Here is a 57,671-nt window from a genome sequence, read left to right on the forward strand (position 1 = left end):
GGAGCCCAGGCCAGCGGCGCGGCAACATCCTGCCAGTCCCCTGCACGCACCAGCTCCCCGGTCGCCACCGCGCGCAGCATGATGGCGCCGGCGGCGAAGACCGGCGTGCCGGCGTCGTCGGAGGCATGGGCGGCGACCGAGTTCTCGCCAACGCGGGTGAACCTGACCCGCAGGCTGCGAGCCCCGATGGCAAGCAGGCGAGCCCCTCGCCAGCCCATGGGCAGCCGCAGCTCACGATCGCCGCCGCCGCCGAGCAGGCCGGCCATCGACAGCGCGGCCCCGAGCAGCGCCGGGTGCAGGTGGAACCCGGCGGCGCCCCGTTCCTCCGGCAGCCCGACCTCGACGAACAGCTCGTCCTCGGTGCGCCAGACCCCGTCCACAGCGGGGAACGCGGCCCCATACGCAACCCGCGACGCCCGCACGAACGCATCCAGCTCGGCGGCCTCGACAGCCCAAGCCGATGGCGGCGGCCAGGCCGACCCCGACCCCGACGCCGACCCGGACCTGGGCACCGACGCCGACCCCGACCCCGACCCGGGCACCGGCACCGGCACCACGGCATCCCGGTCGCGCTCCGGCCCGAGCACGCCCGTGGCCAGCCGATTCCACCGGTCCTCGACGCGCGCGAAGAGCCGGAACGTGCACCGCCCGGCGTCATCTGGGTCGCCGACGAGCAGCTGCACCGCCAGCCCGTCGCGGTCGGTCCGGTCAGGCCGGTCGAAGCGGTCCAAGCGGTCCAGGCGATCCGGCAGGACGAACGGCGCGTCGACGTCGAGCTCCAGCACCTCCGGGCAGCCCACGTGCGCGCCGGCCGCCCACGCCAGTTCGAGCAGCGCGCTCTCGGCGACCACCGGCGTCCCGGCGATCGTGCGGTCCCGCAGCCACTCCTCTCCCGCTGCCTCGAGCCGCCCGGTGAGGAGCAGCCCGCTGCGGTCGGCAACGGTGGTGGCGGCAACGAGCAGCGGATGGTTGGTCGCGGCGAGCCCACTGTTCCCGGCGTGCGCCGCCACGGTCGGCCGGATCCAGTACCGCTCGCCCTGGAACGGATAGGTTGGCACGTTCGCGACCACCCCCGCAGCGGGGTGTCGCCAGTCCACGTCCGCGATCGTGGAGTGCCACTGCCCCAGCACATCGGCAAGGTTGTGGTCGTTGACGGACAGAACGTTCGCATCCGGCGCGGTCTCGCTGACCATCGCCATCAACGTTGGCGCCGGCGCCAACTCAACATAAACCTCCGCCGCCGCACCCGCGACCCCGCCCGCGAAGTCGACCGCGTGACGAACATGCCGTACCCAATAGGTCGGATCCGTGATATCCGCATCGGCGGTCCCGGTCAGATTCGACACCACCGGGACCGTCGGAGCCGCCAACGCCACCGACCGGGCAACGTCACCGAACGCGTCCAGCATCGGCTCCATCTGCGCACTGTGGAACGCATGCGACACCGTCAACCGGCGCGTGCGGAACTGCGACATCCGAGCCGCCACCGCATCCACCGCATCGGGCTCACCAGCGATGACCGTGCTCGTCGGGCTGTTCACCGCCGCGATCTCGACACCGTCTACCAGGAAACGCTCCACCACCTCCCGCGACGCCTGCACCGCCGTCATTGCACCCGCGGTCGCGATGTCAGCCATCAACGCACCACGCGAGGTCACCAGCCGAGCCGCATCCGGCAGCGACATCACACCCGCCAGATACGCGGCCGTGAGCTCACCGATCGAATGGCCGATCAGCACATCCGGACGCACACCGAACGAGTCCAGCAGCCGGAACAACGCCACGTGGTAGGCGAACAACGCCGGCTGGGTGAACCGGGTGCTGTGCAGGCTCGGAACATCTGTTCCGAACATGACCGGCAGCAACGGTTCGGGCAGCGAACGGTCCAGCTCCGCGCAGACCTCGTCCAACGCCGCGGCGAAGACGGGCTGCTCCGCGTACAACTTGCGACCCATCTCCGGACGTTGACTGCCCTGTCCCGACAGGACGAACGCCACCCGCGGGCGCGACGAGCCGACGACACCCGTCGACAAAGCCGGGTGCGAGCCGCCGGAGGACAACGCGCGGAGCGCAGAACGCGCCGTGTCCAGGTCCGGGGCCGCGATCGCCGCGCGATGTGAGAACGACGAGCGCGCCGCCAGCGTGCGCGCGACGGCGGGCAGGTCCGCGCCCGGGTCCAGCCAACCGTCCAGCCGGGCCGCGTAGGCGCGCAGGGCCGCGGAAGAACGGGCCGAGAGCGGGAGGACGAGGGCGGGCACTGGCGGTACCGATGGCGGATCCGAAGACGGCGGCTGCTCCAGGATGACGTGTGCGTTGGTGCCGCTGATGCCGAACGAGGACACCGCGCAGCGGCGGGGGCGGTCCAGGTCGGGCCAGGGCGAGGCCTCCGTCAGCAGGCGCACGCCGCCGCCGGACCAGTCGACGTGCGGCGTCGGAGTGTCGACGTGCAGCGTCTCGGGCAGCAGGCCGTGCCGCATCGCCATGACCATCTTGATGACGCCGGCGACGCCCGCCGCGGCCTGCGTGTGGCCGATGTTCGACTTGATGGAGCCGAGGTAGAGCGGCGCCGCGGGGCGGTTGCGGCCGTACGTGGCCAGCAGCGCCTGCGCCTCGATGGGGTCGCCCAGCGTGGTGCCGGTGCCGTGCGCCTCGACCGCGTCCACGTCCGCGGGGCCGAGGCCGGAGCCGTCGAGGGCCTGCCGGATGACGCGCTCCTGCGCCGGGCCGTTCGGGGCCGTGAGACCGTTGCTGGCGCCGTCCTGGTTGACCGCGCTGCCGCGGATCAGCGCGAGGACCGGGTGGCCGTTGCGCTGGGCGTCCGACAGGCGCTCCACGACGAGGAGGCCGACGCCCTCGGCGAAGCCGGTGCCGTCCGCGGACGAGGCGAAGGAGCGGCAGCGGCCGTCCGGGGAGAGGCCGCGCTGGCGGGAGAACTCGACGAACAGGCCGGGCTCGGCCATGACGGTGACGCCGCCGGCCAGCGCCAGGTCGCATTCGCCGCGGCGCAGGGACTGCGCGGCGAGGTGCAGGGCCACGAGCGACGACGAGCACGCGGTGTCGATGGTGACGGCCGGGCCTTCGAGGCCGAAGGTGTACGCCACGCGGCCCGACGCCACGCTCGTGGTGTTGCCGGCCAGGAGGTAGCCCTCGAGGTCCGCCGGCACCGAACCTCCCGGCGGGGCGTAGGCCTGCGCGATCGCGCCGACGAAGACGCCGGTGCGGCTGCCGCGCAGCTGTGCGGGGACGAGGCCGGCGCGTTCGAACGCCTCCCAGGCCGTCTCCAGCAGCACCCGCTGCTGCGGGTCGGTTGCGGTCGCCTCGCGCGGGCTCATCTCGAAGAAGGCGGCGTCGAAGCGGTCGGCGTCGTCGACGAAGCCGCCGGAGGTGACGTAGGTGTGGCCGGTGGCCTCGGGGTCGGCGTCGAACAGCGCGGCGGCGTCCCAGCCCGGCCGGTCGGGGAACGGGGTGATCGCGTCGCGGCCGGCGGCGACGAGGTCCCACAGCTGCTCCGGCGTGCCGACGCCGCCGGGGAAACGGCAGCCGATGCCGACGACGGCGATCGGCTCGCTGTCGCGGGCCTCCAGGTCGCGCAGCTGGCCGCGCGCGAGACGCAGGTCGGTGGTGGCCCGCTTCAGGTACTCGCGCAGCCGCTCTTCGTTCGACATGCGGGACCGCTCCTCCTCGTTGCCGGTCGTGCTCATCAGCCGATGCCCAGTTCGTTGTCGAGGGCCGCGAACAGCTCGTCGTCGGTGACCGCCCCGAGGTCCTCGCCGGGGGCCTCCGCGCCGTTCGGGGCCGCGGCCCAGCGGCGGGCCAGGGCCTGCAGCTTGGGGCCGAGCACCGATCGGCTGGCGTCGTCCCAGGCGAGGGTCGACAGCGCCGCCTCGATCCGCTCGAGCTCGTCGAGGAGCCGGGCGGCCGGGTCGCGCTCGTCGGGCCGCAGCCGCACCCGCAGCTGCTCGGCGAGGGCGGCCGGGGTCGGGTGGTCGAAGACGAGGCTGGCGGGCAGGCGCAGACCGGTGGCGCCGTTGAGCCGGTTGCGCAGCTCGACGGCGGTGAGCGAGTCGAAGCCGAGCTCCTTGAACGCGCGCTCGCCGTGGATGTCGTCGGCGCCGTCGTGGCCGAGGACGGTCGCCGCCTGGCCGCGGACCAGGTCGAGCAGGATCCGCAGCTGCTCGGGCTCGGGCAGCCCGGCGAGGCGGTCGCTCAGCGGCACCCCGCCGGCCCGGCCGTTGGCCCGCGGCGCGCCGGCCGCCGGGCGCAGGAGGCCGCGCAGCAGCGGCGGCACGGGCGTGCCGGCGCGCGGGCGGGTGGCGTTGAGCTTCATCGGCACGAGGACCGCGCGGGCGTTGGCCTCTGCGCCGTCGAGCGCGGCGAGGCCCTCGGCGGCGGTGAAGGCGGCCGCGCCGCGCCGGTCGATGCGCCCGCGGTCGGCGCCGTCGAGGTGGCCGGTCATGCCGCTGGCGTCGGCCCACAGCCCCCACGCCAGCGACAGTGCCGGGAGCCCGGCGGCGCGGCGGCGGGCGGCGAGGGCGTCGAGGAAGGCGTTGGCGGCGGCGTAGTTGCCCTGACCCGGGTTGCCGAACGTGCCGGCCGCCGAGGAGAACAGCACGAACGCGCGCAGGTCGAGGCCCTCGGTCAGCTCGTGCAGGTGCCGGGCGCCGTCGGCCTTGGGCCGCATGACGTTTGCGATCCGCTCCGGCGTCAGCGCCGCGACCGTCGCATCGTCCAAGGCGCCGGCGGCGTGATAGACCGCCGACAGGGGCCGATGCTGTGGTACACCCTGCAGCAGCTCGGCAACGTCCCGCCGCTCGGCGGTGTCGCAGGCGGCGATGTCCACGGTGGCGCCGAGCCCCTCCAGCTCGGCGCGCAGCTCGGCCGCGCCGGGCGCGTCGGGCCCGCGGCGGCTGGTGAGCAGCAGGTGCCGCGCCCCGCGCCCGGTGACGAGGTGGCGGGCGAGGTGCGCGCCGAGGGTACCGGTGCCGCCGGTGATGAGGACCGTGCCGTCGGGGTCGGGTGCGGCGGGCAGGGTGAGCACGACCTTGCCGGTGTGGCGGGCCTGGCTGAGGTACCGCACGGCCTCCGGCGCCCGCCGGATGTCCCACGCCGTCACGGGCAGCGGCGTGAGGACCCCGTCGTCGCAGAGCCGGCGCAGCTCGTCCAGCATGTGCTGGATGTGGTCCGGCCCGGCGTCGAGGACGTCGTACACGCGATAGGTGACGCCGGGATACGCGGCCTGCACGGCGCCGGCGTCGCGGATGTCGGTCTTGCCCATCTCGAGGAACCGCCCGCCCGGCCCGAGCAGGCGCAGGGAGGCGTCGACGTACTCGCGGGCGAGGGAGTTGAGGACCACGTCGATGCGCTTCCCCGCGAACTCGGCCTCGAAGCCGGTGCTGCGCGAGGAGGCGGTGTGCTCGGCGTCGACGCCGAGGCCGCGCAGGGTGGCCCACTTGCCCGGGCTGGCGGTGCCGTAGATCTCGGCGCCGAGGTGCCGGGCGAGCTGGATGGCGGCCATGCCGACGCCGCCGGTCGCGGCGTGGATGAGCACCGACTCGCCGGCCCGCAGGCCCGCCAGGTCGACGAGGCCGTAGTACGCCGTCATGAACACCACGGGGAGCCCGGCGGCCTGTGCGAACGACCAGCCGCGCGGCATGCGGGTGAGCAGCCGCCGGTCGGTGACGGCGACCGGGCCGATGCCGCTGCTGAGCAGCCCCATGACGGCGTCGCCGGGCGCGAGGCCGGTGACGCCGGGCCCGACCTCGAGTACCACACCGGCCGCCTCACCGCCGGTGGGCCGCTCGTCGTCGGGCACCATGCCGAGCGCGATGAGCACGTCGCGGAAGTTGAGCCCGCACGCGCGGACGGCGACGCGGACCTCGCCGTCGCCGAGCGGCCGCTGCGCGGCGTCGTTCGGCTCGAGCACCATGCCGTCGAGGGACCCGTCGCCGGTGAGGACCAGCTGCCAGTTGGCCGCGTCCGGCACCGGGAGGAGCCCGTCGCGGCTCGCCCGCGCCAGCCGGGCGGCGAACGCCTCGCCGTGGCGCAGCGCGACCTGCGGCTCGCCGAGGCGCAGCGCGGCGTCGAGGGCCTCCCGGGACGACTCCTGCTCGTCGAGGTCGATCAGCAGGTACTGGTCGGGGTTCTCGGTCTGCGCGGAGCGCACGAGCCCCCACACGGCCGCGCCGGCGAGGTCGGTGACCCGGTCGCCCGGCCGCGCCGCGACGGCCCCGGTCGTGACGAACGCGATGCGGGATTCCGGGCTGTTCTGCAGCGTCTCCAGCACCCGCTCGACCGCGCGCCGGGCCGGGTCCTGTGTTGTGCCATCGACCACGACGACCGTGAACCCGTCTGACGGCGGCGCCGCATCGCCGGCCTGCACCGGAACCCAGTCGACCTCGTACAGGTGCTCCAGGTCGTCGGCGGGCCGCAGCTGGGCGAGCGGCACCGGTCGCACGGTCAGCGCCGCCACGGACAGCACCGGCGCCCCGTCCGCGTCGACGGCGGTGAGGCGCACGGTGTCGGCGCCCTCGCGGTCGAGGCGGACGCGGATGACCTCGGCGTCGCGGTACACCCGGACGCCCGCCCACGAGAACGGCAGCGCCACCTCGCCCGGACTGGCGTCCGCGCCCGCGAGCATCGCGTGCAGCGCCGCGTCGAGCAGCGCCGGATGGATGCGGAACCCGGCCGTGGCCGGTGGCAACGCCGCCTCGGCGTGGTAGGTGTCGCCGTCGCGCCAGGCCGCACGCAGCCCCTGGAACGCCGGCCCGTACTGCAGCCCGAGGTCGGCGGCGAGGTCGTACAGCTCGTCGACGTCGGCCGGCTCGCCCGCGGGCGGCCACGCAACGCTTCCGGGCTCGCCGGCCGGCTCGGCGCCCAGCCGCCCGGAGGCGTGCCGCACCCACCGTCCCTCGTGCCGGGAGTGGACGGTGACTCCCTTCTGCCCGTCCCCGTCGGCCGCGCCGACCACGACCTGCAGCTCCACGACCCCGGTCGCCGGGATGACCAGCGGCGCCTCGATGGTGAGCTCGTCGAGGTGCGGCGCGCCGGCGTGCCGCCCGGCGGTGAGCGCCAGCTCGACGTGCGCGGTGCCGGGCAGGAGGACGGTGCCGGCGACGGCGTGGTCGGCCAGCCAGCCGTGCGCCGCGAGCGACAGCCGCCCGGTGAGGAGCACGCCGTTGCCGTCGGCCAGTTCGGTCAGCCCGGACAGGAACGGATGCCCGATGCGGTCGACCCCGGACTCGGGCGCCGGGGCGTCGAGCCAGTACCGCTGCCGGTCGAACGCGTACGGCGGCAGTTCGGCGGCCTGCGCTTCCGGCAGGTGCCAGTCGATCGGCCCGGTGATGTGGTTGACGTACGCGGCGGCGAGGCTGGTGAAGAACCGCAGGTGGTTGTCCTCACCGCGGCGCAGCGTCCCCACGGTGGTCACGGGTCCGGTGTCCGCGATGGCGCCGGTCAGCACCGGGTGTGGGCTCGCCTCGACGAAGTTGGTGTGCCCGGCCGCGATCAGCGCCTCCACGGCGGCCTGGAACGCCACCGGACGCCGCAGGTTCTCGTACCAGTAGCCGCCCGTCAGGGTGGTGGTGTCGATCTGGCCACCGGTGACCGCCGAGTAGAACGCGATCTCGGCCGGCTGCGCGGTAATGTCGCCGAGCGCACCCAGGATCCGCTCCCGCAGCTCGTCGATGTGATCGGAGTGGCTGGCGTAGGTCACGGGGATGCGCCGGGAGCGGATCTCCCGCTCTTCGCACCACACCTGCAGCTCATCCAGGGCCTGCGCGGCGCCCGCCACGATGGTGTGCGCCGGCCCGTTCGTCGCCGCAATGGTCAAACCCTGGCCGATGATGTTCTCTGCCTCCGCCGGCGTCATCGGCAGATACGTCATCCCACCCGCGACGGTGATGTGGTTGAGCGCCTGAGCACGCAGCGCACTGATCTTCGCCGCATCCGCTAGGCTCAACGCCCCCGCGATATGTGCCGCGGCGATCTCGCCCTGCGAGTGTCCGACCACCGCGTGCGGGCGCACCCCGTGGTGCTCCCACAGCCGAGCCAGGCTCACCATGACCGCGAACAGCACCGGCTGCACCACATCAACCCGGTCGAACGCGTCCTCGCCGCCCGTCGTGACGACCTCGATCAGGTCCCAGTCCGTGTGCGGGCGCAGCGCCGCGGCGCAGGCGTCCAGGTGCGCGGCGAAGACCGCATCCGTGCGGTACAGCTCCCGGCCCATGCCCGTCCACTGACCGCCCTGACCCGGGAACACGAACACGGTCCGGCCCGGCGACGGCGTCGTGGTCTGGACGAGGTTGGGGTGCGGCCGCTGCTCAGCGAGCGCGGTCAGCGCCTCCTCGCCGATCGCGACCGCACGGACCGGGTGATCGGAGCGGACCCGGTGCAACGCGACCGCGAGCTCCAACGGACGTCCGGTCAGGCCCTCGAGGCTTGCCGCTTGCGCCCGCAACGCCTCCGCAGAGTGCGCCGACAGCACCCAGGGCACCACCTCGGGCGCCGCGGCCTCGGGGGCCGGCTCGGGGGCGTGCTCCAGCACGACGTGTGCGTTGGTACCGCTGATGCCGAACGACGACACCGCGGCGCGGCGGGGCCGTTCGACGTCCGGCCAGGGCCGGGCCTCGGTCACCAGCCGCACGGCGCCGCCGGCCCAGTCGACGTGCCGGGACGGGGCGTCGACGTGCAGGGTCCGCGGCAGCACGCCGTGCCGCATCGCCATCACCATCTTGATGACGCCCGCGACGCCCGCCGCCGCCTGGGTGTGGCCGATGTTCGACTTGACCGAGCCGAGGAAGAGCGGCTCCGCCCCGGGTCGTTCGGCCCCGTACGTGGCCAGCAGCGCCTGCGCCTCGATCGGGTCGCCCAGCGTCGTGCCCGTGCCGTGCGCCTCGACCGCGTCCACTTCGGCGGCCCTCAGCCCGGCGGCGGCGAGCGCATCGCGGATGACCCGCTCCTGCGAAGGCCCGTTCGGCGCCGTAAGACCGTTGCTCGCACCATCCTGGTTCAGCGCCGACCCGCGCACGACGGCCAGGATCCGCCGCCCGTTGCGCCGCGCGTCCGACAGCCGCTCCAGCAGCAGCACCCCGACGCCCTCGCCCCACCCGGTCCCGTCCGCGGAGTCGGAGAAGGCCTTGCACCGCCCGTTGACCGACAGCGCCCGCTGCCGGCTGAACTCGATGAACAGGCTCGGCGACGCCATGATGGTCGCCCCGCCGGCCAGCGCGAGGTCGCACTCCCCGCGCCGCAGCGACTGCGCCGCCAGGTGCAGCGCGACGAGCGACGACGAACACGCCGTGTCGACGGTGACCGCCGGCCCTTCGAGCCCGAGCGTGTACGCGACCCGCCCGGTGGCGACGCTGCCCGCGCTGCCGTTGCCGATGTACCCGTCGAAGCTGGTCGGCACGTGGTGCAGCCGCCCGCCGTAGTCGTTGTACATGATGCCGGCGAACACCCCGGTCCGGCTCCCGCGCAGCGCGCCCGGCACGACTCCGGCGTGCTCGATCGCCTCCCACGCCGTCTCCAGCAGCAGCCGCTGCTGCGGATCGATCGCGAGCGCCTCGCGCGGGCTGATGTTGAAGAACGCCGGATCGAAGTCGGCCGCGTCGTACAGGAAGGCGCCGTTGCGCGTGTACGACGTCCCGAGCCGCTCCGGATCCGGATCGTAGAGCCCGTCGAGGTCCCACCCGCGGTCTTCCGGAAACTCCCCGATGGCGTCGGTCCCGGCCTCGACGAGCCGCCAGAGGTCCTCCGCCGACCGGACCCCGCCCGGATACCGGCACCCGATCCCCACGATGGCGATCGCCTCGTCGTCGTTCCTCGGCACGTTGCGAGCCTGGTTTTTGGGCTCGACCGTCCCGGCGATGTGCGCCGCGAGCGAGGCCGGCGTCGGATAGTCGAACACCAGCGTGGCCGGCAGCCGCAGCCCGGTCGCGTTGTTGAGCCGGTTGCGCAGCTCGACCGCCATCAGCGAGTCGAACCCGAGGTCCTTGAACGCCCGCTCCACATCGACGCCGTCGACGTCGGCGTGCCCGAGCACCGCGGCGATCTCCGCCCGCACGAGCTTCTGCAGCGTCTCCGGATCGGTCCGATCGCCGGCCGCCCGGACGTTGCGCCGTTTCGCCCGGACGAGCCCGGCGAGGATGGCTGGCGGGTCGGTCGCGGCGGCGTTGACGTTCGTCGCGGTGACATTCGCGGTGGTACCGGTGAGAGCCCGGCCGAGCAGCCGCAGCGCCTGTTCGGCGGTGAGCGGCGCGAGCCCTGTGCGTTGCAGCCGCTGCTGGTCGACGTCGCCGAGGTGGGCCGTCATGCCCGCACCGGTGTCCCACAGCCCCCAGTTGATCGAGGTGCCCGGCAGCCCCTGCACCCTGCGATACGCGGCCAGCGCATCGAGGAAACTGTTCGCGGCCGCATAGTTACCCTGCGCAGCGCTGCCGATGTTCGCCGCGACCGAGCTGTAGACGACGAAATGCGTCAGCCGCTCATCGCCCGCCGTCAACTGATGCAAATACCACGCAGCGTCCGCCTTCGCAGCCAGCACCGACTCGACATCACCGACGGTCAGGTTCGCGATCGTTGCGTCACGCAACACACCCGCGGTATGCACGACCGCGCCGAGCGGCCGGACGGACCGCACCTCGTCGAGCAGCGTCGCCAACTGGTCTCGATCACTGACATCACACGCTGACACCGTGACCGTGGCCGCGCCGAGGTCGGTCAGTTCGGCGGCGAGTTCGGCCGCGCCGGGCGCGTCCAGACCGCGGCGGCTGACCAGATGCAGATGCCGGACACCGTGCTCGACGACCAGATACCGCGCGGTCAACGCACCTAGATCGCCGGTGCCGCCCGTGATGAACACTGTGTGGTCCGGTTCGAGCGCAGCAGCGTCACCGTCGGGCGTATGAGTGACCAGCCGCGGCACATACATCACACCGTCACGGACCGCGAGCAGCGGCTCACCGGCCGGAATCGACACGGGCACTTCACCGTCCGCCTCGACGACGATGAGGCGATCCGGGTGCTCGGCCTGGGCGCTGCGCAACAGACCCCAGCAGGGCGCCACAGCCGGATCCGCGCCCGGCAACACCACCAGCAGGGTCCCGCCGTCGAACCCCTGCAACAGGGTCAGGACGGTCGCGACGTTCGCGCGCACCGCCTCCATCAGGTCACCGTCGCCGGCGCGGCGCAACACCGGGCGCACAACGGTCATGCCCGACGTCGGCACGCTGTCCCTGGCCGAGACCGCCGACCACGAGACCTCGAACAGCCCACGGTCCGCGTCCCCGCCGTCGAGGTCCCCCGGTCGCGCCGGCCGAGTCGCCAACGCCGACACGGAGGCAACCGCCCGTCCGTCGGCCTCGGCGATCTCAATGGCATCCGCCGAGACGTACGCCCGTAGCCGGGTGGCCCCACCCGCGTACAGGGTCACGGCGCCGAAGGCAAACGGCAGCTCGAGCTGCTCGCGTTCGGCGGCGGCCGGATGCAGCACGGCATCCAGGAGCGCCGGGTGCAGCCCGAACCGCCCGGCCTCCGGCGCCGCGTCGTCCTCGAGCCGCACCTCGACCGCATAGCCGTCGCCGAGCCGCCACGCCTCGTGCACGCACTGGAACGCGGGCCCGTACTGCAGCCCCTTGGCGCCCAGCCGCTCGTACATCTCGGCAACGTCAACCGGCACCGCACCGGCCGGCGGCCATTCCCGGCCGTCGAGCTGGTGCGCGGGTCGCTCGGTCGTGGACCGCTCGACGGCAAACGTCAGCAGGCCCGTCGCGTTGCGCGTCCAGGCCGTGTGGTCCTCGTCGTCGGGGCGCGAATGCACCGCGACCGGGCGGCGGCCATGTTCGTCCGGGGCCGCCACGGCGACCTGAACCAGCACGCCGCGGCCACCGGCCGGGTCCAGGCGGCGACCGGCCGAGTCCACGCGGCCGGCGGCCGGGTCCACGCGGCTGGCGGTCAGGTTGATCGGGGCCTCGATGACCAGGTCCTCGACCCGGTCGGCGCCGACCCGCGCCGCCGCCTCGAGGGCCAGTTCGACCAGGGCGCTCGCCGGCAGGATGACCGCCGAGCCGACGGCGTGGTCCCGCAGCCAGCCGTGACGCTCGGTGTCGAGCCGCGCGGTGAGCAGCACGCCATCGCGGTCGGCGAGTTCGACGACGGCGTTGAGGAGTGGATGGCCGGTTCGTTCCAGCCCGCTCAGCGCCGCGGGCGGGTCGATCCAGAACCGTTCGCGCTGGAACGGATAGGTTGGCACGTTCGCGACCACCCCCGCAGCGGGGTGTCGCCAGTCCACGTCGGCCACCGTGGAGTGCCACTGACCCAGCACATCGGCAAGGTTGTGGTCGTTGACGGAGAACACTGCGGCATCCGGTGCGGTCTCGCTGACCATCGCCATCAACGTTGGCGCCGGCGCCAACTCAACATAAACCCCAGCCGCCGCCCCCGCGACCCCACCCGCGAAGTCGACCGCGTGACGAACATGCCGTACCCAATAGACCGGATCCGTGATATCCGCATCGGCGGTCCCGGTCAGATTCGACACCACCGGAATCGCCGGCGAACGCAACGCCACAGCAGCAGCCACCTCACCGAACGCGTCCAGCATCGGCTCCATCTGCGCACTGTGGAACGCATGCGACACCGTCAACCGCCGCGTCCGGAACTGCGACATCCGCGCCGCCACCGCATCCACCGCATCCGGAGCACCCGCAATCACCGTGCTCCTCGGACTGTTCACCGCCGCGATCTCCACACCGTCAACCAGGAAACCCTCCACGACCTCCCGCGACGCCTGCACCGCCGTCATCGCACCCGCGGTCGCGATGTCCGCCATCAACCCGCCACGCGAGGTCACCAGCCGAGCCGCATCCGGCAGCGACATCACACCCGCCAGATACGCAGCCGTGAGCTCACCGATCGAATGTCCAATGAGGACATCGGGCCGGACGCCGAAGGAGTCCAGGAGGCGGAACAGGGCGACGTGGTAGGCGAACAACGCCGGCTGGGTGAACCGGGTGCTGTGCAGCTGCGGAACATCTGTTCCGAACATGACCGGCATCAACGGTTCGGGCAGCGAACGGTCCAGCTCCGCGCAGACCTCGTCCAACGCCGCGGCGAAGACGGGCTGCTCCGCGTACAACTTGCGACCCATCTCCGGACGTTGACTGCCCTGACCGGACAGCACGAACGCCACCCGCGGGCGCAACGAGCCAACGACACCTGTCGACAACGCCGGGTGCGAGCCGCCGGAGGACAACGCGCGGAGCGCAGCACGCGCTGTATCAACATCCGGAGCGGCAATCGCGGCGCGATGCGAGAAGGACGACCGGGCGGACAGCGTCCGAGCAACGGCCGCCAGGTCCGCGTCGGGGCGCAGCCACTCGTCCAGCCGGGCCGCAGAGGCGCGCAGGGCGGCGACCGAACGGGCCGACACGGGCAGGACGAGCGGCGTCGGAGATGCCGGCGGCGTGGAGGACGGGTCGGGGGCCTGCTCCAGGATCACGTGCGCGTTGGTGCCGCTGATGCCGAACGACGACACCGCACTGCGGCGGGGGCGGTCGAGCTCGGGCCAGGGGCGGGTCTCGGTCAGGAGGCGTACGTGGCCGCTGGACCAGTCCACGTGCGGGTTCGGCTCGTCGGCGTGCAGCGTGCGCGGGAGGAGGCCGTGGCGCATCGCCATCACCATCTTGATGACGCCGGCGACGCCGGCCGCCGACTGGGTGTGGCCGATGTTGGACTTCAGGGAGCCCAGCAGGAGCGGGCGGTCGGCGGGTCGTTCAGCGCCGTACGTTGCCAGTAGCGCCTGCGCCTCGATCGGGTCGCCCAGCGTGGTGCCGGTGCCGTGCGCCTCGACCGCGTCGACGTCGGACGGGGTCAGGCCGGCGGCGGCGAGCGCGCGGCGGATGACGCGCTGCTGCGAGGGGCCGTTCGGGGCGGTGAGCTGGCTGCTGGCGCCGTCCTGGTTGACGGCGGTGCCGCGCACGACGGCGAGGATGGTGCGCCCGTTGCGCTGGGCGTCGGAGAGGCGCTCGAGCAGCAGCATGCCGACGCCCTCGGACCAGCCGGTGCCGTTCGCGTCGGCGCCGAAGGAGCGGCAGCGGCCGTCCGGGGAGAGGCCGCGCTGGCGGGAGAACTCGACGAAGCTGCGCGGGCTGGCCATCACCGTCGCGCCGCCGGCGAGGGCCAGGTCGCACTCCCGCTGCCGCAGCGACTGCGCCGCGAGGTGCAGGGCCACGAGCGAGGACGAGCACGCGGTGTCGACGGTGACCGCCGGGCCTTCCAGGCCGAAGGTGTACGCCACCCGCCCCGACGCGATGCTCCCCGCGCTGCCGCTGCTCAGGTACGCCTCGAAGCCCTCCGGCGCCTCGGGCAGGCGGGAGGCGTAGTCGTGGTACATGATGCCGGCGAAGACCCCGCTCGCGCTGCCGCGCAACGAGTGCGGGTCGATGCCCGCGTGCTCGATCGCCTCCCACGCCGTCTCCAGCAGCAGGCGTTGCTGCGGGTCGATCGCCAGGGCCTCGCGCGGGCTGATGCCGAAGAACTCCGCGTCGAACTCGGCCGCGTCCAGCAGGAAACCGCCGTGGCGCGTGTACGTCCTGCCGGTCGCGTCGGGGTCCGGGTCGTACAGGCGGTCGACGTCCCAGCCGCGGTCCGACGGGAACTCGGTGATGGCGTCCACCCCGCCGGCCGTCAGTGCCCACAGGCCGTCGGGTGAGGTCACGCCGCCCGGGTACCGGCAGCCGACGCCCACGATCGCGATCGGCTCGCGGCCGTCGGCCTCCACGTCGCGCAGCCGCTGCCGGGTCTGGTGCAGGTCGGCCGTGACACGCTTGAGGTAGTCGCGTAGCCGTTCCTCGTTGCCGGTCGTGGTCATCAGCCGATCCCCAGTTCGTTGTCGATGAACGCAAAGATCTCGTCGTCGGAGGCGTCGGTGAGCCGCTCGGCGACCGCGTCGTCACCGCCGGCGGCCGCGTCGAGGCGGGCGACGATCTCCTGCAGCCGGGCGGCCACCCGCGCCCGCGCGTCGGCGTCGCCGAGCACCGCTCCCAGCCCGGCCTCGAGCCGGTCGAGCTCGGCCAGCAGCGGCGGCCCGCTCGGCGCCAGCCGCTCCCGGAGGTACTCCGCGAGCGCCGCCGGCGTCGGATAGTCGAAGACGAGCGTCGCCGGCAGCCGCAGCGCGGTCGCGCCGCCCAGCCGGTTGCGCAGCTCGATGGCCGTGAGCGAGTCGAACCCGCTGTCCAGGAACCCGCGCTCGATCTCGATCGTGCGCCCGTCGGCATGCCCGAGCACGGCCGCGGTCTCGGCCCGCACGAGGTCGAGCAGCGCCTGCGGGTCGGTCAGGTCGTTCGTGGCCCGAACGGTCGGTGCCGCGCGCCGCCGAGGTCTGATGAGCCCGGTGAGGATCGCGGGCGGCGCGGCCGCGGCCGGGTTGAGGTTCGTGACGGTGACATTCGCGGCGGTACCCCCCAGTGCCTGCGACAGCAGCCGCAGCGCCTGCCCGCTCTCCAGCGGCCCGATCCCGGCCCGCCCCATGCGCTGCCGGTCGAGGTCGGTGAGGTGGCCCGTCATCCCGGCCCCGGTCTGCCACAACCCCCAGTTGACGGAGGTCGCCGGCAGCCCCAGCGCCCGCCGGTGCGCGGCGAGCGCGTCCAGGAACCCGTTCGCCGCCGCATAGTTGCCCTGCCCGGCGTTGCCGATGTTGGCGGTGATCGAGCTGTACAGCACGAAGTGCGTCAGGTGCTCGTACCCCGCCGTCAGCTCGTGCAGGTGCCACGCCGGGTCGACCTTCGCGGCCAGCACCGCCTCGACGTCGTCCGCGCTGAGGTTGGCGATCGTCGCGTCGCGCAGCACCCCGGCGGCGTGCACCACGGCCCCGAGCGGCCGCTCGGCGGTCACCTCGGCGAGCAGCGCCTCGAGCTGCCCCCGATCCCCGGCGTCGCAGGCGGACACGACGGCCGTGGCACCCAGATCGGCCAGTTCGCTCACGAGCTCGGCCGCACCCGGCGCATCGGGACCGCGCCGGCTGACCAGCCGCAGGTGCCGCACCCCGTGCTCGACCACGAGGTGCAGCGCCGTCAACGCCCCGAGGTCGCCGGTGCCGCCGGTGATGAGCACGGTGTGCTCGGGTTCGAGCGGCCGGGCCGCGCCGTCGGAGGTGTGCTGGACCAGCCGCGGCACGTACGCGACGCCGTCCCGAACAGCCACCTGCGGCTCGCCGGCCGGAAGGGTTTCGGGCACGGAGTCGGCGTCGACGACCACGATCCGGTCCGGGTGCTCGGCCTGGGCGCTGCGCAGCAGCCCCCAGCAGGGCGCCACCGCCGGGTCGGGTACCTCGCCGTCCAGCACGCCGACGGCCCCGGACGTGAGCACCACCAGCGCCTCGGCGCTCGGCTCCCGCAGCGCCGTGAGCATGGTCGCAACGTTCTCGCGTACCGCCGCCAGCACATCCCCGTCGCCGGAGCGCCGCAGCACCGGCGCCACCACGGCCAGCCCGGACGCCAGCGCACCCGCTCCCGGCGCCGGAGCCCACTGCACGCCGTACAGTCCGCGCACGGCACCGCGGAACTGCGCCGGGTCGACGGCCCGCAGCAGCAACGCCCCGATCAGCCCGGCCGCGGCCCCGGTGTCGTCGGCGAGCGCCACCTGCACGGAGTCGGCGTCGAGCCGGGTGATCGCGACGCGCAGCGCACCTCCGCCGAGGTTGGTGACGCTGACCTGGTTGAACGTGAACGGCAGCCGCATCGGCCCGTCGTCGATGACCCCGTGCAACGCGGCGTCGAGCAGCGCGCCCCGTTCGGCGTGGTCCACGGCGACCTCGGCATAGACGGTCTCTCCCGCCCGCCACATCGCACGCACCCCTTGGAACGCCGGCCCGTACTGATAGCCCCGCAAGGCAAGGACCTCGTAGAATTCGCCCGCGTCGACCGACTCCGCACCGGCCGGCGGCCACACGGTGAGCGACTCCCCCGCCGGCATCGCGTCTGCGCTGATGGTGCCGGTGGCGTGGCGGGTCCAGGTGGGCTCCGACTCCGGCCGGGCATGCACCTCCACCGCGTGACGGCCGTGCTCATCGGCGGCACGGACGCTGACCTGCACCTCGACCGGCCCCTGGTCGACCAGCACGATCGGCGCCTCGACGACCAGTTCGTCCACCACCGGCGCGTCCGCATGCTCGCCGGCCTGCAGCACCAGGTCGAGCATGACGGTCGCGGGCACGATGACCGTGCCGTTGACCTGGTGATCGGCCAGCCACGGGTCGCTACCGATGCCCAGCCGGGTGGCGTGCACGGTCGTGCCGTCCGGCAGCTCCATCGGCCCCGACGGCGCCGACGGCGTCGCCTGAATCCAGAACCGCTCACGCTGGAACGGATAGGTAGGCACGTTCGCGACCACCCCGCCGGGCAGCCGCCAGTCCACGTCCGCGATCGTGGAGTGCCACTGACCCAGCACATCGGCAAGGTTGTGGTCATTGACGGAGAACACTGCGGCATCCGGCGCGGTCTCGCTGACCATCGCCATCAACGTTGGCGCCGGCGCCAACTCAACATAAACTCCCGCCGCCGCCCCCGCGACCCCGCCCGCAAAGTCCACCGCGTGACGAACATGCCGTACCCAGTACGCCGGCTCCGTGATATCCGCATCGAACGTCCCAGTCAGATTCGACACCACCGGAATCGCCGGCGAACGCAACGCCACAGCAGCAGCCACCTCACCGAACGCGTCCAGCATCGGCTCCATCTGCGCACTGTGGAACGCATGCGACACCGTCAACCGCCGCGTCCGGAACTGCGACATCCGCGCCGCCACCGCATCCACCGCATCCGGAGCACCAGCGATCACCGTGCTCATCGGACTGTTCACCGCCGCGATCTCCACACCGTCAACCAGGAAACCCTCCACCACCTCACGAGGCGCCTGCACTGCGGTCATCGCACCCGCGGTCGTGATGTCCGCCATCAACCCGCCACGCGAGGTCACAAGGCGAGCCGCATCCGGCAGCGACATCACACCCGCCAGATACGCAGCCGTGAGCTCACCGATCGAATGTCCAATCAGCACATCCGGACGCACACCGAACGAGTCCAGCAGTCGGAACAGGGCGACCTGGTAGGCGAACAGGGCCGGCTGCGTGAACCGCGTGCTGTGCAGGTTCGGAACATCTGTTCCGAACATCACCGCCATCAACGGTTCGGGCAACGAACGGTCCAGCTCCGCGCAGACCTCGTCCAACGCCGCGGCGAAAACGGGCTGCTCCGCGTACAACTTCCGGCCCATCTCCGGACGTTGACTGCCCTGACCGGACAGCACGAACGCCACCCGCGGGCGCGACGAACCGACGACACCCGTCGACAACGCCGGGTGCGAAGCGCCCGAAGCCAAGGCGCGCAGAGCGTCCCGAGCGGTGTCCAGGTCAGCGGTGGCGATCGATGCGCGATGCGGGAACGAGGAACGACCGGCCAGGGTGCGTGCGACGTCCGTCAGGTCCGTGTCGCCCCGCAACCACTCGTCCAGGCGGGCCGCATAGGCGCGCAGAGCGGCGAGAGAACGGGCCGAGACCGGCAGTGCCAGCGGCATCGGGGACGGCGCTGAAGATGGGTCCGGTGCCTGCTCCAGGATGACGTGCGCGTTGGTGCCGCTGATGCCGAACGACGACACCGCGCTGCGGCGGGGGCGGTCCACGGCGGGCCAGGAGTGGGGCTCGGTCAGCAGCTGTACGCCGCCAGCCGACCAGTCCACGTGCCGGGACGGGGTGTCGGCGTGCAGCGTGCGCGGGAGGATGCCGTGCCGCATCGCCATGACCATCTTGATGACGCCCGCGACGCCCGCCGCGGCCTGCGTGTGGCCGATGTTCGACTTGATCGAGCCGAGGAAGAGCGGCGACGCCGGGCGGTTGCGGCCGTACGTGGACAGCAGCGCCTGCGCCTCGATCGGGTCGCCGAGTTTCGTCCCGGTGCCGTGCGCCTCGACCGCGTCCACGTCGGCGGCGTCCAGGCCCGCGCTCGCGAGGGCCTCGCGGATGACGCGCTCCTGGGACGGGCCGTTCGGCGCCGTGAGGCCGTTGCTCGCGCCGTCCTGGTTCAGCGCCGAGCCACGCACCACGGCCAGGATCCGGCGGCCGTTGCGCCGCGCGTCCGAGAGCCGCTCGAGCAGCAGCACGCCGACGCCCTCCGACCAGCCCGTCCCGTCCGCCGCGTCGGAGAACGCCTTGCAGCGCCCGTCCGGTGCGAGCCCGCGCTGGCGGGAGAACTCGACGAAGCTGCGCGGGCTGGCCATCACCGTCGCCCCGCCGGCCAGCGCGAGGTCGCACTCGCCCTGCCGCAGCGACTGCGCCGCGAGGTGCAGGGCCACCAGCGAGGACGAGCACGCGGTGTCGACGGTGACCGCCGGGCCTTCCAAGCCGAAGGTGTACGCCACCCGCCCCGACGCGATGCTGCCGGTGCTCCCGGTCGAGACGTACCCTTCGAGCTCGCCGGGCACGGTCTGCAGCCGGCCGGCGTAGTCCTGGTACATGATGCCGGCGAACACCCCGGTCCGGCTCCCGCGCAGCGTGGCCGGCACGACACCGGCGTGCTCGATCGCCTCCCACGCCGTCTCCAGCAGCAGCCGCTGCTGCGGATCGATCGCCAGGGCCTCGCGCGGGCTGATGCCGAAGAACTCCGCGTCGAACTCGGCCGCGTCCAGCAGGAAACCGCCGTGCCGCGTGTACGTCTTCCCCGTCGCCGCGGGGTCCGGGTCGTAGAGCCGTTCGACGTCCCAGCCGCGGTCGGACGGGAACTCGCCGACGGCGTCGACGCCCTGCTCGGCGAGGCGCCAGAGCGCTTCGGGGTTGTCGACGCCGCCCGGGTACCGGCAGCTCATGCCCACGATGGCGATCGCCTCGTCGTCGCTCCTCGGCGCGCTGCGGGCCTGGACCTTGGGCTCGACCGTCCCGGCGATGTGCGCCGCGAGCGAGGCCGGCGTCGGATAGTCGAACACCAGCGTGGCCGGCAGCCGCAGCCCGGTCGCGTTGTTGAGCCGGTTGCGCAGCTCGACCGCGGTGAGCGAATCGAACCCGAGGTCCTTGAACGCCCGGTCGCCGTCGACGTCTTCGGTCCCGTCGTGCCCGAGGACCGCCGCGATCTCCGTACGCACGAGCTTGAGCACCGCGGCCGGGTCGCTCAGGTCGTTGGCCGCCCTGACGGTGCGCCGCTTCGCCCGGACGAGCCCGGCGAGGATGGCGGGCGGATTGGTCGCCGTCGGGTTGAGGTTCGTGACCGTAACATTCGCGGCGGTACCGGTGAGAGCCCGGCCGAGCAGCCGCAGCGCCTGTTCGGCGGTGAGCGGCGCGAGCCCCGTGCGTTGCAGCCGCTGCTGGTCGACGTCGCCGAGGTGGGCCGTCATGCCCGCACCGGTGTCCCACAGCCCCCAGTTGATCGAGGTGCCCGGCAGCCCCTGCGCCCTGCGATACGCGGCCAGGGCATCAAGGAAACTGTTCGCGGCGGCGTAGTTACCCTGCGCAGCGCTGCCGATGTTCGCCGCGACCGAGCTGTAGACGACGAAATGCGTCAGCCGGTCATCGCCCGCCGTCAACTGATGCAAATACCACGCAGCGTCCGCCTTCGCGGCCAGCACCGTCTCGACATCACCGACGGTCAGATTCGCAATCGTGGCGTCACGCAACACACCCGCGGTATGCACGACCGCGCCGAGCGGCCGGGCGGACCGCACCTCGTCGAGTAGTGTCGCCAACTGCTCCCGATCGCCGACGTCGCATGCCGACACCGTGACCGTGGCCGCGCCGAGGTCGGTCAGTTCGGCGGCGAGTTCGGCCGCGCCGGGCGCGTCCAGACCTCGGCGGCTGACCAGATGCAGATGCCGTGCCCCGTGCTCGACGACCAGATACCGCGCGGTCAACGCGCCCAGGTCGCCGGTGCCGCCCGTGATGAGCACCGTGTGGTCCGGGTCGAGCGCAGCAGCGTCACCGTCGGGCGTGTGCCGGACCAGCCGCGGCACATACGTCACACCGTCACGGACCGCGAGCTGCGGCTCACCGGCCGGGATCGACACGGGCAGCTCGGCGTCCGCTTCGACGACGATGAAGCGATCCGGGTGCTCGGCCTGGGCGCTGCGCAACAGACCCCAGCAGGGCGCCACAGCCGGATCCGAGCCCGGCAACACCACCAGCAGGGTCCCGCCGTCGAACTCCTGCAACAGGGTCAGGACGGTCGCGACGTTCGCGCGCACCGCCTCCATCAGGTCACCGTCGCCGGCCTGGCGCAACACCGGCCGCACAACGGTCATGCCCGAGGTGGACAGGCTCGAACCGGCAGTCGTGAGCGGCGACCACGAGACCTCGAACAGCCCGCGCGCCGTGCCGAAGAGCCGGTTCGGGTCGACCGGGCGGCGGATCAGCGATCCGATCGAGCCAATCGGTGCGCCCGTGTCGTCGGCGAGTGCGATCCGTGCGGCATCGGCGTCGAGGGCGGTGATTGCCACGCGTAGCACGCCATCACCGATAGTGGCGAGGCTGACCTGGTTGAATGTGAACGGCAGCCGCATCGGCCCGTCGTCGATGACCCCATGCAACGCGGCATCGAGCAGCGCCCCCCGCTCGGCGTGGTCCAGGGCGACCTCGGCGTAGACGGTCTCTCCCGCCCGCCACATCGCTCGCACCCCTTGGAACGCCGGCCCGTACTGATAGCCCCGCAGTGCAAGGACCTCGTAGAAGTCGCCGGCGTCGACCGCTTCGGCCCCGGCCGGTGGCCAGGCGGTGAGCGACTCCCCCACCGGCATCGCGTCAGCGCTGATGGTCCCGGCGGCGTGACGGGTCCAGGCCGGCTCCGACTCCGGCCGGGCATGCACCTCCACCGCGTGACGGCCGTGCTCATCGGCGGCACGGACACTGACCTGCACCTCGACCGGCCCCTGCTCGACCAGCACGATCGGCGCCTCGACCACCAGCTCGTCCACCATCGGCGCGCCCGCATGCTCACCGGCCTGCAGCACCAGGTCCAGCATCACCGTCGCGGGCACGATGACCGTGCCGTTGACCTGGTGATCGGCCAGCCACGGATCGCTACCGATGCCGAGCCGGGTGGCGTGCACCGTCGTGCCGTCCGGCAGCTCCATCGGCCCCGACGGCACCGACGGCGTTACCTGAATCCAGAACCGCTCACGCTGGAACGAATACGTCGGCACATTCGCGACCACCCCGCCGGGCAGCCGCCAGTCCACATCCGCAACCGTGGAGTGCCACTGACCCAGCACATCGGCAAGGTTGTGGTCATTGACGGAGAACACTGCGGCATCCGGCGCGGTCTCGCTGACCATCGCCATCAACGTGGGCGCCGGCGCCAACTCAACATAAACCCCAGCCGCCGCCCCCGCGACCCCACCCGCAAAGTCCACCGCGTGACGAACATGCCGTACCCAATAGACCGGATCCGTGATATCCGCATCGGCGGTCCCGGTCAGATTCGACACCACCGGAATCGCCGGCGAACGCAACGCCACAGCAGCAGCCACCTCACCGAACGCGTCCAGCATCGGCTCCATCTGCGCACTGTGGAACGCATGCGACACCGTCAACCGCCGCGTCCGGAACTGCGACATCCGCGCCGCCACCGCATCCACAGCATCCGGAGCACCCGCAATCACCGTGCTCCTCGGACTGTTCACCGCCGCGATCTCCACACCGTCAACCAGGAAGCCTGCAACGACCTCCCGAGGCGCCTGCACTGCGGTCATCGCACCCGCGGTCGTGATGTCGGCCATCAACGCCCCACGCGAGGTCACCAGCCGAGCCGCGTCCGGCAGCGACATCACACCCGCCAGATACGCGGCCGTGAGCTCACCGATCGAATGTCCAATCAGGACATCCGGGCGCACACCGAAGGAGTCCAGGAGGCGGAACAGGGCGACGTGGTAGGCGAACAACGCGGGTTGGGTGAACCGGGTGCTGTGCAGCTGCGGAACATCTGTTCCGAACATGACCGGCATCAACGGTTCGGGCAGCGAACGGTCCAGCTCCGCGCAGACCTCGTCCAACGAAGCGGCGAAGACGGGCTGCTCCGCGTACAACTTGCGACCCATCTCCGGACGTTGACTGCCCTGACCGGAGAGCACGAACGCCACCCGCGGGCGCGACGAGCCGACGACGCCCGTCGACAACGCCGGGTGCGAGCCCCCGGAGGACAACGCGCGGAGGGCAGCACGCGCCGTGTCCAGGTCCGGGGCCGCGATCGCCGCGCGGTGCTCGAAGGGCGTGCGCCCGGCCAGGTTGCGGGCCACGGCGGTCAGGTCGGTGTCGGGGCGGAGCCAGTCGCCGAGCCGGGCGCCGTACGCGTGCAGGGCCGCCGTCGAACGGGCCGAGATCGGCAGGACCGGCTTGGGCAGGGTGGCCGACGCCGGCGACGGCTCGGGGGCCTGCTCCAGGATGACGTGCGCGTTGGTGCCGCTGATGCCGAACGACGACACCGCGCTGCGGCGCGGGCGGCCCAGGTCGGGCCAGGGCGAAGGCTCCGTGAGCAGCCGGACGTGGCCGCCGGACCAGTCGATGTGCGGGTTCGGCTCGTCGGCGTGCAGCGTGCGCGGCAGCTCGCCGTGGCGCATCGCCATCACCATCTTGATGACCCCGGCGACGCCGGCCGCCGACTGGGTGTGGCCGATGTTGGACTTCAGGGAGCCCAGCAGGAGCGGGCGGTCGGCGGGTCGTTCAGCGCCGTACGTCGCCAGCAGCGCCTGCGCCTCGATCGGGTCGCCCAGCGTGGTGCCGGTGCCGTGCGCCTCGACCGCGTCGACGTCGGACGGCGTCAGGCCGGCGGCTGCGAGGGCCTGGCGGATGACGCGCTCCTGGGACGGGCCGTTCGGGGCCGTCAGACCGTTGCTGGCGCCGTCCTGGTTGACGGCGGTGCCGCGGATCAGCGCCAGGACCGGGTGGCCGTTGCGCTGGGCGTCCGACACGCGCTCCAGCAGGACCATGCCGACGCCCTCGGACCAGCCGGTGCCGTTGGCGCCGGCGCCGAAGGAGCGGCAGCGGCCGTCCGGGGAGAGGCCGCGCTGCCGGGAGAACTCGACGAAGATGTCGGGGCTCGCCATGATGGCCACGCCGCCGGCCAGGGCCAGGTCGCACTCGCCGCGGTGCAGGGACTGTGCGGCCAGGTGCAGGGCCACGAGCGACGACGAGCACGCGGTGTCGACGGTGACCGCCGGGCCCTCCAGGCCGAAGGTGTACGCGACCCGGCCCGACGCCACGCTCGCCTGGTTGCCGGTCAGCATGTAGCCCTCGAGGTTGCCGGGCACGGCGTGGAGGCGGCCGGCATAGTCGTGGTACATCAGGCCGGCGAACACCCCGCTCGCGGTGCCGCGCAACGAGTGCGGGTCGATGCCCGCGTGCTCGATCGCCTCCCACGCCGTCTCCAGCAGCAGCCGCTGCTGCGGGTCGATCGCCAAAGCCTCGCGCGGGCTGATGCCGAAGAACTCCGCGTCGAACTCGGCCGCGTCCAGCAGGAAACCGCCGTGGCGCGTGTACGTCCTGCCGGTCGCGTCGGGGTCCGGGTCGTACAGGCGATCCACGTCCCAGCCCCGATCGGACGGGAAGTCGCCGATGGCGTCGACGCCGGCGGCGGCCAGCGCCCAGAGGCCGTCGGGTGAGGTCACGCCGCCCGGGTACCGGCAGCCGATGCCGACGATCGCGATCGGCTCGTCGGACGCGGCCGCGGCGGTGACCCTGGCGGCCGTGGCGGTCTCGCCGAGGAGCTGGGCCATCAGGTACCGCGTGACGGCCGACGGCGTCGGGTGGTCGAAGATCAGCGTGGCGGGCAGGCGCCGGCCGGTCGCCGTGTTGAGGCGGTTGCGCAGCTCGATCGCGGTGAGCGAGTCGAAGCCGAGGTCCTTGAACGCGCGCTCGACGTCGACGGAGTCGCCGCCGGCGTGGCCGAGTACCGCGGCGACCTCGGCCCGCACGAGGTCGAGCAGCGCCCGCGGGTCGGCGAGATCGCCGGCCGGCCGAACGGTTCGGCGCCGAGGCCTGATGAGGCCGGCCAGGATCGTGGCCGGGCTCGCCGCGGCCGGATGGAGGTTGGTGGCGGTGACATTGGATTCGGTACCCGTGATAGCCCGGCCGAGCAGCGCGAGCCCCTGCTCGTTGCTCAGTGCCGCGAGGCCGGTGCGCTGCAGCCGCTGCCGGTCCATGTCGCCGAGGTGCCCGGTCATGCCCGACGCGCTCTGCCAGAGCCCCCAGTTGATGGACGTCGCCGGCAGCCCCTTCGCGCGCCGGATCGAGGCCAGCGCGTCGAGGAAGCCGTTCGCGGCGGCGTAGTTGCCCTGTGCGGCGTTCCCCACGTTGGCCGTGACGGAGCTGTAGAGCACGAAGTGCGTCAGCCGGTCATCGCCGGCCGTCAGCTGATGCAGATGCCAGGCGGCGTCCGCCTTCGCGGCCAGGACCGTCTCGACATCGCCGGAGGTCAGGTTCGCGATCGTTGCGTCACGCAACACCCCCGCGGTGTGCACGACCGCGCCCAGCGGCCGCGCCGCCCGGACCTCGTCGAGGAGGGATGCCAACTGGTCTCGATCGCTGACATCACACGCCGACACCGCCACCGTGACCGCACCGAGGTCGGTCAGTCCCGCGGCGAGATCGGCCGCGCCGGGCGCGTCCAAACCTCGGCGGCTCACCAGGTGCAGGTGCCGGACACCGTGCGCGGCAACCAGATACCGGGCCGTCAGCGCGCCGAGGCCGCCCGTGCCGCCGGTGATGAGCACCGTGTGGCCGGGATCGAGTGGCGCCGCCGCCCCGTCCGGTGTGTGCTGCACCAACCGCGGGGCGTAGGCCACGCCGTCCCGGAACGCGAGGTGGGGCTCTCCCGCCGGAACGGATTCGGGCGCCGCGGCGGCGTCGACCACCACGATCCGGTCCGGCTGCTCGGCCTGGGCGCTGCGCAGCAGTCCCCAGCAGGGCGCCACGGCCGGATCGGGCACCTCGCCGTCCAGGACCCCGACGGCACCGGACGTCAGCACCAGCATCGTCTCGGCGGTCGACTCCTGCAGCAGGCCGAGCACCGTCGCGAGGTTCTCCCGCACCGCCGCGAGGACGTCGCCGTCATCGGCCCGGCGCAGCGCCGGTGCCACGACCGTCATCGCCGGCGCGGCCGGACCGGAGACGGGCTTCCAGTCGACCGTGTACAGGCCGCGGGCGGATCCGCGAAGCTGCGCGGGGTCGAGCGCCCGCAGCAGCAGCGTGCCGATCGTGGTGACGACGGCGCCGGTGTCGTCGGCGGCGACGATCCGGACCGAGTCGGCGTCGATCGGGGTGATCGCCACCCGCAGCGAGCCGCCGGCCGTGCCGTCGACGGACACCTCGGCGAAGCTGAACGGCAGGCGCGGCGGGCCGTCCGGCGCGCCGAGCAGGCCGACGACCGGGTGCAGGGCGGCGTCGAGCAACGCGGGGTGCACGGCGAAGCGGTCGTCGCGGTCGGCGTCGTCGAGGGCGATCTCGGCGTACACGGTGGAGTCGGAGCGCCACGCCGAGCGCAGTCCCTGGAAGACCGGGCCGTACTGGTAGCCGCGGACGGCGAGGGCGTCGTAGAGCCCGGCGACGTCGACCGGGTCGGCGCCCGCCGGCGGCCAGGCGACGGGAGCCGCGGGGCGTTCGGCGGAGGGTGCGAGGGTGCCGGTGGCGTGGCGGGTCCAGGGGGCCGTGGAGTCGTCGTCCGGGGTCGGTTCGGCGCGGGAGTACAGGGCCACCGCGCAGTGGGTGTCGTCCTGCTCCGGCGAAACCGTGACCTGGAGGTGGACGGCGGTGCGCTCGGGGATGACGAGCGGGTCGTGCAGGGTCAGCTCGGACAGCACCGGCGCGCCGCAATGCGCGCCGGCCGTCAGGGCGAGCTCGACCATGGCGGTGCCGGGGAGGAGGACTCGGTCCAGTACCGCATGATCGGCCAGCCACGGGTGCGTCTGCAGCGAGATCCGGCCCGTCAGGACCAGGCCGTCGCCGTCGGCGGTGCGCACCAGGGCGCCCAGCAGCGGGTGGTCGACGGTCTCCAGGCCGACGCCGGACAGGCGGGCAACGGGCCTCGGGGTGTCGAGCCAGTAGCGCTGGCGCTGGAACGGGTACGTGGGCAGCGGCACCGTGGCGAACGGGCCCTCGCCCAGAGCGGGCGCCCAGTCCACGGGGACGCCGTTGGCGTGGGCCTGCGCGAGAGACTGCAGGAAGCGGCGGCGGTCGCCCTCGTCGCGGCGCAGGGACGGTACGGCGGCCGCGGTGACGGCGGCGGCGTCGAAGGTCTCCTGCAGGCCGATCGCGAGCACCGGGTGGGGGCTCGACTCGACGAACGTGCGGTAGCCGTGGGCAAGCAGGGTGCGGGTGGCCCGTTCGAACTCGACGGTGACGCGCAGGTTGCGGTACCAGTACTCGGCATCGAGGGTCTCGGTGTCGATGAAGTCGCCGGCGACGGTCGAGCAGAACGGGATGTCGCAGCGGCGCGGCTCCAGGCCGGCCAGGGTCTGCAGCAGCTCGTCGCGGATGAGCTCGACGTGTGCGGAGTGGGAGGCGTAGTCGACGGGGATGCGGCGGGCGCGGACGTCGTCGGCGGCGCAGGCCGCCATCAGCTCGTCGAGGGCCTCGTCGTCGCCGGAGACCACGGTCGAGGACGGGCCGTTGACGGTGGCGATGCTCAGGCGGTCGGACCACGGCGCGATGCGCGTGCGGGCGCGGTCGACGGGCAGGGCCAGGGAGACCATGCCGCCGCGGCCGGCGAGGGCCTTCAACGCCCGGCTGCGCAGGGCGACGACGCGGGCGGCGTCGGGCAGGGAGAGGGCGCCGCAGACGTACGCGGCGGCGATCTCGCCCTGCGAGTGGCCGATGACGGCGGAGGGTTCGACGCCGTAGGCGCGCCAGAGGCCGGACAGGGACACCATCACGGCGAAGAGCGCGGGCTGGACGACGTCGACGCGGTCGAGCGACGGTGCGTCCTCGGTGCCGCGCAGGACGTCGAGCAGCGACCAGTCGATGTGCGGGGCCAGCGCCGCGGCGCACTCGGTGAGCCGCTCGGCGAACACGGGCTCGGTGTCCAGCAGCGCGCGGGCCATGGCCGGCCACTGGGAGCCCTGTCCGGGGAAGACGAACACCGCCCGTTCGTCTCCGGATACGGTACCCGTGACGACGCCGGGATGCGGGTGCCCGCCGGCCAGGGCGTCGAGTCCCTCGAGGACCTCGCCGCGGTCGGCCGCGACGAGCACCGCGCGGCGCTCGAACGCGGACCGGGTGGCGGTCAGGGCGGCGGCGACGTCCGGCAGGGCGGGCGCAGGGTCGCCGGCGACGAGCGCGCGCAACCGCACCGCCTGCTCGGCGAGCGCCGCACCGTCCCGCGCCGAGAGCACGAAGGGACGCACCCAGTCGGCGGGCGCCGCGGCAGCGGGCGCCGCAGGAGCATCGGCGGGCTGCTCGATGATGGCGTGCGCGTTGGTGCCGCTGATGCCGAACGACGACACCGCCGCCCGCCGCGGGGTGTCCGACGGCCACGGGCGTGCCTCGGTCAGCAGCTCGATGCTGCCCGCGGCCCAGTCGACGTGCGAGGTGGGGCGGTCGACGTGCAGGGTGCGCGGCATGACGCCGTGGCGCATCGCCATGACCATCTTGATGACGCCGCCGACGCCGGCGGCGGCCTGGGTGTGGCCGATGTTCGACTTGAGCGAGCCGAGCCGGACCGGGCGGTCCTCGGGGCGGTCCCGGCCGTAGGTGGCGATGAGCGCCTGGGCCTCGATCGGGTCGCCGAGCCGGGTGCCGGTGCCGTGCGCCTCGATGACGTCCACATCGGACGGTGTGAGGCCGGCGCCGGCGAGGGCCTGGCGGATGACGCGCTCCTGTGCGGGGCCGTTCGGTGCGGTGAGGCCGTTGCTGGCGCCGTCCTGGTTGATCGCGCTGCCGCGGATGACCGCGAGGACGGGGTGGCCGTTGCGGCGGGCGTCGGAGACGCGCTCGAGGACCAGCATGCCGACGCCCTCGGCCCAGCCGGTGCCGTCGGCGGCCTCGGCGAAGGCCTTGCAGCGGCCGTCGGGCGACAGGCCGCGCTGCTGGCTGAACTCGACGAACATGCCGGGGTTGGCCATCACGGTCGCGCCGCCGGCCAGGGCCAGGTCACACTCGCCGTTGCGCAGCGCCTGCGCGGCCAGGTGCAGGGCGACGAGCGACGACGAGCAGGCCGTGTCGACGGTGACGGCGGGGCCGTGCGTGCCGAGAGTGTACGCGAGCCGGCCGGAGGCGACGCTGGCGGTGGTGCCGGTGAGCAGGTACCCGTCGAAGCCGCCGGCCGGGTCGTGCAGCCGCGGGCCGTAGTCCTGCGTCATGGCGCCGACGAAGACGCCGGTGGCGCTGCCGTGCAGGGCGGCGGGCACGATGCCGCCGCGTTCGAGCGCCTCCCACGCCGTCTCCAGCAGCAGCCGCTGCTGCGGGTCCATCGCGGCCGCCTCGCGCGGGCTGATGCCGAAGAACGCCGGGTCGAACCGGTCGGCGTCGTGCAGGAAGCCGCCGCTGGCGGTGTAGGTGCGCCCGGGCGTGCCGGGCTGCGGGTCGTAGAGGGCGTCGAGGTCCCAACCGCGCTCGGCCGGGAAGCCGGAGATGGCGTCGCGGGCCTCGGCGACGAGCCGCCACAGCGCCTCGGGCGAGTCGACGCCGCCCGGGTAGCGGCAGCTCATCGCGACGATCGCGATCGGCTCGTCGGCCGCCGCGACGGCTGCGACCGGTGCTTCGGCGGCGGCAGCGCCCCCGGAGAGCTCGACCAGGTGGGCGGCGACGAGCGCCGGGGTCGGGTGGTCGAAGGTGAGCGTCGGCGACAGTGCGAGCCCGGTCGTGGCGCGGAGGCGGTCGCGCAGCTCGACGGCGCTGTAGGAGTCGAAGCCGAGGTCCTTGAAGGGCCGGTCGACGTGCACGGCGTCGCTCGTGACGTGGCCGAGGACGATCGCCACGGTGGTCCGGACGAGGTCGAGCATCCGCTGCCCCGCGCCGGCGGCGCCGGCCCGCCGGCGTCGCGGCGCGGCGGTCTCCAGCAGGGCGGCGGGTTCGAGCCCGATCCAGTACGGCTCGCGCTGGAACGGATAGGTGGGCAGCGAGACCGGCTCCGCGTCCGGATGGTGCCAGTCCACCTCGGCCGCGGACACCTGCACCGCGGCCAGCGCCTGGTAGAGGTTGTGGTCGTTGACGGAGATGACGGCCGCATCCGGCGCGGTCTCGCTGACCATCGCCATCAGCGTGGGCGCCGGCGCCAACTCGACATAAACCTCCGCAGCAGCCCCCGCGACCCCGCCGGCGAAGTCCACGGCGTGACGGACGTGCCGCACCCAGTACGCCGGATCCGTGATATCCGCATCGGTGGTCCCGGTCAGGTTCGACACCACCGGGATCGCCGGCGCCGTGAACGTCACCGACCGCGCCACCGAGCCGAACGCCTCCAGCATCGGCTCCATCTGCGCGGTGTGGAACGCGTGCGACACCGTCAACCGCCGGGTGCGGAACTGCGACATCCGCGCCGCCACCGCATCCACCGCATCCGGTTCGCCGGCGATGACCGTGCTCGCCGGGCTGTTCACCGCCGCGATCTCGACACCGTCGACGAGGAACCCCTCCACCACCTCGCGCGAGGCCCGCACCGCCGTCATCGCACCGGACGTCGTGATGTCGCCCATCAACGCACCGCGGGAGGTGACCAGCCGGGCCGCGTCCGGCAGCGACATGACGCCCGCCAGGTACGCGGCCGTGATCTCGCCGATCGAGTGTCCGATCAGGACGTCGGGCCGCACGCCGAACGAGTCCAGCAGCCGGAACAGGGCGACCTGGTAGGCGAACAGGGCCGGCTGTGTGAACCGCGTGCTGTGCAGGTTCGGAACATCTGTTCCGAACATGACCGGCAGCAACGGTTCGGGCAGCAGACGGTCCAGCTCCGCGCAGACCTCGTCCAACGCCGCGGCGAAGACGGGCTGCTCCGCGTACAACTTGCGACCCATCTCCGGACGTTGACTGCCCTGACCGGAGAGCACGAACGCCACCCGCGGGCGCGACGAACCGACGACGCCCGTCGTCAACGCCGGGTGCGGCAGGCCCGAACCGAGGGCGTGCAGGGCCTCGCGGGCGGTGTCGACGTCCGGGGCGGTGACCGCCGCGCGGTGCTCGAACAGCGAACGACCGGCGAGGGTGCGGGCAACCGCGGCCAGATGCGCGTCGGGGCCGAGGGACTCGGCGAGCGCGGTGCCGTAAGCGCGCAGGGCCGCGGCCGAGCGCGCCGACACCGGCAACACCACACCGGCTGCCGGTGCCACCGACGCAGGCGACGAGGCCGGCGGGGAGGACAGCACGACGTGGCAGTTGGTGCCGCCCATGCCGAACGAGCTGACGCCGGCGACCAGGGGCTCGTCGGGGCGCGGCCACGGGCCCGACGACGTCTGGACCTGCAGGTTGAGTGCGTCCAGGGCGATGGCGGGGTTCGGCGTGGCGAAGTTGAGGCTCGGCGGCAGCTGCCGGTTGCGGATGCTCAGGGCGACCTTGAGCAGGCCGACGATGCCGGCTGCGGCCTCGAGGTGGCCGACGTTGGTCTTGGCCGAGCCGACCAGCAAGGGGCCGGTGGCGGTGCCGGGGACGCCGACCGCGGCGCCCAGCGCGGCCGCCTCGATCGGGTCGCCGACGGGCGTGCCGGTGCCGTGGAGCTCGACGTACTGGACGGACTGCGGTGCGACCGCGGCGCGCTCGTAGGCCGTGCGCAGGACCCGCTCCTGGGTCTCGCGGCCGGGGACCGTCAGGCCGTCGGTGGCGCCGTCGTTGTTCACGGCGCTGCCGCGGATCACGCACGCGATGCGGTCGCCGTCGGCCACGGCCTTCGCGAGGGGCTTGAGCAGGACCAGGCCGCCGCCCTCGCCGCGGACGTAGCCGTTGGCGCGGGCGTCGAAGGTGTGGCAGCGGCCGTCCGGGGACAGGCCGCCGAAGCGGGCGCAGGCCTCGGTGCTCTGGTACAGGATGTTGAGGTTGACGCCGCCGGCCAGCGCGAGGGAGGCCTCGCCCCGGCGCAGGGTCTCGCAGGCGAGGTGGACCGCGACCAGGGACGAGGACTGTCCCGTGTCGACGGTCGCGCTCGGGCCGCGCAGGCCGAGCGAGTAGGAGACGCGGTTGGCGAGGATGCTGCGGTGCACGCCGGTGATGGTGTGCGGGGTGATGCCGCCCGCGGCGCGGAAGAGCAGGTGGGCGTAGTCGTCCCAGATCGAGCCGACGAAGACCGACGTGTCGGAGCCGGACAGGTCGGCGGGGCGGATGCCGGCGTCCTCGACGGCCTGCCAGGCGAGCTCCAGCACCAGGCGCTGCTGCGGGTCCATCGTGGTCGCCTCGCGCGGGCTGATGCCGAAGAAGGCGGCGTCGAAGCCGGCGATGTCGTCGAGGAACGCGCCGAAGCGGATCTCGGGGGCGGCGTCGGCGCCGTCGGCGCGGGCGGTCCAGCGGTCCTCGGGCACCTCCGTGACCGCGTCGACGCCGCCGGCGAGCAGGCGCCAGAACGCCTCCGGGTCCGGGGCGCCGGGGAGCCGGCACGCGAGGCCGATCACGGCGATCGGCTCGTCGACCGGATCACGCTTGCTCGGCATCGGTACTTCCCCCTCAGATCGGACGTGACAACAGCCTGCCGGGGACGGCTAACGAGCCTCTTCCAACGCGCTAAAGCCGGAGCAGCTCGGGGCTCGTGGAGAGCAGCGCGTGCAGGCGCGGCAGCAGGGCCGCGGCGGACTCGTGGTGGAACAGGTGGCCGCCCGGCACGGGGTGGACCGCGAAACCGGCGCCGCCGTACGGCCGCCAGGCCAGCGCCGACTGCGGGCTCATCAGCGGGTCCGTGGTGCCGTAGAAGGCGTGCACGAAGCATGGCAGCGAAACCGGGGCGGCGAGGCGGCCGCTGCGGCACAGGGCCAGGTCGTCGCGGACCAGGTCGGTCGCGGTGCGCACCCACTCCGGGTAGCGCAGCAGGGCCGGGGAGATGCCGCCGATGCCGGTCATCCAGCGCAGCAGGTCGTCGTCGGGGATGTCGGCGGGCGGGACCGCGGCCTGCGGGAGGTGCGGTGCGGGGAACGCCGCCACGAGGAGCTGGACCGGTGTGGTGCGGCTCATGCGGTACCGCTGCAGGGTCATCCGCAACGCGACCAGCGCGCCCATGCTGTGGCCGTAGAACGCGAACGGCCGGTCCAGGAACGGGTCGAGGTGCTCCTCGAGGCGCTCGACGAGCGTCGCCATGTCGCGCAGGCGCGGCTCGCGCCGGCGGGTCTCGCGGCCGGGCAGCTGCACCGGCAGCACGGTCACGGCGGGTGCGAGCCGGGCCGGCCAGGGCGAGTACACCGAGGCGGCGCCGCCCGCATGGTGAAAGCAGAACAGGCGCAGCGCGTCACCGGGACCGGGCTCACGCGTCAGGTACCCGCTCATGCCGTCACCTCCGCTTCGCTCCGGTGCCGGCCTGAGCCAAAGCTGTGCATATTGTTCGCGGCCCCTCCGCTCCGCTGCGGACCGCTCATCGCGGCGCCCGGCGCAGGTGTGAGCCGGCGCGGGCGGCGCCCAGCAGCAGGCCGAGGACGGCCCGCTGCGCGGCGCGGGCGCGGCGCATGCGCAGCAGCGACAGCACGACCCACAGGCGGGACTCGAGGACGTGGTTGGGCGAGCCGTGCACGTCGTCGTGCTCCATGAGGTGGAAGCGGCGCAGGTGCCGGCGCAGCAGCGCGGGGTCCGCGGCGGGGATGATCTCGTCGCGGCGGCTGGCGAGGTAGTGCACCGGGATGTCGAGGGCGTCCAGCAGCGGCTCGTCGAGGCGCCAGGCGGGCAGCTGCGCGAACAGCGCCGCCTCCTTCATGCCCGTGAGGTGGGTGAGGGTGTCGACGGTGATCCTCGGCAGCCGCGCCTGCCACCCGGCGTCGGTGAAGAAGTCGGAGACCGGCGCGCCGGAGGTGACGATGCCGCGGATGCGCTCGTCGGTGGTGGCGCAGCGCAGCGCCATGTGGCCGCTGAAGCTCAGCGCCACGAGGTAGGTCTCGGAGACGTCGAGGTACTGGCCGATGCTGTCGAGGACGGCGGTGATCTGCCGCCAGCTGTCGGCGCCGTAGCGGGTGGTGTTCTCGCCGACGCCGGGCATCTCGGCGACGACGCCGTGCATGCCGAGGCGGCCGGCCTGCAGCAGGATCGGCGCCCACTGTTCCTTGACGGTGACGATGCCGCCCATGACGAGCAGGACGGGGCGCCGGCCGCCGGGCCGCAGCGGGGTGGTGAGGCAGTGCACGGTGCCGGCGCCGGTGTCGACGGCGTGGCGCTCGATGGCGGTGTTCGCGCGCCGCCACTCGTCGAATGTGGACACGCAGCGGCGCAGCGCCTCCTGGCGGGCCGGGCCGTCAGGGTACGGGAAGCGGGCCATGGCGTAGTGGCGGCTGGCGCGCAGCAGGTCGCCCTCACCGGCCCAGCGCTCGGCCTCGCGGGACCACTCGGCGGTCCACGAGCCCGGTGCGCCGTCCTCGTCGGTGCGGATGCGTTCCAGCAGCGGCAGGTAGCGGCTCGGCGGGATGTTCTGCGTCCCGGCGTGCACGGTCACGAACTGCTTGAGCTCCTCGACGTCAGGCACCGTAGCCCTCCAGCCCGTCCTTGATCTCGGTGAGCACGTCGGCGGCCTCGGCGCCGTCGATGACCCGGTGGTCGAAGGCGAGGCTCAGGCGCATGAGCGGCGCGATGGCGACGGCGCCGTCGCGCACGACCGGGCGGTCGGCGATCTGGCCGAGGCCGAGGGTGACGGTGGTGCCGCCGACGGAGTGGAAGCTCTGCACCGGGCGGTGGCCGAGCGAGGTGACGGCGAAGGTGCCGACGCGCTGGGCTCGGGTGCGCAGCGGGCGGACGGTGCGGCGGAACGCCATCGAGCCGACGGTCGCCGGGAGGCGGTGCAGGGCGCGGACGCCGGCGAACTCGGGCATGCGGTCGGGGTCGCCGTCGCGGTAGTGCTCGACCTGGCGCTGGATGTCGTCGAGGCCGGCGAGGTCGAGGTCGGGCAGGACGGCGGCGAGCACGACACGGCGGCCGTCGATGGTGCGGTCCAGGGTGAGCTTGCCGTGGACACGGTCGTGGTACGCGATGCGGGGCCGGATCCGCCCGGTGACCGCCGCGTTGGCGTCCGGGTGCTTGGCCAGGACGGCGGCGGCGGTGTGCAGCACGTAGCTGACGATGGAGTAGCGCACGGGGCCGCCGCGGTGGCGCCGCACGTTCGTCATGTCGACGTCGGTGTCGAGGAACACCGGCGAGAAGTCGCGGATCTCGTTGAGGAAGAACAGCGTGTGCCGGCGCTGCCGGGCCAGCGGCGCGACGCTCATGCCGCCGCCGCCAGGTCGTAGATGTCGCGCAGGCTGCCGGCCTCCAGCACCGCCGGCATGGAGATCTGCCGGCTGCTCTGGCGCTCCAGCAGCACGAGCACGGTCAGCAGGTGCATCGAGTCCCAGCCGGGCACGGCGTCGAGCGAGCCGCCGGCCTGCTCGAGCGTGATCGGCAGGCCGAGCTCCTCCTGCAGCAGCCCGACGAACTCCTCGAAGGTCTTCACCGGCTGGCTCCCTCCAGCTGGGTGACGAGCCGCACGTGTGGCGCCGGCTCGATCACGTCGGTCAGGTCGTGGCGGAAGGTGCGGCTCGCGCCGTCGTCGGTGGCCACGGCGAACCCGTACGACGGGAAGAGGTCGCGGACGTTGCCGTTCTTGGCGGTGGCGACGTATCCCGCGTGCACCTCGCGGACGCCGGTCGCCCGGGCGTGGCGCAGCAGCGCGGCCAGGCAGGTCTGCTCGATGCCGCGGGCGAAGACGCGGCAGCTCAGCAGCATGTTGTCGATGTCGAGCCGGTCGGCGCTGCGGCGGGCGAACACGGCGCCGACGAGGCCGTTGTCGCCGAAGCGGTCGCCGGCGTGGATGGTGAGCACCAGGTGGGCCGGGTCGTCGAGGCGGGCCCGGACGTCGGACTGCTGCAGCCGCTGCGTGGTGAGGTTGAACTGGTTGGTGCGCAGCGTGATCTGCGACAGCCGGGGCACGTGCTCGGCGCGGGCCGCGTCGAAGGCGACGGTGACCTCGAGGCCGGCGAGGTACTCCTCGATGGAGTCGAAGCGCTGCAGGAAACTGCTGCGCTGGGCCTCCTGGCGGTAGAGCGCGGTGCGGGCCCGGTCCTCGGCGGTGACGTCGAGGGCGTCGAACCAGCCGTCGCGCAGCAGCTTCGTCACGTGCCGGGCCGGTTCGTCGTCGAGCTGGACGACGGCGACCTGCGGCAGCTCGGCGCGCACGAGGCCGCACTCGTAGGGGCTGTCGTCGGCGAAGACGAACGCGTCCAGGCCGAGGTTGAGCGTCTCGGCGAGGCGGGCCAGGTTGTCGCTCTTGGGCTGCCAGTTCGCGGTGACGTGGGCGAAGTCGTCCTCGCGCAGCGTCATGCCGGGGTGCTCGCGCAGGGCCTGCTGCACCGGCTCGAGGTCGTTCTTGCTCACCGCGGCGAGCAGGACGCCCTGGGTGCCCAGCTGGCGGGCGACGCGCTGGAAGGCGCGGAAGGCCTCGCCGCGGTACGTCTCGTGGACCTCGATCCCGTCGATCCCGTCGTCGCCGAGGACCCCGCCCCACACGGTGTTGTCGAGGTCGAGGGCGAGCACCTTGCGGGTCCGGCCGGCCAGCGCGCGGCACAGGTGCCCGGCCTGCCGGGCGTAGCGCAGCAGCAGCGCGTCGGACAGGTGCGCCTTGGCGTAGGTGCTCATCCGCGGGTCGTGCACGGCGATGCCCTCGGCGGCGATCGGGTCGAGGTCGAGCACGACGATGCGCGGGTCGGTGGCGGCGAGCTCGAGCAGGCGGGTGTTGGCCGCCCGCCAGGCGATGCCGAGCCGGGCGCGGGAGCGGTAGTCGACGAGCTGGTGTGCGTGGATCGCCGGCAGCGGCACGGTGTTGAGCACGAGCACGCCGGTGCCGTGCGCGACGTAGTGCTCGGCGAGGCCGGCGACCCGCCCGGCGAGCGCCTCGGCGGCCGCGCCGGCGTCCTCGGCGGTCCAGCCGGGCTCGAGGTTCGCGAAGACCTCTTCGGCGTCCAGGGCGCACAGCACGATCTGGGGTTGCCGTTGGTACACCGTGCTGCCCGGATCCCCGAGGTCGAACACGTAGCCGTCGAAGTCCCCGACGGTGGCCTCGAGCACGAGCCCGTGCCGGGCGGCCTCGGCGGTCAGCGCGGTGCGCAGCGTGGCGAGGGTGCCGTGCCCGACGATCGCCGCGGAGACGGCCGGCAGCGACGGGTGCTTGGCGCGCAGGTCGGCGGGGTCGATGCGCTGCAGCAGCCGCCCGGTGCGCAGCAGCTCGTCGGGGCCGGCCTCGGCGAGGCGGGCCGGCAGGTCCGGGTACTCGGCAAGGAGATCCATGTCGCCTCAGCACCTCTCCAGCGCGAAGCCGGCCTTGATCCACTTGCTGGACTCGACGGCGATGCCGAGGGCCCGGTCGCCGGGCGCCATCTTCGACAGCGCCTGCTCGATTTGCAGGAACGGCAGGGCGTTGCCGGTGTTGCCGGTGTCCACGACGCAGGAGATCTCGGTGGCGACCGGCAGGTCGAGCTGCTCGACGATGCGGGCGGTCATGCGGCCGGACAGCTGCGGCGGCAACAGGTAGTCGACGTCGGTGCGGTGCCAGCCGAGCTCCTCGAGCAGCTCCTTGAGGATTTCGACGGCCATGACGGGTACCGACTGCTCAATGGCTTTGAAGTCCTCGACGGCCGCCGGGCGCTGCGACGTGCGGTCGGCCGGCCCGAACCAGTCGAGCGTGTGCCCGGGCGCCCGTCCCTTGCCGGTGAGCCGGTTGAGCAGGCCGCGGATCGCGGTCGAGTGCGCGACGGGCTCGGTGGAGAGCACGGCGGCGCCGGCCGCGTCGCCGAAGAGGACCACGTTGACGAGCTCGGCGCTGGGCAGCTTGCGCAGGTCGACGCCGAGGTCGAAGTACTTCGTGGAGACGTCGCCGGCCAGGACCAGGGCGGTGCGGGCGCCGCCGGCCAGCATCCGGCAGGCGACGTCGAGCGCCTGCACGGCGCCGGCGCAGCCGGACTGCAGCTGGTAGGTCGGCACGCCGTCGATGCCGAGCCGGTCGGCGACGACGTTGACGGTGGCCGGCATCAGCGTGTCCGGGGTCGCCGTGCCCATGACGACGACGTCGACGTCGGCCGCGTCGATCCCGGCCCCGGCCAGGGCCCGCTGCCCGGCGCTCGCGGCCAGGTCGGCCAGGCTCTGGCGCACCTCGCCGGTGGCCAGGTCGATGGACAGGTGCCGGTTGCGGGTGCCGACGAACGCGTCGACCCACTGCGTCCACACCGGGTCCATGCGGAACCGGCGGGCCAGGGCGCCGTTGTCGACCGGCTGCCCCGGCAGGGTGCTCGCCGCGGAGAGGATCCGCACGTCCGGGCGCTCCATGCTGCCCCTTCCCGTTCGCAGATGCTGTACGCCGTACGCCTCATCGTGGTTGCGGCCGCTAAAGCTGGCCTAAGCCACGACTTGCTTTAGCGGGCCGCAAGGCCGCCGTTAGCGGCGACGAGCACGGTGCGGACATGCAGACGGACGGGAACGCCGGTCGGCCGGACACCGTGCACTCCAAGACGGGCGCCCCGCCGCCGCAGCCGCGCGTCTGCGTGATCGTCGACGACCGTGAGTGCGGCGTCGCCGCGGTCCGGCACGCGGCGGCCCTCGTCGCCGGCGGCGCCCGTCCGCTCATGGTGCTGATGCGGCAGCGCTCGCACCTGTCGGAGGCCCTCGCGTCGGCGCAGGGCATCGTCGTGCCGGGCGCGAAGTCGTTGCGGGTCAACACCACGTTCCGGCTGGTCGCCGCGGCCCTGGCCGAGAGCGGCGCGCCGTGGGAGTTCCATGCCCTCGACGAGGGCGGCGCCGCGCTGGTCACCGACGTGCCGACCACGCTCGTGTACGCCGCGCACCGCCGCGGCCACGTGTGGCTTCCACTTCCATGGCCCGGCTCGGGCTCACCCGGGATAAAAGTGATCGACCGGGCGGGGACCTCGTTGGTACCCGTGCGCTGCGATCGTAGGCGGCGCCAACGACAGCCGAAGGAGCACACGCAACGATGAGCAGTACCGTGGTGATCGCGGGCGGCGGGCCGACCGGCCTCATGCTCGCCGGCGAGCTCGGGCTCATGGGGGTCCGCGCCGTCGTCGTGGAGGAGCGGGCCGAGCCGGCCACCGTGTCGCAGGGCATGGGCATGCACGGCCGCACGCTGGAGGTGTTCCGGCAGCGCGGGCTGCTGGACGAGGCCGGCGTCGCCCGGCTGCCGGTGTGGCCGCGCACGCCGTTCGCGATGATGTGGCTCGACGTCGCGTCGGCCGGCCCCGAGGACCAGACGTACGCGTTCCCGCAGTGGCGCACGGAGGCGCTGCTGGAGGCGCGGGCCCGCGAGCTGGGGGCCGAGATCCGCCGCGGCGCCCGGGTGGCCGGCCTGGCCGACCATGGCGACGGGGTCAGCGTGCGGATCGCCACCGCCGGCGGCGAGGAGTCGCTCGAGGCGGCCTACGTCGTCGGCTGCGACGGCGAGTTCAGCGCGGTGCGGTCCGCGGCCGGCATCGACTTCCCGGCCGAGGGCGACACGTACTACGGCATGATCGGCGACGTGCCGCTGAGCGACCCGGAGGCGGCCTTCTCCAACGGCCGCTTCCCCGGCGGCATGTTCGCGGTGCTGCCGCTGCAGCCGGGCGCGGTGCGGTTCATGACCGTCGAGTTCGAGCGCGAACGCCCGCCCGCGGGCACCCCGGCGACCGGCGACGAGCTGCTCGACGCCGTCGAGCGCATCACCGGCGAGCGCCCGGACGTCACGCCCGGGTGGGTGTCACGCTACGGCAACCACACCCGGCTGGCGACGCAGTACCGCAAGGGCCGCGTGTTCGTCGCCGGCGACGCCGCGCACGTGCTGTTCGTCTCCGGCACGCAGGGGCTCAACGCCGGCATCCAGGACGCGGTGAACCTCGGCTGGAAGCTCGCCGCCGCCGTGCAGGGCTGGGCGCCGGAGGGCCTGCTCGACACGTACCACGCGGAGCGCCACCCGGTCGGCGCGCGCCTGGCCCGCCACGCCCGCGCGCAGATGCGGCTGCTGCACCCGTTCGACTGCGTCGGCGACGTCCGCGAGCTGTTCGGGGAGTTCCTGCGGTACCCCGCCGTGCACCGCTTCCTGCTGGAGCAGAGCACCGACGATGTGTACGCGATGCCGGCCGGCGACGACGAGCTGCTCGGCCGGCGGCTGCCCGACGCGGCGGACCTGCTGCGCGACGGCCAGGGCCTGCTCGTCGACTCCACCGCCGAGCCCCTCGACGTCGCCGCCTGGTCGGACCGCCTGCGGCTCGTGACGGCTTCGGCAACGCCCGCCCGGCGCGTCCTCGTGCGCCCCGACGGGATCGTGGCCTACGTCGGCACCGACGACGAGGAGACGCGGGCCGCGGTGCGCACCTGGTTCGGCGAGCCGGCGGTGGCGGGAGTGAGCGCATGACCGTCGCCGACGCGACCGGCCCCGGCGACACCGTCGTCATCGGCGACAAGGTGCCGATGCCGGTCCTCGGCCTCGGCGTGTTCCAGCTCTCGGGCCGGCAGGTGCGCACCTCGGTCGCCGCCGCCGTCGACGCCGGCTACCGGCACGTCGACACCGCGTCCATCTACGGCAACGAGGCCGACGTCGGCCGGGCCGCGCGCGACGCGCCCGGCGGCGGCGTGTTCGTCACCACCAAGCTGTGGAACTCCGACCAGGGCGCGGGCTCGGTCCGCCCGGCGTTCGAGCGCAGCCGTCGCGCGCTCGGCGTCGACGTCGTGGACCTGTACCTCATCCACTGGCCCGTCCCGCGGCTGCGCCTTGACAGCTGGCAGGTGATGGAGGAGCTGCTCGAGGAGGGCAAGGTCCGCGCCATCGGGGTGAGCAACTACATGGAGCGCCACCTCGACGAGCTCCTCGCCGTGGCGAAGCACCCGCCGGCGGTCAACCAGATCGAGCTCTCCCCGTTCTGCTACCGCTCGCGGGCCGCGGTGGTCGAGCGCTGCCGGCAGGCCGGGATCGTCGTGCAGTCGTTCAGCCCGCTGACGCAGGGCCGGATGCTGCGCGACCCCGGCGTCGCCGCGGTCGCCGGCCGGCACCGCCGCAGCGCCGCGCAGGTGCTCATCCGGTGGGCGTTGCAGAAGGGTGTGGTACCGCTGCCGCGCTCCACCAACCCGCAGCGCATCGCCGCGAACGCGGACGTCTTCGGCTTCGCACTGACCGACGACGACATGGCCGTCCTCGACGGCCTCGACCGGAACCTGGTGGTCCAGCCGGGTTGGGATCCCACCGGCGCGCCGTAGGGCGACGCAGGCAAGGGCACGTAGGAGGGATACACATGAGAACGGTCAGACTCGGCCGCAGCGGCCCCGAGGTGTCGGTGCTCGGCCTCGGCTGCATGGGCATGAGCGAGTTCTACGGCCCGGCCGACGACCAGGAGTCGCTCGCCACGATGGAGCGGGCCCTGGAGCTCGGCGTGACCACGTTCGACACCGCCGACACCTACGGCATCGGCGAGAACGAGCGCCTCGTCGGCGCCTTCCTCAAGGGCCACCGCGAGGAGATCGTGGTGGCCACGAAGTTCGGCCCGGTCCGCGACCCGCAGACGCGGGGCCTCAAGGGCCTGCGCGCCGACCCGGAGTACGTGAAGGAAGCCTGCGAGGCGAGCCTGTCCCGCCTCGGCACCGACTACATCGACCTGTACTACCTGCACGTGCCGGACCCGAAGGTCCCGATCGAGGACACCGTCGGCGCCATGGCGGAGCTCGTCGCCGCGGGCAAGGTGCGCTACCTGGGCCTTTCCAACCTCGACGAGGCCCACATCCGCCGGGCGCACGCGGTGCACCCGATCACCGCGGTACAGAAGGAATGGTCCCTGTTCACCCGCACCGACGAGGCCGACGTCGTGCCCGCCTGCGCCGAGCTCGGCATCGGGTACGTCGCGAACTGCCCGCTCGGCCGCGGCTTCCTCAGCGGCGCGTACACGTCGTCCTCGACGTACGAGCCGGGCGACGTGCGCAGCATCGTGTCCCGGTTCGTGGGCGAGAACGCGGACCACAACCAGCGCCTGCTCGACATCGTGCGCGGCGTGGCCAAGCAGTACGACGCCACCCCGGCGCAGGTGTGCCTGGCGTGGCTGATCGCCCGCACCGAGGCACACGGCCTGGGCGTGCTGCCGATCCCCGGTACGAGCAACCGGGAGTACCTGGAGGAGAACCTCGGCGCCGCGGCCCTGACCCTGACCGCCGACGACCTCGCCACCCTCGAGCCGATCGCGGCGCAGGTGGCCGGCACCAACCAGCACGCCGCCCCACCCCCGAAGCCCTGACGACCACGCGAAGGGCCGGCCGCGAATGTTGCGGCCGGCCCTTCCTGCGCTGCTGACGACCGTCAGATGTCGTTCGACGACCTCTCGCGTAGCTCATAGCGACTCGCCACCGCGTACGCCGCCGGCGAGGACATGCCCCTGCTATGGCAACGCACCTGACGTCGTGGAAGAGACGGAGCGGCGGGACGGCTCCGGCGCGCCGGACAGGCGTTGCTGCTCCTGCGCCACGATCATCCGCGCCAGTTGTACCTCGGAGATGTCCACGGCGCCGGGTGCGGCCTGCGCGATGGTGCTGTGCCGGACGTACGCGTCGAAGAGCTGGGCCTTCGAGCCGAGGATCTCGATCATGCGCTCGTCGACGGAGTCGGCGATCAGCAGGCGGTGCACCTGGACGGTGCGCACCTGGCCCATCCGGTGTGCGCGGGCGATCGCCTGGGCCTCGATCGACGGCTTGACCTGCGGCTCGCACAGGATCACCACCGAGGCCGCCTGGATGTTCACGCCGACGCCGGCGGCCTCGATCTGGCACACCAGGACGGCCGGCTTCTTCGAGGCGGTGAACTCGTCCACGATGCGCTGGCGGTCGGCGACCGGCGTCGAACCGGTGATCGGGCCGCGGGCGTCGGCGCCGAGCGCGGCGCACACCACGTTCAGGACGTCGCGGAAGTACGAGAAGACGACGACCTTGCGACCGTTGGCCATCGCCTCCCGGGCCAGCTCCAGCAGGCGGGTCAGCTTCGCCGAGTCGCGCGGCCGGCGGACCGCGAACGCCGCCCGGCGCATCGCCATGAAGTTGCCCTCGCGCACCGCGTCCCGGTACGCGTCCCCGTCCTCGGCGCCGAACTCCTCCCACTCGTCGACCTGCACGAGATCCGGCAGCTCGGTGAGCACGTCGGGCTGGTTGCGGCGCAGGTACACCGGGGCGGCCGCGCGCCGGAACGCCTCGACGCTGATCGCCGCGTGCTCGGGCCCCATGCCGGCGGCGACGTCCGGACGCAGGTGTTCGATCAGGGCGCGGAACTCGTCGATCCGGTTCTCCATCGGCGTACCGGTGAGGAACAGCACCCGTTCGGACTGCGCGGCGACCCGGTTGACGGCCTGCGACCGCTTCGCGCCGGGGTTCTTCACGTAGTGTGCCTCGTCCACGACCAGCAGTGCGGGCCTGGGGTGGCCGGCGCCGAGCGCGCCCAGCGAGCCGAACGTGACCACGCCGACGCCGCCCTGGGCCCGCCACCGGGCCACCGCCCGCGCCCGGCCGCCGCCGTGCAGGCTGACGACCGGGATCGTCGAGTGCCGGGCGATCTCGCGGGACCAGTTGATCAGTACGCTGGCCGGGCAGACAACGAGGAAGTGCGTGGCGCCGCGGGCCGCCAGGTGCGCCATCGCGGCGATGGCCTGGACCGTCTTGCCCAGCCCCATCTCGTCGCCGAGCACGACCCGCCGCTGCACCAGGGCGAACCGGGCGCCGAACGACTGGTACCCGCGCAACCGCAGGCTGTCGTTGAGCCGGGACGTGTCCAGCTGCTGCGCGCCGACCCGCTCGACGATGTCGGCGGGCAGGAACCCTTCGCTCGCGGCGACGTCGCCGCCGAGGCCGACGACCTGGCTGAGCAGCGCGTAGTAGTCCGCCGAGCGCCGCTCGAAGTCGCGCCAGACCTGCCTGTCGCCCGGCGTGCGGACGGCGCGCGCCTCCTTGGCGGCCCGCGGCAGCCCGCTGGACTCGGCCGCGTCCACCACGGCCCGCACCCGCCGCGCCGCGTCGTCGGCGACCGCCTTGTCCCCGGCCCGCATGAACAGCCGCCGCACCCGTCCGGCCGCGCTCGGCTCGGCGATCGGGCGCTGCTCGGCCAGCTCCGCGGCGAGCCGCCCGGCGTCGGCCTCGTGCGCACCGGCCGCGTGCCACACCGCGCCGAACCTGGCCAGCGCCCGCAACAAGCGGGTCATCTCGACGTTCTTCGGGTCGAGCTCGATCCGGAACTGCAGCGAGTCCCGCGCCGCCCGCTTGAGCTGCTCGGCGGCGTGGATGGTCTTGCGGGCCGTGCCTTCGCCGATGCCGGGCACCCGGACCAGCCGCTCCGGCCCGGCCCGCAGCACGTCGGCGACCGAGCAGATGCCGTGCGCCGGCAGCTCGTCCAGCCGGGCCCGGCCGTCCACGGTGTCCTTGACCGTCTCGATCGACATCTTGCCGATGGCGGTCCACACCTGCGGCTCACTCGCGACCGCGTACGCCTCGACGACCTCCGCACGCGCCGCGCTGATGATCTCGACGATCGCCTCGGCGTCGGCCTGCGCCGCGGCGGCCCGAGCCAGGAGCGCACGCGTCTCCCGGCGGCTGGGGGCCGTCATCGCGACGGCCGTCGGAGCAACATGTCCTTGAACGTACCGACAGATCACCAACGGCGCTCGGTTCGGGTCAGCGACCGGCAGATTCAATCGATATCATCGAACCTTTCACAGCGCGCGAGCGGCGGGGGCAGCGATGGCGGGCGAGTCAAGGAACGGCCGGCGTGCGGCGCTGGCGGTGGCGGCCGTCCTGGTGATCGGCGCCGTGGTGGGTGTCGTCGCCTGGCGCTCCCGGGACGCGGCCCTGCCGGATGCGTCGGCGTCGCCCGGACCGCGGGCCTCGGAGCTGTATGCGGCCGACGGCACGACGCTGATCGCGCGGTTCGACACCGACGACCCCCGCGAGAGCTGCCTGCGGGCGCAGGTCAACGACTGGGGTTACTACTGCGACTACGTGGTCACGTGGTGGCAGGCGCAGGCCGCCTTCGGGGCCGACGAGGCGCAGCGGCTCGATCGCCTGCGCCACGGCGGGTACCGTATCGGCGGTTCGCTCGACCCGGGGCTGCAGGCCGGCGCGAAGCAGCGGGTCGACCAGCTCGTGCCGGTCAGCGACCGGAAGGTGTTCTCGCTGGCCACGATCGAACCCGGCACCGGCCTGGTCAGGACGATGGCCGTGAACCGCAACTTCCGCCGCCCGCCGTCCCCGAGCCCGTCGCCGACCGGCTCCGACCAGCCGCCGTGGCGATCCGCCGGACCGGACCTGGTGGACCCGCTCGTCACCGGCGACGCCAACACGCCCGGCGAGGCGGCCGGCGCGCCCTTCATGATGTTCACGCTGGCCGCGGCGCTGGAGGGCGGCCTGACGCTGAACCACACGATCGACACGCAGCAGGTGTACAAGTCGAAGTACGTCATCGACCCGCAGAGCCCGATGGCCTGCCAAGGCGGCCACTGGTGCCCCGCCAACACCGGCGACCAGGCGTACCTGTCGGGGCCGCGCACCATGTGGGACGCGTTCGGCCACGCGGTGGTGACCTACTTCGTGCCGCTCCAGGAGCGCATCGGCGCGGACAAGGCGGTCGCCATGGCCAACCGGCTGGGCATCACCTTCCGCAGCGAGCTCGACCGGCAGCTGAGCCAGCCGCCGAGCAGCGCGTCGTGGGGCGCGTTCACGCTCGGCGTCTCGTCGACCGCCACCCTGGACCTGGCCAACGCATACGCCACCCTGGCCGCCGAGGGCACCCGCTGCGACCCGCTCCCCGTGACCCGGGTCGCCGACACGGCCGGCCGGGCGGTTTCCGGCATCGGGCCGCACTGCGAGGCGGTGCTGCGCCCCGAGGTGGCCCGCGCCGCGATCGACGCGGGCCGCTGCCCGCTCGGCGACCGCTCCGCATTCGGCGACCACTGCGGCGCCGGCAACCTGCCGGCCACGACCGTGCGCGACACCGTGGGCCGCCCGGTGTTCGGCCAGTCCGGCCAGACCGGCAGCCGCAACACCTTCTCCGTGGTCGTCGCCGGGCCCCAGCTGGTCACCGCGGGCATGATCGCGACCGCGCCGTGGGCGAGCGGCGGCACGGTCCAGATCCCCACCGGCGTGCCGGAGGGCGCCGTCGGGGCGGTCGCCGCGGTCGAGCGCGACGGCCTGGCCCCGCTGCCGGTCCGCGACTTCACCGCCCCGCCTCGGGAGCTCGCCTTCGCCGCCTGACAGTGCGACACGGGACGACTACCAGGCGCTTCGGCCCTCGTTCAGGTCGAATATCCGGACCCCATCGGGCAGGTGGTCCGGGACGCCGGCGAACGGGTTGCCGTCCAGCCTGAGCGTGGTGAGGCTGCCGAGGTTCGCGAAGCTCTCCGGCAAGGCGCTGAGACGGTTGTCGCTCAGGTCGAGCGACACGAGCTGGGTGAGATTCCCGATCGACTCCGGCAAGGCGGCAAGGTCGTTGTGCGACAGGTCGAGCCGGACGAGCGAGCGAAGGTCACCGACCCAGTCGGGCAACGTCGTGAGCCGGTTGCGCGACAGGTTCAGATGGGTCACCCCGGTGAGATCGGCCCGATGCAGCCTGCCACCGGACATGTCCACTTCGATCACAGATCCGTCCTCCGTTGCGGTCGGGGTGCTGCCACCCTACGCATGGCAGACTCCGGGGATGGTTCAGGATCTCCGGGTGCGCGGCGGCGGCGAGGGCGACCCGCTGCTGCTGTTGCTGCATGGGCTGGGCGCGACCGGTGCCGTGTGGTCCGGGTGGGCGCCGGAGCTGGCGCGCCGCTGGCCCGGCCGATGGCTGGCGCCCGATCTGCCCGGCCACGGCGGGTCGGCGGAGCTGTCCGAGTACACCTTCGATGCCCTCGCCGACGCGGTGCGCCCGCTGGCGGAGTCCGCCGGCCGCACCGTCGTGGTGGGGCACTCGCTCGGCGGCGTGGTCGCCCTGGCGTTGGCCGCCCGCACCTCGGTCGCGGCGATCGTCGGGCTCGGCATCAAGGTCGCCTGGAGCGCCGAGGACCTGGACCGTGCGCAGGCGCTGGCCCGGCGCCCGGTGGCCTGGTACGACTCGCAAGAGGACGCCCTCGCCCGGCACCTGCGGGTCTCCGGACTGGCGAACCTCATCACCGACCAGGACCCCGCGGCGCAGGAAGGCATCCGCGAACAGGACGGCCGGTGGCGTCTCGCCATGGACCCGCGCGCGTTCGGGGTGGGTGCACCGGACATGGCCGGCCTGCTGGCGCGGTCATCGGCGCCGGTCGTCCTGGCCCGGGGCGAGCGCGACCCGATGAACACCGACGAGCAGCTCGCACAGCTGGGTGTACCGGCCGTCACGCTGGCCGGACTGGGGCACAACGCCCACGTCGAAAGCCCAACGCGGTGCATGGCGCTGCTGGAGGCCTGAGCGTTTCAGCGGGCCCGGAACAACGCGAATGCGGCGGGCCGGTCCGTGCGCAGGTGCACCCGGACCGCGCCAGGATCGGCGTCCAGCACGGTCACCTTCAGCTCCGCACCCTCCACGACGGCGCCGGCGCTCGCGATCGGAACGAACCCGCGCAGCTGCACCGGCTCGCCCGCCCTCCCGGGCGTGTGCAGCAGCCCGTCGAGCGCATACCGGGTCGCGCCGTCGTCGCTGTACTCGGCGCTCGCGATCGTCACGACCAGCGTGCCCTCGACCCCGTCCGCCAGCCACTGCCGCTCGATGCCCCGCCCGTTCCTGAACGCGACCACGAGGCCGAGCCCGGCCAGCAGGATGGCGGCCCCCAACGCGATCCGGGACCACGGCCGCTCGAGCACGCCCATCCCGGCGCACGCGAGAACCGCCGCGATGAACAACCCCCAGGCGACCCGATGCATGCAGGCACGGTACCGGCCGGGGCCGATCCGATCGCCGCCTCTGTCGCCTACTCTCCAACAGGTGAACGATGATCTGCATGCGTTCCTCGTACGCGGACGATGCGCGGCTCCTCGCCTGAATCCGCTACGTCCGCGACGGGCAAGATGGCGACGGTGAACCGGTGGGCGGGGCTTGCGGCGCTGCTCGCGGGGTTCTTCGTCCTACTCGTCGACATGACGATCGTGGCGGTCGCGAGCCCGAGCATCCAGAACGGGCTCGGGCCGGGCGTCTCCGGGCTGTTCTGGGTGACGGCCGGGTACCTGCTGGCGTTCTCGGTCCCGTTGCTCGTCGCCGGGCGGCTCGGCGATCGCTACGACCCGAAGCGCGTGTTCCTGGCCGGTATGGCCGGCTTTGCGGTGGCCTCGGCGTTGTGCGGGCTGGCGCCGTCGATCGGCTGGCTCGTGCTCTTCCGGGTCGTGCAAGGCCTTGCGGCGGCCGCGATGGCTCCGCAGCCCCTCACGCTGATCCGGCGCCTCTTCGCCGCGGGCGAGCGCGGGCGTGCGCTCGGCATGTGGGGCTCCGTCGCGGCGGCCGGCACGCTGCTCGGCCCGATCCTCGGGGGCGTGCTGACGGCGGTCCTCGACTGGCGATGGATCTTCTGGGTCAATGTGCCGTTCTGCGGTACCGCATTGCTCATGGGACTGCGCTGGATTCCCGGCAGCCGCGGTCACGCCGCGCGGCTCGACCTGCTGGGGGCGCTCACCAGCACGGCCGGCCTCGGCCTGCTCGTCTGGGCGCTGCTCGCCTGGCGCGACGTCCCGGCGCCCGCGGTCCTCGCCGCCGTCGCCGTCGCCGTCGCGCTGCTGGCCTTCTTCGCGTTGCACGAGCGGAGGATGGGGTCGGCGGCGCTGGCTCCGCTGGGGCTCTACCGCTCGGCCGGCTTCCTCGCGGCCAGCGTGGCGATGGCGGCGCTGGGCACGGCGGTCATCGCGATGGCGCTGCCGACGATGCTGTACCTGCAGCAGGCCAGGGGCCTCGGACCGGCGGAGGCGGCCCTGGTGATGACCCCGGACGCGCTCGTGGCGGCGGTGTTGTCTCCCGCGGCCGGCCGATGGGTCGACCGCGCAGGCCCGCGCCGCCCGGCGATCCTGGGCACGGCGCTGCTCACGGCGAGCCTGGTGCTCATCGGGCTCGTGGTCGTCCTCGAAGCCGACCCGTGGTGGGCGGCGGCCGGGGCCGCGGTGCTCGGCCTCGCGAACGCCGTGGCCTGGTCACCGCTGTCGGCCGCCGCAATGGCGTCCGTGGACTCGGCGGCGGCCGGCGCGGCCTCGGGCATGTTCAACACCACCCGGCAGGTGGCGGCCGTGACGGGCGTCGCGGTCACGGGTGCGGTCCTGGCCGGCCTGGGCTCGTCCCCGACGCTCGCCTTCGGCGTCGTGTTCGCGGTGCTCACCGTGGTCGCGCTGGCCGGCGTCATCGCCGCGGCCCGTCTGCCGGGCGGAGGCCGTCGATGAAGAAGCGGGTGCGGCGGTCGTAGTCCTCGCGGGACGGCGGGCGCAGCGCGCGCAGCGCCAGGCCGTTGGCGACATCGGCGTAGTAGAGGTCGCCGGGGGTGAAGTCCCTGCGCACCACGCCCGCGTCGTGGCCCCGGCGCAGCAGGTCCTCGGCCGCCTTGGTGGCGGCCCTCGCCAGCGCGGCCAGCTGGGCGGAGTTCGGGTACAGCATCAGCAGCGCGTCGGTGAAGGCGGGCTCGCGGTACTGCAGGTCGCGGCGGTCGCTCACGTACGTGGTGACGGCCGTCCACGGGTCGTCGATGCCGCGTGCGCGCTCCATGACGGTGTGCATCTCGGCGGCCACCAGCTCGCCGATCACGGCGTCGATCAGGCCCTCGCGGCCGCCGAAGCGGTTGTACACCGTGGCCTTGCTGACGCCCGCCGCCGCTGCGATGTCCTCCAGCGGCGTGCTCAGGCCGCGGCCCCGGAACGCGGCGATCGCGGCGGCGCGGATCTGGGCGACGTTCCGCGCGGCGTCGGCCCGTAAGTGCGCGCTGGATTCCACAAGGTCCACGGTAGCAACTTGACGGCACCGTCAACTTGACCCTAGCGTCAAGTTATGACCAAATCGATTGCCGTGGTTGGGGCGGGTCCGGGACTCGGGCGGGCGATCGCCCGCCGGTACGCCCGCGCGGGGTACACCGTGGCGCTCGTGGCCCGCCGCGAGGGGCCGCTCGAACAGATCGCCAAGGAGCTGAACGGCGACGGCGCAGTGGTACACACGATCGTCGCCGATGTCGCCGACGTCGACGGCATCCCCGGGTTGGCCGGGCGCATCCGCGACGCCGTCGGCGAGGTCGACGTGCTGTACTACGGCGCCGCCCCCGACGGGTTCGGGCCGGTGCTCGAGCTGTCCGTCGAGCGCGTGCAGCAGCTCATGCCGCTCGGCGTGCACGCGCTGGTCGCGCTCGTGCGGGAGTTCCTGCCGGGCATGCTCGCCCGCGGGGCCGGCGCGATCCTCAGCGCGCAGGGCGCCAGCGCGATGTACGGCAACCCCAACATCGCCGGCGGCGTCATCCTGGCCGCCCAGCGCAACTACCTGCAGGCACTGCACGCCGCCGTGGCGGACAACGGCGTCTACGTCGGCGGGCTGTACATCGGCGCCGCCATCGAGCACACGCCCTTCCACGCGCGGATGGCAGAGGCCAAGGCGGCCGGGGAGCCCGTCCCCGACATCCCGGCCGTCGACCCGGACCACCTCGCGGACCTTCTCTGGACGATGCACACCTCGACACGCGTACCGGAGGCCGGCTACCCGCGGCTCCTCTAGTCGCCGGGCTGGTCGCCAGGCTGTAGAACGGTCACTATGCCGAAACGCATCGACTACGACGAGCGGCAGCACGCGGTCTACAGCGAGGGCCGCGCGCTGTCCGACGAGCTCGCGCGGCTCTGGTCCGGCGCGTTCGCGCGCTGGGCGCCCGCACACCGCCCGCTGGCCGCCCTGGACCTGGGCTCGGGCACGGGCCGCTTCACGCCGATCCTGGCCGAGGTGTTCGGCGGCCCGGCCTACGGCGTCGAGCCCTCCGAGCGGATGCGCCGCCAGGCCGCGCCACACCCGAACGTGCGGTACCTGCCCGGCAGCGCCGAGGCCATCCCACTCCCCGACCGCTCCTGCGACGTCGTGCTGATGTTTCTGGTACTCCACCACGTCACCGACCGCCGCCGCGCCGCGGCTGAGATCGCCCGCGTCCTGCGCCCCGGCGGCCGCCTGCTCATCCGCAGCGCGTTCACCGACCGCATGCCCGACCTGCTGTGGCACCACTACTTCCCCGCCGCACGCCGGATCGAGCTGCAGGTGTTTCCCAAGCTCACGGACGTCACGGACGTCTTCGAGGAGGCCGGCATGACGGTGGCCGGCCTGGAACGGGTGCGCGAGACGATGGCTCCCGACCTGGCCGCATACACCCGGCGCCTGCGGCTACGCGCCATCTCCACGTTCGAGCACCTGACCGAGGACGAGATCGAGCGCGGCTTCGCCGCCCTGGACCGCGCGGTCGCGGCGCACGACGTCCCGGGCCCGATCACGGGCGACAGCGACCTGCTCGTGCTCGAGCATCACCAGGGCCACTCGCCCTCGTAGAGTCGAGTCAGGCGCCGAAGCCCGCGTACCGGCCGCCGTGCTGGCGCGCCAGCGATGAGAGCTGCGCGACCCGGGCGTGGTGGCCCGGGTCGGGCGGCAGGTCCGCAAATGCCACCGCGATCCGCGGGCGGCCCTGGAGGACCTCGCCGCCGAGGTCGTCCAGGGCCGCCACGCAGTCGGCGACGGCCTCGTCCGGGATCTCGAGGTAATAGGTGGTACGGCGGGGCTGCGGCTCCGGGTAGTCGCCGTACTCCTCCGACATCGCCCAGTGCATGCGCTGGCACAGATCGGCCAGCAGGGCGTTCAGCTCGCCCGCCGACGCGCCGGCCGGCAGCGGTCCGTGGTCGGTGAGGCGGTTGAGCAGGCGGTGCACCAGATCCGGTGGCAGCTCGTCGACCACCAGGTGGGCGTGGACGGTCACCAGCACGCCGAACAGGGCCTCGAGGTCCGGCATCGGCAGTGCCCGCGTACGCGGCTCCATGCCAGCGACGGTACCGGAACGGCACGTCCGAACGGGGCTCATGTCCATACCCGCAGGCGTGCCGAACCGCGTGGTGCGCTGCCGCGCACCGTCGACACCGCCGTGGGCCTGGTCGCGAAGCTGTACAAGGGCAGCTGGCTCACGAGCGCGGTGGTCCTCGTGGCGACGTTCATCTGGGCGTTCCGCTTCGGCCACACGCCGAAGTCCGTCGGCGACAAGCTCGTCGCCGACCTGGGCGGCGGCCCGGACGCCGTCGCCGCCACGCCGTACCTGAACGCGGAGCTGGGGCTGGGCGCCCTGATCCTGCTGTTCGGGCTCCTGGTCGGCTCGGTCGGCGTCTCCCCGCGGGTCGGTGGCACACTGCTCGGCCTGTTCTGCCTGACGCTGCTGGTCCTCTGCATCGCCGGCCAGGTCATGCACTGACCTGGCCGGCACTCCGCGGGCGTGCAGTCGCCCTGGACGCTCGACGAGCTCCAGGCCGCGGTGTCAGCACCGTGGCTCGCCGGGGCTATCCGGCGGTGAGTGCGCCGACGAGCGCGGCGACGAGATACAAGGCGACGGCGACCGCGAAGCCTGTGGTGTACGACGTGGTTGTCGCCACCGTCGCCAAGGTGGCCAGGCCGATCGCGCCGCCCACCTGGCTGCCGGCGGTGAGCAAGGCTGAGCCGATGCCGGCCTCGGAGTCGTCGATGCCGCGCACGCCGATGCCCGTGGCGACGACGGCGGTGGCGCCGAGGCCCATGCCGGTGACCAGCGAGGCGGGCACGAGGACCGCCAGGATGTTCCGGTCCGGGGTGAGCAGGCAGAACCAGGCGGTGCCTGCGGCGGCGAGCAGCAGGGCGGCGGCGAGGGCGATCCGCGGCGACGCGCGGCGCAGCAGCTGCGGGCCGATAGCGCCGGCGGCCAGGCCGAAGCCGATGGCGAACGGGAGGTACAGCAGGCCGGTGCGCAGCGCCGAGTAGCCGAGCTCCTGCTGCATGTAGAGGGTCAGGAAGTAGTACGTCGCGAAGGAGCCCGCCGACATGATGAGCGTGACGGCGTTGGCGCCGGCGCGGGCGCGGTTGGCGACGACGTCGCGCGGGATCATCGGCAACGCTGCGGTGCGCTGGATCGCCACGAACGCTGCCAGGAGTACCACCGCGAAGGCCAGCACGCCGAGGACAATCGGGTCGCTCCAGCCGCGCTCGCCGACGCGGTTGATCGCGAACACCAGCGCGCCGACGCCGAGCGTGGCGCTGGCGCCGCCGGCCAGGTCGAAGCGGCCGCGGTCGCGGTTGCCGTCGTGCAGGGTGGCCGTGCCCAGGAGCAGCGCGGCGACGACCGGCACGTTGACGAACAGGACCCAGCGCCAGCCGGCGTAGGTGGTGAGCACGCCGCCGAGCAGCAGGCCGAGGACCGATGCGAGGCCGGTCATCGCGCCGTACAGGCCCAGGGCGCGGGTCCGGGGCTGGCCCTCCGGGAAGGTGCTGACCAGCAGGGAGAGCGCGCCGGGGGTGGCGATCGCGGCGCCGACGCCCTGCACCGCGCGCAGGGCGACGAGCCAGCCGCCGCCGGGTGCCAGGCCGCCGAGCAGCGATGCGATGCCGAAGAGTGCGAGGCCGACGCGGAACACGCGGCGGCGGCCGAGCACGTCGGCGGCCCGGCCGGCGGCGAGCATCAGGCCGCCGAAGGTGAGCGCGTAGGCGTTGATGACCCAGTTGAGGCCGGACGGCGACAGGTGCAGGGAACGCTCGATGCTCGGCAGCGCGACGATCATGATGGTGCCGTCGAGCACGACGATGAACCGGGCGACGGCGATGACCCAGGTGGCGACGCCGAGGCGGCGGCCGGCGGCCGGCGGTGCCGGCGCGGTCGTGGCGCTCATGACGTCACCGCCGGGGCCCACAGGTCCAGGCGCTCGTAGGCGGCGCGCCAGGCTCCTTCGTAGTTGGCGCGGCCGAAGGCGGGCAGGCGGGACAGGACCCGTTCGGTCCACTCGGCGCTCTGGCCGTCAAGCAGCCACGGGAAGTAGACGTCGATTTCGGCGCCGACCCGCTGCATGTGCACGGCGGCGAAGCGGGACCACTCCTCGCCGCTCAGGGTCGCGTCGACGAGCGCCAGGCCCTCGGCCTCCTCGTGCTCGAGGTGGCCGCGCAGGCTCGCCGCCAGCGCCTCGACCGCGCCGCCGAGGCGCTCGTGGCCGCGCTCGCGGTCGGCGACGGCCGCCTCCACCGCGGCCAGCAGCGGGTCGATGGCGGCGTGCTCGGCCTCCATCGCCTCGAGCAGCGCGAGCTCGTCCGGCCGGCCCGCCAGCCGCGCCGGCATGACGCCCCACACCGTCTCGTCCTCGGTGGTGTGGTGGATGTGCAGGTACCTGGCGAACATCCGCCAGCCGAGGGCGGCCCGCAGCACCCGCCCGGGATCGTCGCCGCCGCCGGCCGCGATCCGCTCGATGCGCTCCAGCTCGCGCCGGAAGGCGCCGTGGATGGTCAGCATCATCGTCATGTCCAGGTCGTACTCGCCCCGCATGTACCCTCCCGCATTTCGTTACCTGACGTAATAGTTACATGCTGACACGATTGCGTCTAGGTATGATTTTCGGGTGGATGAGGAGATCCGGCCGCCGACGTTGCTCGGCCTGCCGTCGTACCTGGCCGGCGCCGTCGCCCGGGTCGGACACCGACTGCTGGTGGAGGCCCTCGCGGAGCACGACCTGCGGCTGCCGCAGTTCGCCGTGCTGGCGGCGCTGTCCGACTTCGGGCCGGTGGCGCAGCACGAGCTGGCGGACCGGCTCGCGATCAACCGCAGCCACCTGGTCGGCTACCTCGACGACCTCGAGGGGCGCGAGCTGATCCAGCGCGAGCGCGACCCGAGCGACCGCCGCCGCCAGCACGTCGACCTCACCGCGCACGGGCGCGCCCGGCTGGGCGAGCTGCTCGAGGTGGCGCAGCGCTCGCAGGCCGAGTTTCTGCAGGTGCTGTCCGAGCGAGAGCGGCAGACCCTGCTGACGCTGCTGCGCCGCGTCCTGTCGGCGGACGACCGCTCCCGCTACCCCTCGTAGTCCGGGTCGGACGGGTTCGAGGATCCGGGCTGACCGACGCCCGGCGCTCAGTATGTTGATCGTTGATGACGATCGCGGCCGCCGTCCGGTTCGCGCCCGCGCCCGGCAGCGGATGGGTGGCGGCGCGGGCCGCGGCGACGATGCTCGTGGCGCTGAGCGTGCTGTGGTGGGCCGGGCGGCTCGACCACGCGGCGTACGCGACGTTCGGCGGTTTCGCGTCCGTCTACGGCGGGGCGGTCCGCTCGGCGCGGCGGTGGCGGTTGCAGGCCGGCGTCGGCGCGCTGCTGACCGCCGCGGTCGGGTGCGGCGTCGCGGTCGGCGCGCTGCCGCATCGGGCCTGGGTCTCCGTGCCGCTGGCGGCGGTGTGGGGTGCGGGCGCCGCGGTGCTGTCCGACCGGTTCGCGTGGCGGCCGGCGGGCCCGATGTTCGCCGTGTTCGCATTCTCCACCTGTGCCGCGATTCCGGTACACCCACGCGGCATCGCCACCGCGGTGCTCGTGGCCGCGTGCACCGCGGCGCTCGCGGTCGCCCTGGGGGTCATGGAGGTGTGCATCGCCGGGCCCGCGGCCGACGTCCGAGGCCCGAGCCCGGCGCCGCGGGAGTGGTGGCGGGTGCACGCGATGCGCTGCGCGGCGGCGGTGCTGATCGCGGGCTCGGTGACGACGGCGACCGGGCTCGGCCACCCGTACTGGGCGATGACGGCGTCGGTCGTACCGTTGTCGGTGATCACGCTGCGCCTGCAGGTGACGCGGGGCCTGCACCGGGTGGTCGGCACGCTGCTCGGGCTCGCGCTCGCGGCCGGGCTGCTGGCGTGGGCCCTGCCGATGCCGGGGGTCATCGCCCTGGTGGTGGGCTGCCAGGCCGCGACGGAGCTGCTGGTGGCGCGCAACTACGCCGCCGCGCTGGTCTTCATCACCCCGCTGGCGCTACTGATCGGTCAGGTGGCCGACCGGCGGCCGGTCGGCGAGCTGATCCTCTCCAGGCTGGTCGAGACCGTGGTCGGGGTCGGCGTGGGCGTCGCGGTCGCGTTCGCCACGCGCCAGCGCCGCTGAGGCGACGAGCGCGGCGACGACGAGCGTCAGGCAGAGCAGCACGCCGCGCACCAGCGCGGGGCGGCCCGCCCCGCCCAGGGACAGGGCGGTGGCCGCGGCGATGCCCAGGCTCGCCGCGAGGCGCTGCGCGAGCTGCAGGATGGCGGCGCTCAACCCGTTGGCCCCGGGCGGGGCGTGCTGCAGGGTCAGCGCCTGGTTCGGGGCGTTGACGAGGCCGCCGGCCACGCCCGTGACGAGCTGGCCGACGGCCAGGACGGCGACGAGAGCGGCGCCGGGCAGCAGGGCGACGGCGGTGGCGTCCAGCGCGATGCCGGCCGCGGCGACGGCGATGGCGACGCTGACGCCGGGGCGGCCGAAGCGGGCGAGGACGGACGCGCTCGCGGCCGAGGCGGCGGCGAAGCCCACGGCGCTGGGCAGCGACATGGCCGCGGCGGCCAGCGGCGGGAAGCCGAGGTCGTCCTGCAGGTACAGCGACAGCACGAGGTTCAGCGCGAGGGTGGCGCCGAAGTAGCTCATGGCGACGAGGGTGCCCAGGACGTACCCCCGGCTGCGGGTGAGGGCCGGCAACAACAGCGCGGTGCGGCCCGAGGCGGTGTAGCGCCGCTCGCACACGACGAGCCCGGCCGCGGCGAGGGCGGCGAGCACCGCCCAGCGCCAGCCGCCCGGCGTGCCGACCAGCGGCAGGATCAGCGCCACCGTCGCCGCGCCGAGCAGCAGCAGGCCGGGCACGTCGAGGTCGGTGCGATGGCCCTTGGGCGGGCGGCCGGCGGGCAGCAGCCGCAGGCCGAGGGGTGCGGTGACCAGGACGAACGGGAGATTCAGCAGCAGCACGTACCGCCAGCCCGGCTCGGCGCCGGCCAGCTGCAGGATCAGGCCGCCCAGCGGCGGGCCGACCGACGCGGACAGGCCGCCGATGACGGCGTAGGCGGCGAGGGCGCGGGCCCGCTCGCGGCCCTGGAAGAGGTCCTGGAACAGGCCGATGATCTGCGGGTTGACGGTGCCGGCGCCGATGCCCTGGACGAGCCGGGCGGCCGCCACCAGCCAGGCGCGGTCGGCGCAGGCCGCGACGACGCCGGCGGCCCCGAAGAGCGCGAGGCCGCCGGCGAACAGCCCCCGCCGGCCGAACATGTCGCCGAGCCGGCCGGCGGGAACGAGGGCGAGGCCGAAGGTGAGCGAGTAGCCGGCCATGATCCACTGCAGCGTGGCGTCGCCCGCGCCGAGCGAGGCGCGCAGGGCCGGCAGGTTGACGTTGAGGATCGACTGGTCCAGCAGCGTGGTCCAGCCGGCGCCGAGGCAGACGAGCAGGACCAGGCGTTGCGCACGGTCCACCGCTCAGCGCGCGGCGATGCGGCGCAGGCGCTGGTCGGCAGCGATCTCGGCCCACATCGGGGCGTCCTGCGCCGAGGCACCGAAGAACGGCTCCACGTCACCGAACCCGATGATGCGATACGCGAGCCGCGTGAGCGCCGCCTGCACCAGAAACCACCGATACCTCATGCGTCGCAGGTTAG

General features: G+C 73.5%; 29 protein-coding genes and 1 pseudogene (1 of these 30 only partly in view). 12 read left to right on the forward strand and 18 right to left on the reverse strand.

Annotated elements, in window-relative coordinates; all coding sequences use genetic code 11:
- The 9 genes from ABD901_RS29395 to ABD901_RS29435 form a co-directional block, all read right to left on the reverse strand.
- Positions 1 to 3,701, reverse strand: the 5' portion of a protein-coding gene (locus ABD901_RS29395) for a beta-ketoacyl synthase N-terminal-like domain-containing protein (RefSeq protein ID WP_345131387.1). 7,294 nt of this gene lie to the left of the window's left edge; only the first 3,701 of its 10,995 coding nucleotides appear in the window; its start codon is at positions 3,699 to 3,701; its stop codon lies beyond the left edge, outside the window.
- Positions 3,701 to 14,869, reverse strand: a complete 11,169-nt coding sequence (locus ABD901_RS29400) for an SDR family NAD(P)-dependent oxidoreductase (RefSeq protein ID WP_345131389.1) — start codon at positions 14,867 to 14,869, stop codon at positions 3,701 to 3,703. The genes ABD901_RS29395 and ABD901_RS29400 overlap by 1 nt, the downstream gene beginning before the upstream one ends.
- Entirely contained in the window at positions 14,869 to 32,592 is a 17,724-nt protein-coding gene (locus tag ABD901_RS29405; protein ID WP_345131391.1) for an SDR family NAD(P)-dependent oxidoreductase, read from the reverse strand. Before ABD901_RS29405 ends, ABD901_RS29400 begins: the two co-directional genes overlap by 1 nt.
- A gap of 70 nt (positions 32,593 to 32,662) precedes the next feature.
- Positions 32,663 to 33,415, reverse strand: a complete 753-nt coding sequence (locus ABD901_RS29410) for a thioesterase II family protein (RefSeq protein ID WP_345131392.1) — start codon at positions 33,413 to 33,415, stop codon at positions 32,663 to 32,665.
- Positions 33,416 to 33,500: 85 nt separating this feature from the next.
- Entirely contained in the window at positions 33,501 to 34,595 is a 1,095-nt protein-coding gene (locus ABD901_RS29415) for an alpha/beta hydrolase family protein (RefSeq protein WP_345131393.1), read from the reverse strand.
- A complete protein-coding gene (locus ABD901_RS29420; RefSeq protein WP_345131394.1) occupies positions 34,588 to 35,331 on the reverse strand; it encodes a 2-oxo acid dehydrogenase subunit E2 in 744 nt (247 codons plus the stop codon). The genes ABD901_RS29415 and ABD901_RS29420 overlap by 8 nt, the downstream gene beginning before the upstream one ends.
- Positions 35,328 to 35,555, reverse strand: a complete 228-nt coding sequence (locus tag ABD901_RS29425) for an acyl carrier protein (protein ID WP_345131395.1) — start codon at positions 35,553 to 35,555, stop codon at positions 35,328 to 35,330. Before ABD901_RS29425 ends, ABD901_RS29420 begins: the two co-directional genes overlap by 4 nt.
- Positions 35,552 to 37,384 carry an HAD-IIIC family phosphatase gene (locus ABD901_RS29430; protein WP_345131396.1) on the reverse strand — a complete coding sequence of 611 codons (1,833 nt, stop codon included), beginning with the start codon at positions 37,382 to 37,384 and terminating at the stop codon, positions 35,552 to 35,554. The genes ABD901_RS29425 and ABD901_RS29430 overlap by 4 nt, the downstream gene beginning before the upstream one ends.
- A 6-nt stretch (positions 37,385 to 37,390) precedes the next feature.
- Positions 37,391 to 38,419 (reverse strand): 3-oxoacyl-ACP synthase III family protein, encoded by a 1,029-nt coding sequence (locus tag ABD901_RS29435; protein ID WP_345131398.1) that lies wholly within the window; start codon positions 38,417 to 38,419, stop codon positions 37,391 to 37,393.
- Between the two features lie 134 nt (positions 38,420 to 38,553).
- On the opposite strand from ABD901_RS29435, the gene ABD901_RS29440 reads away from it, so the two are divergent.
- From ABD901_RS29440 to ABD901_RS29455, 4 genes are read left to right on the forward strand one after another with little or no spacing between them, the layout of a single operon-like run.
- Positions 38,554 to 39,084, forward strand: coding sequence for a hypothetical protein (locus ABD901_RS29440; RefSeq protein ID WP_345131399.1), 531 nt, complete (start codon positions 38,554 to 38,556; stop codon positions 39,082 to 39,084).
- Positions 39,081 to 40,490, forward strand: coding sequence for an FAD-dependent monooxygenase (locus tag ABD901_RS29445; protein WP_345131400.1), 1,410 nt, complete (start codon positions 39,081 to 39,083; stop codon positions 40,488 to 40,490). Before ABD901_RS29440 ends, ABD901_RS29445 begins: the two co-directional genes overlap by 4 nt.
- Positions 40,487 to 41,329 (forward strand): aldo/keto reductase, encoded by an 843-nt coding sequence (locus tag ABD901_RS29450; protein WP_345131402.1) that lies wholly within the window; start codon positions 40,487 to 40,489, stop codon positions 41,327 to 41,329. Before ABD901_RS29445 ends, ABD901_RS29450 begins: the two co-directional genes overlap by 4 nt.
- Before the next feature lie 35 nt (positions 41,330 to 41,364).
- A complete protein-coding gene (locus ABD901_RS29455; RefSeq protein ID WP_345131404.1) occupies positions 41,365 to 42,354 on the forward strand; it encodes an aldo/keto reductase in 990 nt (329 codons plus the stop codon).
- Positions 42,355 to 42,495: 141 nt separating this feature from the next.
- Here the strand turns inward: ABD901_RS29455 and ABD901_RS29460 are convergent, their stop codons facing one another.
- Positions 42,496 to 44,700, reverse strand: coding sequence for a DEAD/DEAH box helicase (locus ABD901_RS29460; RefSeq protein ID WP_345131406.1), 2,205 nt, complete (start codon positions 44,698 to 44,700; stop codon positions 42,496 to 42,498).
- A gap of 133 nt (positions 44,701 to 44,833) precedes the next feature.
- On the opposite strand from ABD901_RS29460, the gene ABD901_RS29465 reads away from it, so the two are divergent.
- Positions 44,834 to 46,342 carry a penicillin-binding transpeptidase domain-containing protein gene (locus ABD901_RS29465; protein WP_345131408.1) on the forward strand — a complete coding sequence of 503 codons (1,509 nt, stop codon included), beginning with the start codon at positions 44,834 to 44,836 and terminating at the stop codon, positions 46,340 to 46,342.
- An 18-nt stretch (positions 46,343 to 46,360) separates the two neighbouring features.
- Here the strand turns inward: ABD901_RS29465 and ABD901_RS29470 are convergent, their stop codons facing one another.
- Positions 46,361 to 46,726 (reverse strand): leucine-rich repeat domain-containing protein, encoded by a 366-nt coding sequence (locus ABD901_RS29470; protein ID WP_345131410.1) that lies wholly within the window; start codon positions 46,724 to 46,726, stop codon positions 46,361 to 46,363.
- A gap of 58 nt (positions 46,727 to 46,784) precedes the next feature.
- Here ABD901_RS29470 and ABD901_RS29475 point away from each other — a divergent pair, with 58 nt between their 5' ends.
- A complete protein-coding gene (locus tag ABD901_RS29475) occupies positions 46,785 to 47,522 on the forward strand; it encodes an alpha/beta fold hydrolase (protein WP_345131411.1) in 738 nt (245 codons plus the stop codon).
- A gap of 5 nt (positions 47,523 to 47,527) precedes the next feature.
- Here the strand turns inward: ABD901_RS29475 and ABD901_RS29480 are convergent, their stop codons facing one another.
- A complete protein-coding gene (locus ABD901_RS29480; protein WP_345131413.1) occupies positions 47,528 to 47,974 on the reverse strand; it encodes a hypothetical protein in 447 nt (148 codons plus the stop codon).
- A gap of 153 nt (positions 47,975 to 48,127) precedes the next feature.
- Here ABD901_RS29480 and ABD901_RS29485 point away from each other — a divergent pair, with 153 nt between their 5' ends.
- On the forward strand, positions 48,128 to 49,468 hold the full coding sequence (locus tag ABD901_RS29485) for an MFS transporter (RefSeq protein ID WP_345131415.1): 1,341 nt from the start codon (positions 48,128 to 48,130) through the stop codon (positions 49,466 to 49,468).
- Here ABD901_RS29485 and ABD901_RS29490 read toward each other — a convergent pair.
- The gene (locus ABD901_RS29490; RefSeq protein ID WP_345131417.1) at positions 49,428 to 50,021 is read right to left on the reverse strand and encodes a TetR/AcrR family transcriptional regulator; all 594 of its coding nucleotides are present in this window, start codon (positions 50,019 to 50,021) and stop codon (positions 49,428 to 49,430) included. The genes ABD901_RS29485 and ABD901_RS29490 overlap by 41 nt on opposite strands.
- Positions 50,022 to 50,066: 45 nt before the next feature.
- On the opposite strand from ABD901_RS29490, the gene ABD901_RS29495 reads away from it, so the two are divergent.
- Positions 50,067 to 50,777, forward strand: a complete 711-nt coding sequence (locus tag ABD901_RS29495; protein ID WP_345131419.1) for an SDR family NAD(P)-dependent oxidoreductase — start codon at positions 50,067 to 50,069, stop codon at positions 50,775 to 50,777.
- A 36-nt stretch (positions 50,778 to 50,813) separates the two neighbouring features.
- Entirely contained in the window at positions 50,814 to 51,587 is a 774-nt protein-coding gene (locus tag ABD901_RS29500) for a class I SAM-dependent methyltransferase (RefSeq protein WP_345131421.1), read from the forward strand.
- A gap of 7 nt (positions 51,588 to 51,594) precedes the next feature.
- Here the strand turns inward: ABD901_RS29500 and ABD901_RS29505 are convergent, their stop codons facing one another.
- Entirely contained in the window at positions 51,595 to 52,068 is a 474-nt protein-coding gene (locus ABD901_RS29505) for a hypothetical protein (protein ID WP_345131423.1), read from the reverse strand.
- A gap of 102 nt (positions 52,069 to 52,170) precedes the next feature.
- On the opposite strand from ABD901_RS29505, the gene ABD901_RS29510 reads away from it, so the two are divergent.
- The gene (locus ABD901_RS29510; protein ID WP_345131425.1) at positions 52,171 to 52,491 is read left to right on the forward strand and encodes a hypothetical protein; all 321 of its coding nucleotides are present in this window, start codon (positions 52,171 to 52,173) and stop codon (positions 52,489 to 52,491) included.
- Between the two features lie 85 nt (positions 52,492 to 52,576).
- On the opposite strand, the gene ABD901_RS29515 is transcribed toward ABD901_RS29510, so the two are convergent.
- Positions 52,577 to 53,932, reverse strand: a complete 1,356-nt coding sequence (locus tag ABD901_RS29515; protein WP_345131426.1) for an MFS transporter — start codon at positions 53,930 to 53,932, stop codon at positions 52,577 to 52,579.
- Positions 53,929 to 54,576, reverse strand: a complete 648-nt coding sequence (locus ABD901_RS29520; protein WP_345131428.1) for a hemerythrin domain-containing protein — start codon at positions 54,574 to 54,576, stop codon at positions 53,929 to 53,931. The genes ABD901_RS29515 and ABD901_RS29520 overlap by 4 nt, the downstream gene beginning before the upstream one ends.
- A 73-nt stretch (positions 54,577 to 54,649) precedes the next feature.
- On the opposite strand from ABD901_RS29520, the gene ABD901_RS29525 reads away from it, so the two are divergent.
- Together ABD901_RS29525 and ABD901_RS29530 are read left to right on the forward strand one after the other, a co-directional pair.
- Entirely contained in the window at positions 54,650 to 55,108 is a 459-nt protein-coding gene (locus ABD901_RS29525) for a MarR family winged helix-turn-helix transcriptional regulator (RefSeq protein WP_345131430.1), read from the forward strand.
- Between the two features lie 65 nt (positions 55,109 to 55,173).
- On the forward strand, positions 55,174 to 56,160 hold the full coding sequence (locus ABD901_RS29530) for an FUSC family protein (RefSeq protein WP_345131432.1): 987 nt from the start codon (positions 55,174 to 55,176) through the stop codon (positions 56,158 to 56,160).
- Positions 56,161 to 56,274: 114 nt separating this feature from the next.
- On the opposite strand, the pseudogene ABD901_RS29535 reads toward ABD901_RS29530, so the two are convergent.
- A pseudogene (locus ABD901_RS29535) lies at positions 56,275 to 57,489 on the reverse strand (MFS transporter); the annotation flags it as partial.
- A gap of 3 nt (positions 57,490 to 57,492) precedes the next feature.
- Positions 57,493 to 57,657 (reverse strand): hypothetical protein, encoded by a 165-nt coding sequence (locus ABD901_RS29540; RefSeq protein ID WP_345131433.1) that lies wholly within the window; start codon positions 57,655 to 57,657, stop codon positions 57,493 to 57,495.
- Positions 57,658 to 57,671: the final 14 nt, after the last annotated feature.

Origin of the sequence: Dactylosporangium darangshiense, assembly GCF_039537565.1 — a bacterium.
GTDB classification, from domain to species: domain Bacteria; phylum Actinomycetota; class Actinomycetes; order Mycobacteriales; family Micromonosporaceae; genus Dactylosporangium; species Dactylosporangium darangshiense.

What these genes read in the sequence shown, in the direction of transcription:
- ABD901_RS29480 (WP_345131413.1), bottom strand. Translation starts at nt 47,974, where the DNA reads ATGCATCGGGTCGCCTGGGGGTTGTTCATCGCGGCGGTTCTCGCGTGC.
- ABD901_RS29435 (WP_345131398.1), bottom strand. Translation starts at nt 38,419, where the DNA reads ATGGAGCGCCCGGACGTGCGGATCCTCTCCGCGGCGAGCACCCTGCCG.
- ABD901_RS29405 (WP_345131391.1), bottom strand. Translation starts at nt 32,592, where the DNA reads ATGCCGAGCAAGCGTGATCCGGTCGACGAGCCGATCGCCGTGATCGGC.
- ABD901_RS29400 (WP_345131389.1), bottom strand. Translation starts at nt 14,869, where the DNA reads ATGACCACGACCGGCAACGAGGAACGGCTACGCGACTACCTCAAGCGT.
- ABD901_RS29440 (WP_345131399.1), top strand. Translation starts at nt 38,554, where the DNA reads ATGCAGACGGACGGGAACGCCGGTCGGCCGGACACCGTGCACTCCAAG.
- ABD901_RS29450 (WP_345131402.1), top strand. Translation starts at nt 40,487, where the DNA reads ATGACCGTCGCCGACGCGACCGGCCCCGGCGACACCGTCGTCATCGGC.
- ABD901_RS29495 (WP_345131419.1), top strand. Translation starts at nt 50,067, where the DNA reads ATGACCAAATCGATTGCCGTGGTTGGGGCGGGTCCGGGACTCGGGCGG.
- ABD901_RS29530 (WP_345131432.1), top strand. Translation starts at nt 55,174, where the DNA reads ATGACGATCGCGGCCGCCGTCCGGTTCGCGCCCGCGCCCGGCAGCGGA.
- ABD901_RS29445 (WP_345131400.1), top strand. Translation starts at nt 39,081, where the DNA reads ATGAGCAGTACCGTGGTGATCGCGGGCGGCGGGCCGACCGGCCTCATG.
- ABD901_RS29410 (WP_345131392.1), bottom strand. Translation starts at nt 33,415, where the DNA reads ATGAGCGGGTACCTGACGCGTGAGCCCGGTCCCGGTGACGCGCTGCGC.
- ABD901_RS29465 (WP_345131408.1), top strand. Translation starts at nt 44,834, where the DNA reads ATGGCGGGCGAGTCAAGGAACGGCCGGCGTGCGGCGCTGGCGGTGGCG.
- ABD901_RS29420 (WP_345131394.1), bottom strand. Translation starts at nt 35,331, where the DNA reads ATGAGCGTCGCGCCGCTGGCCCGGCAGCGCCGGCACACGCTGTTCTTC.
- ABD901_RS29500 (WP_345131421.1), top strand. Translation starts at nt 50,814, where the DNA reads ATGCCGAAACGCATCGACTACGACGAGCGGCAGCACGCGGTCTACAGC.
- ABD901_RS29520 (WP_345131428.1), bottom strand. Translation starts at nt 54,576, where the DNA reads ATGCGGGGCGAGTACGACCTGGACATGACGATGATGCTGACCATCCAC.
- ABD901_RS29515 (WP_345131426.1), bottom strand. Translation starts at nt 53,932, where the DNA reads ATGAGCGCCACGACCGCGCCGGCACCGCCGGCCGCCGGCCGCCGCCTC.
- ABD901_RS29460 (WP_345131406.1), bottom strand. Translation starts at nt 44,700, where the DNA reads ATGACGGCCCCCAGCCGCCGGGAGACGCGTGCGCTCCTGGCTCGGGCC.
- ABD901_RS29475 (WP_345131411.1), top strand. Translation starts at nt 46,785, where the DNA reads ATGGTTCAGGATCTCCGGGTGCGCGGCGGCGGCGAGGGCGACCCGCTG.
- ABD901_RS29455 (WP_345131404.1), top strand. Translation starts at nt 41,365, where the DNA reads ATGAGAACGGTCAGACTCGGCCGCAGCGGCCCCGAGGTGTCGGTGCTC.
- ABD901_RS29430 (WP_345131396.1), bottom strand. Translation starts at nt 37,384, where the DNA reads ATGGATCTCCTTGCCGAGTACCCGGACCTGCCGGCCCGCCTCGCCGAG.
- ABD901_RS29505 (WP_345131423.1), bottom strand. Translation starts at nt 52,068, where the DNA reads ATGGAGCCGCGTACGCGGGCACTGCCGATGCCGGACCTCGAGGCCCTG.
- ABD901_RS29540 (WP_345131433.1), bottom strand. Translation starts at nt 57,657, where the DNA reads ATGAGGTATCGGTGGTTTCTGGTGCAGGCGGCGCTCACGCGGCTCGCG.